The organism is Streptomyces sp. NPDC029169 (genome assembly GCF_055563935.1).
In genome coordinates this window covers 342516-400186 of the sequence record NZ_JBVHXA010000006.1, presented here as the reverse complement: position 1 = coordinate 400186, position 57671 = coordinate 342516, and the positions used below count along the sequence as shown (strand labels likewise).

43 protein-coding genes, 5 pseudogenes and 1 riboswitch (2 of these 49 cut by a window edge) are annotated in these 57671 nt (G+C 70.3%); of the genes and pseudogenes, 33 read left to right on the top strand and 15 right to left on the bottom strand.

All coding sequences use genetic code 11. The annotated features are described in order from the left end of the window. Positions 1-716, bottom strand: the 5' portion of a protein-coding gene (locus ACZ4VI_RS14985; RefSeq protein WP_467999627.1) for an ABC transporter permease. 340 nt of this gene lie to the left of the window's left edge; only the first 716 of its 1056 coding nucleotides appear in the window; it begins with the start codon at positions 714-716; its stop codon lies off the left edge, out of view. Beyond that, positions 713-2242: a sugar ABC transporter ATP-binding protein gene (locus ACZ4VI_RS14980; RefSeq protein WP_467999626.1), complete on the bottom strand. Its 1530-nt coding sequence runs from the start codon at positions 2240-2242 to the stop codon at positions 713-715. The genes ACZ4VI_RS14985 and ACZ4VI_RS14980 overlap by 4 nt, the downstream gene beginning before the upstream one ends. Before the next feature lie 418 nt (positions 2243-2660). Between ACZ4VI_RS14980 and rhaI the strand changes: the two genes are divergently transcribed. The 6 genes from rhaI to ACZ4VI_RS14950 all read left to right on the top strand — a co-directional run bounded on the left by rhaI (position 2661) and on the right by ACZ4VI_RS14950 (position 10376). Further along, positions 2661-3827, top strand: a complete 1167-nt coding sequence (gene rhaI, locus ACZ4VI_RS14975; RefSeq protein WP_467999625.1) for an L-rhamnose isomerase — start codon at positions 2661-2663, stop codon at positions 3825-3827. Positions 3828-3886: 59 nt separating this feature from the next. Next, positions 3887-5932 carry a bifunctional aldolase/short-chain dehydrogenase gene (locus ACZ4VI_RS14970; RefSeq protein ID WP_467999624.1) on the top strand — a complete coding sequence of 682 codons (2046 nt, stop codon included), beginning with the start codon at positions 3887-3889 and terminating at the stop codon, positions 5930-5932. Between the two features lie 106 nt (positions 5933-6038). Beyond that, entirely contained in the window at positions 6039-7538 is a 1500-nt protein-coding gene (locus ACZ4VI_RS14965; protein ID WP_467999623.1) for a rhamnulokinase, read from the top strand. Continuing rightward, complete coding sequence (locus ACZ4VI_RS14960) at positions 7538-8293, top strand: (Fe-S)-binding protein (RefSeq protein WP_467999622.1); 756 nt, start codon at positions 7538-7540, stop codon at positions 8291-8293. The genes ACZ4VI_RS14965 and ACZ4VI_RS14960 overlap by 1 nt, the downstream gene beginning before the upstream one ends. After that, positions 8290-9732 (top strand): LutB/LldF family L-lactate oxidation iron-sulfur protein, encoded by a 1443-nt coding sequence (locus ACZ4VI_RS14955; protein WP_467999621.1) that lies wholly within the window; start codon positions 8290-8292, stop codon positions 9730-9732. The genes ACZ4VI_RS14960 and ACZ4VI_RS14955 overlap by 4 nt, the downstream gene beginning before the upstream one ends. After that, entirely contained in the window at positions 9729-10376 is a 648-nt protein-coding gene (locus ACZ4VI_RS14950; protein WP_467999620.1) for a LutC/YkgG family protein, read from the top strand. Before ACZ4VI_RS14955 ends, ACZ4VI_RS14950 begins: the two co-directional genes overlap by 4 nt. 126 nt (positions 10377-10502) lie before the next feature. Here the strand turns inward: ACZ4VI_RS14950 and ACZ4VI_RS14945 are convergent, their stop codons facing one another. Beyond that, positions 10503-15410, bottom strand: coding sequence for an FG-GAP-like repeat-containing protein (locus tag ACZ4VI_RS14945; protein ID WP_467999619.1), 4908 nt, complete (start codon positions 15408-15410; stop codon positions 10503-10505). Between the two features lie 489 nt (positions 15411-15899). On the opposite strand from ACZ4VI_RS14945, the gene ACZ4VI_RS14940 reads away from it, so the two are divergent. The 4 genes from ACZ4VI_RS14940 (at position 15900) to ACZ4VI_RS14925 (ending at position 27032) form a co-directional block, all read left to right on the top strand. Then, the gene (locus tag ACZ4VI_RS14940) at positions 15900-23015 is read left to right on the top strand and encodes an RHS repeat-associated core domain-containing protein (protein WP_467999618.1); all 7116 of its coding nucleotides are present in this window, start codon (positions 15900-15902) and stop codon (positions 23013-23015) included. Between the two features lie 11 nt (positions 23016-23026). After that, the gene (locus tag ACZ4VI_RS14935; protein ID WP_467999617.1) at positions 23027-23323 is read left to right on the top strand and encodes a hypothetical protein; all 297 of its coding nucleotides are present in this window, start codon (positions 23027-23029) and stop codon (positions 23321-23323) included. 654 nt (positions 23324-23977) lie between these two features. Continuing rightward, entirely contained in the window at positions 23978-25990 is a 2013-nt protein-coding gene (locus ACZ4VI_RS14930; RefSeq protein ID WP_467999616.1) for an ATP-binding cassette domain-containing protein, read from the top strand. Positions 25991-26132: 142 nt separating this feature from the next. Then, on the top strand, positions 26133-27032 hold the full coding sequence (locus ACZ4VI_RS14925) for a phosphotransferase (RefSeq protein ID WP_467999648.1): 900 nt from the start codon (positions 26133-26135) through the stop codon (positions 27030-27032). Positions 27033-27313: 281 nt separating this feature from the next. On the opposite strand, the gene ACZ4VI_RS14920 is transcribed toward ACZ4VI_RS14925, so the two are convergent. The 3 genes and pseudogenes from ACZ4VI_RS14920 to ACZ4VI_RS14910 form a co-directional block, all read right to left on the bottom strand. Beyond that, positions 27314-27547 (bottom strand): hypothetical protein, encoded by a 234-nt coding sequence (locus ACZ4VI_RS14920; RefSeq protein ID WP_467999615.1) that lies wholly within the window; start codon positions 27545-27547, stop codon positions 27314-27316. Further along, positions 27544-27831, bottom strand: a complete 288-nt coding sequence (locus ACZ4VI_RS14915; RefSeq protein WP_467999614.1) for a hypothetical protein — start codon at positions 27829-27831, stop codon at positions 27544-27546. Before ACZ4VI_RS14915 ends, ACZ4VI_RS14920 begins: the two co-directional genes overlap by 4 nt. Further along, a pseudogene (locus ACZ4VI_RS14910) lies at positions 27828-28298 on the bottom strand (EAL domain-containing protein); the annotation flags it as partial. The gene ACZ4VI_RS14915 and the pseudogene ACZ4VI_RS14910, both read right to left, overlap by 4 nt. A gap of 309 nt (positions 28299-28607) precedes the next feature. Between ACZ4VI_RS14910 and ACZ4VI_RS14905 the strand changes: the two are divergent. Together ACZ4VI_RS14905 and ACZ4VI_RS14900 are read left to right on the top strand one after the other, a co-directional pair. Further along, positions 28608-29195 carry a YceI family protein gene (locus ACZ4VI_RS14905; RefSeq protein ID WP_467999613.1) on the top strand — a complete coding sequence of 196 codons (588 nt, stop codon included), beginning with the start codon at positions 28608-28610 and terminating at the stop codon, positions 29193-29195. A 78-nt stretch (positions 29196-29273) separates the two neighbouring features. Further along, entirely contained in the window at positions 29274-29552 is a 279-nt protein-coding gene (locus tag ACZ4VI_RS14900; protein ID WP_467999612.1) for a hypothetical protein, read from the top strand. A gap of 105 nt (positions 29553-29657) precedes the next feature. On the opposite strand, the gene ACZ4VI_RS14895 is transcribed toward ACZ4VI_RS14900, so the two are convergent. Continuing rightward, positions 29658-30254: a TetR/AcrR family transcriptional regulator gene (locus tag ACZ4VI_RS14895; protein WP_467999611.1), complete on the bottom strand. Its 597-nt coding sequence runs from the start codon at positions 30252-30254 to the stop codon at positions 29658-29660. A 161-nt stretch (positions 30255-30415) separates the two neighbouring features. On the opposite strand from ACZ4VI_RS14895, the gene ACZ4VI_RS14890 reads away from it, so the two are divergent. The 4 genes and pseudogenes from ACZ4VI_RS14890 (at position 30416) to ACZ4VI_RS14875 (ending at position 33435) form a co-directional block, all read left to right on the top strand. Beyond that, positions 30416-31342 carry an NmrA/HSCARG family protein gene (locus ACZ4VI_RS14890; RefSeq protein ID WP_467999610.1) on the top strand — a complete coding sequence of 309 codons (927 nt, stop codon included), beginning with the start codon at positions 30416-30418 and terminating at the stop codon, positions 31340-31342. 8 nt (positions 31343-31350) lie between these two features. Next, positions 31351-32067: pseudogene (locus tag ACZ4VI_RS14885) on the top strand (LLM class flavin-dependent oxidoreductase); the annotation flags it as partial. Between the two features lie 152 nt (positions 32068-32219). Then, positions 32220-32921, top strand: a pseudogene (locus ACZ4VI_RS14880) (transposase family protein); the annotation flags it as partial. A gap of 19 nt (positions 32922-32940) precedes the next feature. Beyond that, positions 32941-33435: pseudogene (locus tag ACZ4VI_RS14875) on the top strand (LysR family transcriptional regulator). On the opposite strand, the gene ftsH reads toward ACZ4VI_RS14875, so the two are convergent. The 4 genes from ftsH to ACZ4VI_RS14855 all read right to left on the bottom strand — a co-directional run bounded on the left by ftsH (position 33357) and on the right by ACZ4VI_RS14855 (position 39044). Next, complete coding sequence (gene ftsH, locus ACZ4VI_RS14870; protein ID WP_467999609.1) at positions 33357-35321, bottom strand: ATP-dependent zinc metalloprotease FtsH; 1965 nt, start codon at positions 35319-35321, stop codon at positions 33357-33359. The pseudogene ACZ4VI_RS14875 and the gene ftsH overlap by 79 nt on opposite strands. Before the next feature lie 418 nt (positions 35322-35739). Next, a complete protein-coding gene (locus tag ACZ4VI_RS14865; RefSeq protein ID WP_467999608.1) occupies positions 35740-36021 on the bottom strand; it encodes a DUF1876 domain-containing protein in 282 nt (93 codons plus the stop codon). Positions 36022-36246: 225 nt separating this feature from the next. Further along, complete coding sequence (locus ACZ4VI_RS14860; protein ID WP_467999607.1) at positions 36247-38301, bottom strand: aconitate hydratase; 2055 nt, start codon at positions 38299-38301, stop codon at positions 36247-36249. Between the two features lie 194 nt (positions 38302-38495). Further along, on the bottom strand, positions 38496-39044 hold the full coding sequence (locus tag ACZ4VI_RS14855; protein ID WP_467999606.1) for a TIGR03086 family metal-binding protein: 549 nt from the start codon (positions 39042-39044) through the stop codon (positions 38496-38498). Between the two features lie 113 nt (positions 39045-39157). On the opposite strand from ACZ4VI_RS14855, the gene ACZ4VI_RS14850 reads away from it, so the two are divergent. The 4 genes from ACZ4VI_RS14850 to sigJ all read left to right on the top strand — a co-directional run bounded on the left by ACZ4VI_RS14850 (position 39158) and on the right by sigJ (position 41466). After that, the gene (locus ACZ4VI_RS14850; protein WP_467999605.1) at positions 39158-39499 is read left to right on the top strand and encodes an ArsR/SmtB family transcription factor; all 342 of its coding nucleotides are present in this window, start codon (positions 39158-39160) and stop codon (positions 39497-39499) included. Next, complete coding sequence (locus ACZ4VI_RS14845) at positions 39496-39957, top strand: SRPBCC family protein (RefSeq protein WP_467999604.1); 462 nt, start codon at positions 39496-39498, stop codon at positions 39955-39957. Before ACZ4VI_RS14850 ends, ACZ4VI_RS14845 begins: the two co-directional genes overlap by 4 nt. A 91-nt stretch (positions 39958-40048) precedes the next feature. Beyond that, the gene (locus ACZ4VI_RS14840; protein ID WP_467999603.1) at positions 40049-40249 is read left to right on the top strand and encodes an Hsp20/alpha crystallin family protein; all 201 of its coding nucleotides are present in this window, start codon (positions 40049-40051) and stop codon (positions 40247-40249) included. A 242-nt stretch (positions 40250-40491) separates the two neighbouring features. After that, positions 40492-41466 (top strand): RNA polymerase sigma factor SigJ, encoded by a 975-nt coding sequence (gene sigJ, locus ACZ4VI_RS14835; RefSeq protein ID WP_467999602.1) that lies wholly within the window; start codon positions 40492-40494, stop codon positions 41464-41466. Positions 41467-42123: 657 nt separating this feature from the next. Here the strand turns inward: sigJ and ACZ4VI_RS14830 are convergent. After that, on the bottom strand, positions 42124-42576 hold the full coding sequence (locus ACZ4VI_RS14830) for a DUF5959 family protein (RefSeq protein ID WP_467999601.1): 453 nt from the start codon (positions 42574-42576) through the stop codon (positions 42124-42126). Between the two features lie 477 nt (positions 42577-43053). Here ACZ4VI_RS14830 and dhaK point away from each other — a divergent pair, with 477 nt between their 5' ends. From dhaK to ACZ4VI_RS14785, 9 genes are all read left to right on the top strand, one after another. Beyond that, positions 43054-44046, top strand: a complete 993-nt coding sequence (gene dhaK / locus ACZ4VI_RS14825) for a dihydroxyacetone kinase subunit DhaK (RefSeq protein WP_467999600.1) — start codon at positions 43054-43056, stop codon at positions 44044-44046. A gap of 7 nt (positions 44047-44053) precedes the next feature. Beyond that, positions 44054-44668, top strand: coding sequence for a dihydroxyacetone kinase subunit DhaL (gene dhaL, locus ACZ4VI_RS14820; RefSeq protein ID WP_467999599.1), 615 nt, complete (start codon positions 44054-44056; stop codon positions 44666-44668). Then, entirely contained in the window at positions 44665-45069 is a 405-nt protein-coding gene (locus tag ACZ4VI_RS14815; RefSeq protein WP_467999598.1) for a PTS-dependent dihydroxyacetone kinase phosphotransferase subunit DhaM, read from the top strand. Before dhaL ends, ACZ4VI_RS14815 begins: the two co-directional genes overlap by 4 nt. A 252-nt stretch (positions 45070-45321) precedes the next feature. Continuing rightward, positions 45322-45517: riboswitch (cobalamin riboswitch) on the top strand. 29 nt (positions 45518-45546) lie between these two features. Continuing rightward, the gene (locus ACZ4VI_RS14810) at positions 45547-46260 is read left to right on the top strand and encodes an energy-coupling factor ABC transporter permease (protein ID WP_467999597.1); all 714 of its coding nucleotides are present in this window, start codon (positions 45547-45549) and stop codon (positions 46258-46260) included. After that, the gene (locus tag ACZ4VI_RS14805; RefSeq protein WP_467999596.1) at positions 46257-46598 is read left to right on the top strand and encodes an energy-coupling factor ABC transporter substrate-binding protein; all 342 of its coding nucleotides are present in this window, start codon (positions 46257-46259) and stop codon (positions 46596-46598) included. The genes ACZ4VI_RS14810 and ACZ4VI_RS14805 overlap by 4 nt, the downstream gene beginning before the upstream one ends. 6 nt (positions 46599-46604) lie before the next feature. Continuing rightward, entirely contained in the window at positions 46605-47354 is a 750-nt protein-coding gene (cbiQ, locus tag ACZ4VI_RS14800) for a cobalt ECF transporter T component CbiQ (RefSeq protein WP_467999595.1), read from the top strand. After that, a complete protein-coding gene (locus ACZ4VI_RS14795) occupies positions 47351-48199 on the top strand; it encodes an ATP-binding cassette domain-containing protein (protein WP_467999594.1) in 849 nt (282 codons plus the stop codon). Before cbiQ ends, ACZ4VI_RS14795 begins: the two co-directional genes overlap by 4 nt. Before the next feature lie 167 nt (positions 48200-48366). Then, positions 48367-50382 carry an oxidoreductase gene (locus tag ACZ4VI_RS14790; RefSeq protein ID WP_467999593.1) on the top strand — a complete coding sequence of 672 codons (2016 nt, stop codon included), beginning with the start codon at positions 48367-48369 and terminating at the stop codon, positions 50380-50382. Between the two features lie 29 nt (positions 50383-50411). Continuing rightward, positions 50412-50945 (top strand): PadR family transcriptional regulator, encoded by a 534-nt coding sequence (locus ACZ4VI_RS14785; RefSeq protein ID WP_467999592.1) that lies wholly within the window; start codon positions 50412-50414, stop codon positions 50943-50945. A 481-nt stretch (positions 50946-51426) separates the two neighbouring features. Here ACZ4VI_RS14785 and ACZ4VI_RS14780 read toward each other — a convergent pair whose 3' ends face one another. Further along, positions 51427-51939: a toxin-antitoxin system, toxin component gene (locus ACZ4VI_RS14780; RefSeq protein ID WP_467999591.1), complete on the bottom strand. Its 513-nt coding sequence runs from the start codon at positions 51937-51939 to the stop codon at positions 51427-51429. Between the two features lie 113 nt (positions 51940-52052). Further along, positions 52053-52790: a hypothetical protein gene (locus ACZ4VI_RS14775; protein WP_467999590.1), complete on the bottom strand. Its 738-nt coding sequence runs from the start codon at positions 52788-52790 to the stop codon at positions 52053-52055. A gap of 164 nt (positions 52791-52954) precedes the next feature. Here ACZ4VI_RS14775 and rpmF point away from each other — a divergent pair, with 164 nt between their 5' ends. Beyond that, positions 52955-53125: a 50S ribosomal protein L32 gene (gene rpmF, locus ACZ4VI_RS14770; protein ID WP_137991083.1), complete on the top strand. Its 171-nt coding sequence runs from the start codon at positions 52955-52957 to the stop codon at positions 53123-53125. Between the two features lie 5 nt (positions 53126-53130). After that, positions 53131-54369, top strand: a pseudogene (locus ACZ4VI_RS14765) (GTP-binding protein). A gap of 1 nt (position 54370) precedes the next feature. Here the strand turns inward: ACZ4VI_RS14765 and ACZ4VI_RS14760 are convergent. Next, positions 54371-56266: a heavy metal translocating P-type ATPase gene (locus ACZ4VI_RS14760; RefSeq protein ID WP_467999589.1), complete on the bottom strand. Its 1896-nt coding sequence runs from the start codon at positions 56264-56266 to the stop codon at positions 54371-54373. A gap of 109 nt (positions 56267-56375) precedes the next feature. On the opposite strand from ACZ4VI_RS14760, the gene ACZ4VI_RS14755 reads away from it, so the two are divergent. Next, entirely contained in the window at positions 56376-56753 is a 378-nt protein-coding gene (locus tag ACZ4VI_RS14755; protein WP_467999588.1) for an ArsR/SmtB family transcription factor, read from the top strand. 24 nt (positions 56754-56777) lie between these two features. Beyond that, on the top strand, positions 56778-57671 hold the 5' portion of the coding sequence (locus ACZ4VI_RS14750) for an FAD-dependent oxidoreductase (RefSeq protein WP_467999587.1). It continues 495 nt past the right edge of the window; 894 of the gene's 1389 nt are visible here — the first part of the coding sequence; it begins with the start codon at positions 56778-56780; its stop codon lies off the right edge, out of view.

Sequence of the window (57671 nt, the reverse complement as noted above, 5' to 3'; positions counted from 1 at the left end):
GCGCCGCAGAGCACGTACGCGGTCATGATCCGCGCCCGGACCGGGACGCCCGCCAGGCGTGCCGCCTCGGGGCTGGAGCCGAGCGCGTACAGGTCGCGGCCGCTGTGGTAGCTGCGCAGGTAGGAGGCGACGGCGGCCAGGACGACTACGGCCAGCAGGGCGAGGTAGGGCACGACCCAGATTCCGTCGTGGCCGAAGTCGACGAAGCTCTGTGGGAGCGCGTCGGCGGTGATCTGCCGGGAGCCGACCCAGATCGAATCGATGCCGCGGACGATGTACAGAGTGCCCAGGGTCACGACGAGGGCGGGCACCTTGCCGAGGCTGACGAGCGCTCCGTTGAGGACTCCGAAGACGGCGCCGAGCGCGGTGGCGAGCAGGACGGCGACGAGCGGGTTGCCGCCGTCCTGAAGGTAGATGCCCGCGGCGAAGGCCGAGATGCCGAGCACGGAGCCGACCGACAGGTCGACGTTCCGGGTGATGACCACGACGGCCTGGCCGACGGCGACCAGGACCAGGATGGTCGCGTTGAGCATCAGGTCCTTGATGCCCTGCTCGGACAGGAACTCGGCGTTGGACACCTGAGTCGCGCCGAGCATGAGGACGAGGACGGCGGCCACGGCCAGTTCGCGGGCCTTGAACACCTTGTCGACGAGTCGCCGCGAGGCGGCGGGCGCGGGTGCGGTCTGGTGCCGCACGGGGCCGGCGGTCATCGTCATGCCGCTTCCCTTCCTCGGTCGGCACGGCCGGTCGCCGCCGCCATCACGGTCTCCTCGGTCGCCTCGGACCGCGGTATCTCGGCGGCCAGCCGTCCCTCGTGCATGACCAGGACCCGGTCGGCCATGCCGAGGATCTCCGGCAGGTCGGAGGAGATCATCAGCACCGCCACGCCTTCGGCGGCGAGCGAGGACAGCAGGCGGTGCACCTCGGCCTTGGTGCCGACGTCGATACCCCGGGTCGGTTCGTCCACGATCAGTACCTGCGGGGCGGTGGCCAGCCATTTGGCGAGCACGACCTTCTGCTGGTTGCCGCCGGAGAGCGTGCCGACGACGTCGGCCAGGCGGGCGTACTTGACCTGGAGCTTCACCGCCCAGTCCACGGCCCGGTCGCGTTCGGCCCGGCGGTTCATCAGCCCGGCGCGCGTGGTGTCGGCGAAGCCGGTCAGGCCGATGTTCCGCTCGATGGACATGTCCATCACCAGGCCCTGGGCGCGCCGGTCCTCGGGGACGAGGGCGAGTCCGGCCGCCATGGCCAGGCTCGGCGCGCCCGCTTTGAGCCGCGTGCCGAGCACCTCGACCTCGCCGCCGTCGAAGCGGTCCACACCGAACACGGCTCGGGCCACCTCGCTGCGGCCCGCGCCGACCAGACCGGCGAGTCCGACGATCTCGCCACGTCGGACCTCGAAGGAGACGTCGGTGAAGACGCCTTCCCTGGTGAGCCGGCGCAGGCTCAGGGCCACCTCGCCGATCTCGGTCTGCTGCTTGGGGTACAGCTCGTCCAGGTCGCGGCCCACCATGCGGCGCACGAGGTCGTCCTCCCCGAGGCCGTCGAGGGGCTCGCTCGCGATCCAGGTGCCGTCGCGCAGGGTGGTGACGCGCTGGCAGAGCTCGAAGATCTCCTCCAGGCGGTGCGAGATGAACAGCACCGCCGCTCCCTGCTCCCGCAGCGTCTTGACGACTTTGAACAGGCGGGCGACCTCGCTGCCGGTGAGCGCCGCCGTCGGCTCGTCCATGATCAGGACACGGGCGTCGAACGACAGAGCCTTGGCGATCTCGACCAGCTGCTGGTCGGCTATGGACAGGCCGCGGGCGGGCTGGTCGGGGTCGAGGTCGACACCGAGACGCGTGAAGAGCTCGGCAGCGGCGCGGCGGACCGCGCGATGGTCCACCCGGCCGAGCGAGCGGCGCGGCTGCCGTCCCACGAAGATGTTCTCCGCCACCGACAGGTCGGGGAAGAGGGTCGGCTCCTGGTAGATCACGGCGACGCCCGCATCACGGGAGTCGGCCGGGCTGTGGAAGTCGACCGGCTCGCCGTCCAGCAGGACGGTGCCCGTGTCGGGGCGGTGCACGCCGGCGAGCGTCTTGATCAGGGTCGACTTTCCCGCGCCGTTCTCACCCGCGAGGGCGTGGGCCTCGCCGGCGTACAGCCGCAGCGAGACGCCGCGCAGGGCCCGGACGGCGCCGAAGGACTTGCTCACCCCCTCCAGCGCGAGCACCGGAGTGGTCTCCGGTTCAGAGTGCGTCATATGCGTGTCTCCATGGGTGTGCCAGGGGTCTGCCGGTGTGGTGTCTCGGCGGGGCGCGGCAGGCGGTGCCGCGGGAATCATCGAATGTGAAATGTTTCATTCGGGTTGCCCGGAAGTTAGCCCGGCCCGACCCGCCGGTCAAGAGGTCTCTTTCGCGACACCGCCGCGCCCCGCGGCCGGCGTGCCCCACTCATCCCCTGCGAGCTGCGGGAGGAACGACTCATCCGGGATCCCGGACCACGCGAACGACACGATTCGGCAACGCGGCCGGAGCACCCCCCTGGATCAGCCCAGCACCTTGACGGCCACCACGTCGCGGGTTAGCTTCCCTCACGAAATGAATCGATTCACTCATCGGCTCGACACTCGTTGGCCCCACTTCGAGGGCTCCCGTTCTTCCAGTCATCCAGAGGTGACCATGCCTGACATCGCCGCCGTGAAGGCCGCACTCGCCGCCCAGCGGATCGAGACGCCGTCCTGGGGGTACGGAAACTCCGGGACCCGGTTCAAGGTGTTCGCGCAGGACGGTGTGCCACGGACGCCGTACGAGAAGCTGGACGACGCGGCCCAGGTGCATGCGTTCAGCGGCGTCGCCCCCAAGGTGTCGCTGCACATCCCGTGGGACCGGGTCGAGGACTACGCGGCGCTTGCGGCGTACGCCGAGGAGCGCGGCCTGGAGCTGGGCGCGATCAACTCCAACACCTTCCAGGACGACGAGTACAGGCTGGGCAGTGTCTGTCACCCGGACGCCAAGGTCCGCCGCAAGGCCGTGGACCATCTGCTGGAGTGCGTCGACATCATGGACACGACCGGCTCCTCGGACCTCAAGCTGTGGTTCGCGGACGGCACGAACTACCCCGGGCAGGACGACATCGTCGCCCGCCAGGACCGGCTGGCCGAGGCACTGGCCGAGGTGTATGAGCGACTCGGAGACGACCAGCGCCTGCTCCTCGAGTACAAGTTCTTCGAGCCGGCCTTCTACACGACGGATGTGCCGGACTGGGGTACCTCCTACGCGCACTGCCTCAAACTGGGCCCGAAGGCCCAGGTCGTCGTGGACACCGGCCACCACGCGCCGGGCACCAACATCGAGTTCATCGTCGCGTTCCTCCTGCGGGAGGGAAAGCTGGGCGGCTTCGACTTCAACTCGCGCTTCTACGCGGACGACGACCTGATGGTCGGCTCCGCGGACCCGTTCCAGCTGTTCCGGATCATGCACGAGGTCGCCAAGAACGGCGGCCTGCGTACCGAGACGAACGTCGCCTTCATGCTCGACCAGTGCCACAACATCGAGGCGAAGATCCCGGCGGTGATCCGCTCGGTGATGAACGTCCAGGAGGCCACTGCCAAGGCCCTCCTCGTCGACCTCGACGCGCTGCGCGACGCCCAGCGGGCCGGTGACGTCCTGGCCGCGAACGCGGTGCTGATGGACGCCTACAACACCGACGTACGTCCCCTGCTGCGCGAACTCCGCGAGGAACAGGGACTCCACCCCGACCCGGTCGCCGCCTACCGCGCCTCCGGCCGGCAGGAGCGGATCGTCGCCGAGCGCGTCGGCGGCGAGCAGGCCGGCTGGGGCGCGTAAGCCCCGCTCTCGTAGCTCCCGAACCCCCGCACGCCACCTCGTTCCGAAGGAAGAAGCTCATGGCCTCCGCCAACCATCCCGAAGTCGCCGCTCTCCTCGAGCGCGCGCACCGACTGGGCTCCGACCCCCGCAACACCAACTACGCCGGCGGCAACGCCTCGGCCAAGGGCTCCGTCACCGACCCGGTGACCGGTGGCGACGTCGAACTGATGTGGGTCAAGGGTTCCGGCGGCGACCTCGGCACTCTGACCGAGGACGGTCTCGCGGTGCTGCGCCTGGACCGGCTGCGGGCGCTCACGGACGTCTACCCGGGGGTGGAGCGCGAGGACGAGATGGCCGCCGCGTTCGACTACTGCCTGCACGGCAAGGGCGGCGCCACGCCCTCCATCGACACCGCCATGCACGGCCTGGTGGACGCCGCACACGTCGACCACCTGCACCCCGACTCCGGTATCGCCCTGGCCTGCGCGGCGGACGGCGAGGCCCTGACCAAGGAGTGCTACGGCGGGAAGGTGGCATGGGTTCCCTGGCGCCGCCCCGGCTTCCAGCTCGGCCTGGACATCGCGGCGATCAAGGAGGCCAACCCGCAGGCGGTCGGCGTCGTCCTCGGCGGCCACGGCATCACCGCCTGGGGTGCCACGGCCGAGGAGTGCGAGAGGAACGCCCTGTGGATGATCCGTACGGCAGAGGAGTTCCTCGTCGTACGGGGCAGGAAGCAGCCGTTCGGCGCGCCGCTGGAGGGGTACGAAGCCCTGGACGAGGAGCAGCGTCGTGCGAGGGCGGCCGCCCTGGCGCCCGTGATCCGCTCGCTGGCCTCGCAGGACCGGCCGCAGGTGGGCCACTTCACGGACTCCGACGTAGTGCTCGACTTCCTCGCCCACGATCAGCACCCGCGCCTGGCGGCCCTCGGCACCTCCTGCCCGGATCACTTCCTGCGCACGAAGGTCCGTCCGCTGGTCCTCGATCTGCCCGGGTCCGCGCCCCTGGACGAGGCGGCTTCCCGGCTGAAGGAGCTGCATGCCGAGTACCGCGAGGAGTACGCCTCGTACTACGCGCGGCACGCCACCGCCGACTCGCCCGCGATGCGCGGCGCCGACCCGGCGATCGTTCTCGTCCCCGGCGTCGGCATGTTCTCCTTCGGCAAGGACAAGCAGACCGCACGCGTGGCGGGCGAGTTCTACGTCAACGCGATCAACGTGATGCACGGGGCCGAGGCGGTCTCCACGTACTCCCCCATCGAGGAGTCGGAGAAGTTCCGCATCGAGTACTGGGAACTGGAGGAGGCCAAGCTGCGGCGGATGCCGAAGCCGAAGCCGCTCGCCACCCGGGTCGCCCTGGTGACGGGTGCCGGCAGCGGCATCGGCAGGGCCATCGCGCACCGGCTCGTCGCCGAGGGTGCCTGTGTGGTGGTCGCCGACCTCAACGGCGAGAACGCGGCAGCGGTGGCCGAGGAGCTGGGCGGCCCCGACAAGGCGGTGGCGGTCACCGTGGACGTGACGTCGGAGGCGCAGATCGTCGCGGCCTTCCGGAAGGCCGTGCTCGCCTTCGGTGGCGTGGACCTGATCGTGAACAACGCGGGTATCTCGGTCTCCAAGCCACTCCTGGAGACCACGGCACGCGACTGGGACCTCCAGCACGACATCATGGCCCGCGGTTCCTTCCTGGTATCCCGCGAGGCTGCCCGGATCATGACCGATCAAGGCCTCGGCGGCGACATCGTCTACATCGTGTCCAAGAACGCCGTCTTCGCCGGTCCGAACAACATCGCCTACTCCGCGACCAAGGCCGACCAGGCCCACCAGGTCCGCCTCCTCGCCGCCGAACTGGGCGAGCACGGCATCCGCGTCAACGGCGTCAATCCCGACGGGGTGGTCCGCGGCTCCGGCATCTTCGCCGCGGGCTGGGGCGCCCAGCGGGCGGCGACCTACGGCATCGAGGAGGAGAAGCTCGGCGAGTTCTACGCCCAGCGGACCCTGCTCAAGCGGGAGGTCCTTCCCGAGCACGTGGCGAACGCGGTCTTCGCCCTCACCGGAGGCGACCTCACCCACACCACCGGCCTGCACATCCCCGTCGACGCCGGTGTCGCGGCGGCGTTCCTCCGCTGACGGGCCCCGATCGCCCTGGGGCCGGTGAACTGACGCGCCGGCCCCAGATGGACCCTCCTCCGACTCTCCTCCCCGCCCAGCCGCACGCACCGCAGAGGTATCTCACGTGACGACCACCCCACCGTCCTCCGCCTTTCCGTCCGCGTTCGCCGCGGTGGATCTCGGCGCAACCAGCGGACGCGTGATCCTCGGCCGGGTCGGCCCGGACAACCTCGACCTCACCGAGGTCCACCGGTTCCCCAACACGCCCGTACGTCTGCCCGACGGGCTGCGCTGGGACGTCCTCGCCCTCTTCCAGGGCGTCCTCGCCGGGCTTCGCGAGGCCGCCCGAACGGGCGGTGTCACCTCGATCGGCGTGGACACCTGGGCGGTGGACTACGGGCTCCTCGACGCGGACGGCGCCCTGCTCGGCCACCCGTACCACTACCGCGACAGCCGCACCGAGGGGGCCGCCGACCGCGTGTGGGCCGATGTGGGCCGCAAGGAGCTGTACCGGATCACAGGACTGCAGCACCTGCCGTTCAACACGGTCTTTCAGCTTGCCTCAGCGGCGGGAAGCGTCCAGCTGGGCGCCGCCCGCACCCTGCTCCTCATCCCGGACCTGCTGATCCACTGGCTGACCGGATCCATCGGCGCCGAGGAGACCAACGCCTCCACCACCGGTCTGTTCGACGCCCGCACCGGCACGTGGTCCAGGGAGGTCCTCAGCCGGCTCTCCCTGGACCCCGGGCTGTTCCCGCCGCTGCGCGCCCCGGGAGACCCGGCGGGCACGCTGCTCCCCCATGTCGCCGCGTACACCGGGCTCGACGCCCGGACACCGGTGACCACGGTCGCCTCGCACGACACCGCTTCCGCGGTGGTCGCCGTGCCGGCGACGGAGCCGAACTTCGCGTACATCTCGTCCGGTACGTGGTCGCTGGCCGGCCTGGAGCTGGACTCCCCGGTCCTGAGCGAGGAGTCCCGAGCCGCCAACTTCACCAATGAGCGCGGTGTCGACGGCACGATCCGCTTCCTGCGCAACATCATGGGCATGTGGCTGCTCGAGGAATGCCGCCGTACCTGGGACAAGGAGGGCCTGCCCACGCACATCCCGGCCCTCCTCGCCGACGCCGCCCGGGCCGAGCCCTTCGCCTCGATCGTCGACCCGGACGCCCCGGAGTTCCTGGCCCCCGGCGACATGCCCGCCCGCATCCGGGACTTCTGTGCCCGCACCGGCCGGCGCGTTCCCGGCAGCCAGGGCGCTGTGGTCCGCTGCATCCTGGAAAGCCTGGCCCTCGCCCACCGCCGCGCCTTGCGCCAGGCCGCCGAGCTCGCCGGCCGTGACATCACCCACGTCCACCTCGTCGGCGGCGGCTCGCGGAACGATCTCCTGTGCCAACTCACGGCCGACGCCACGGGACTTCCCGTCATCGCCGGCCCTACCGAAGCCACCGCACTCGGTAACATCCTCGTCCAGGCCCGAGCCGCCGGCCTCGTCGGCGACCTGCCCGCCATGCGCTCCCTCGTCGCCTCCACCCAGCACCTGCGGCACTACACCCCACGGGGTGACACCGCCGCCTGGGACGCAGCCGCCGCCCGACTCGACCCCGCCCCGAGGACCTCCTGATGCGCGTCGCCCTCTTCGCCACCTGCGTCAACGACGCGGTCTACCCCTCCACCGCCATCGCCACCGTCAAGGTTCTGAGGCGCCTCGGCGTGGAGGTCGACTTCCCCGCCGCACAGACCTGCTGCGGACAGCCCCAGTTCAACACCGGCTACCGCAGGGAGACCGAACCTCTGGTACGCCGCATGGCCCGCGCCTTCGAGGGCTACGAGTACGTGGTCACCCCGTCCGGGTCCTGTGTGGCTATGGTGCGCGACAACTACCCCCGGATCGGAGCGAAGGCGCGCGCCGAGGGCCGCGGCAGCACGCTGGCGGACGCGTCCTCGTCGCTCGTCCCGAGGACGTACGAGCTGACGGAGTTCCTGGTCGACGTGCTGGGCGTGACGGATGTGGGTGCCTTCTTCCCTCACAAGGTCACCTACCACCCCTCCTGCCACGGCCTGCGGATGCTCGGCCTGGGCGAGCGGCCCCGCAAGCTCCTGGAGGCGGTGAAGGGCCTGGAGCTTGTGGAGCTGCCGGGGGCCGAGGAGTGCTGCGGCTTCGGTGGCACGTTCGCGGTGAAGAACGCCGACGTGTCGGCCGCCATGGGCCTTGACAAGGTCCGCAACGCCCTGTCCACCGGCGCGGATGTGCTGTGCGGCGCCGACAACTCCTGCCTGATGCACCTCGGCGGCATGCTGCGCCGCCAGGACGCCCCGCAGCGCGCGCTGCACATCGCCGAGATTCTCGCGAGCACGGAAGAGGAGCCCCTGGCATGAGCGGCACGTATCTCGGCATGCCGGCCTTCCCCAAGGCCGCGCACGAGGCCGTACAGAACACGACCCTGCGGGCCAACCTGCGCCACGCCACCCACACCATCCGCGACAAGCGGGCGGTGGCGGTGGCGGAGCTGGAGGACTGGGCGGAGCTGCGCGAGGCGGGAAAGCAGATCAAGGATGAGACGCTCCGTCATCTGGACAGATATCTGGTCCAGTTGGAGGAGTCGGTGGTACGGGCCGGTGGCACCGTGCACTGGGCGGCGGACGCGGCCGAGGCCAACCGGATCGTCACCGGCCTCGTGCGCGCCACCGGCGAGACCGAGGTCGTCAAGGTCAAGTCGATGGCCACGCAGGAGATCGGCCTCAACGAGGCGCTGGAGGCGGAGGGCATCGCCGCCTACGAGACGGATCTGGCGGAGCTGATCGTGCAGTTGGCCGAGGACCGGCCGTCCCACATCCTCGTGCCGGCCATCCACCGCAACCGCGGCGAGATCCGGGACATCTTCCGCTCCGAGATGGCTCGTTGGGGCCGCCCCGCGCCCGAGGGGCTCACCGACAGCCCCGCCGAGCTGGCCGAGGCGGCGCGCCTGCATCTGCGGGAGAAGTTCCTGCGGGCGAAGGTCGGGATCTCCGGGGCGAACTTCATGGTGGCCGAGACCGGCACCCTCGTCGTGGTCGAGTCCGAGGGCAACGGCCGGATGTGCCTGACCCTCCCCGAGACCTTGATCTCGGTGGTCGGCATCGAGAAGATCGTCCCCACCTGGCAGGACCTGGAGGTCTTCCTCCAGACCCTCCCCCGCTCCTCGACCGCCGAGCGCATGAACCCGTACACCTCCATGTGGACGGGCACGACGGACGGCGACGGACCGAAGAACTTCCACCTCGTCCTGCTCGACAACGGCCGCACCGACACCCTCGCCGACGAGGTCGGCCGGCAGGCCCTGCGTTGCATCCGCTGCTCCGCCTGCCTCAACGTCTGCCCGGTCTACGAGCGGGCCGGCGGCCACGCCTACGGCTCCGTCTACCCCGGCCCCATCGGCGCCATCCTCAGCCCCCAACTCCGCGGCACGGCAAGCGAGATCGACGCCTCACTCCCGTACGCCTCTTCCCTCTGCGGCGCGTGCTACGACGTCTGCCCCGTCGCCATCGACATCCCCGAAGTCCTCGTCCATCTACGGGAGAAGGTCGCCGACCAGGGTGGCAAGGGCCACCGTCTGGAGAAGGCCGCCATCAAGGCGGCAGGGTGGATCTTCGATCATCCCTCCGCTCTGGAGGCGGGCGAATGGCTCGCGTCCAAGACGCGCACGCTGCATCCCAAACGTCTCCCCGGCCCGGGGGCCGGTCAGTGGACCGACAGCCGCGACCTGCCCGAGTTCCCCGCGGAGCCGTTCCGTACCTGGTGGAAGCGGAACCACGAGCGCAAGGAGGACTCCCAGTGAGCAGCAGAAACCTCATCCTGGGTCGGATCCGCCAGGCCCTGGCCGACGTACCTCCGGCTGACACCCCGTATGAGCAGGCCGTATCCCGCGCCTACGTGCGGGAGCACGGCCGGCGGGACGCCGAACAGACTGTCGACCTCCTTGCGGAGAACCTGGCGGACTACCGGGCCGTCGTGCACCGCTGCCACCCGGACGGGCTCCCGGACCTGATCGCCCGTCTGCTGACGCAGCGGGGCGCGAGCGCCGTCCTCGTGCCGAAGGGCCTGCCGCGGCACCTGCTGAACGGGACTGACGCCGACGTCGTGCGCGAGCGGGCCGGCCACTCCCCGGACGACCTCGATCGTCTCGACAGCGTGGTGACCGGCTGCGCGGTGGCCATCGCGGAGACCGGCACGCTCGTCCTCGACGCCGGCCCGGACCAGGGCAGCCGTCGCATCACCCTCGTCCCCGACCACCACATCTGCCTCGTCCGCGTGCCCGACCAGGTCGTCGGCTCCGTCCCCCAGGCCCTCGAACGCCTCGACCCGACCCGCCCCCTGACCTGGATCTCGGGCCCTTCCGCCACCAGCGACATCGAACTCGACCGCGTCGAGGGCGTCCACGGCCCTCGTCGCCTCGACGTCGTCCTCGTCAGCCATGCCTGAAGGACGGGGACTCCCTCCCCGGGGTGTCGGGCACGGAGCTGCGGGACGCACAGCGCCCCCGAGACCTCTCGGGTCTCGGGGGCGCTGTCGGTTCACGTCGGAACGTGGGGATCTCTCAGGCCGGGGTCACCAGGTGCCCGGCGATGCGTGCCAGCTCTTCAGAGCGCTGTCGAAGCCGCCGTCGGTGCGCGCCTTGAAGGTCATCGCCGCGCTCGCGCCGGTGCCGTCGTTGTACATGACCGCGATGTCCTCGCGGCCGTCGTGGTCGGTGTCGCCGGAGACCGGGAGACCGGCCTCCTGCACGTGCCACGTCCCCTCCGGGGCCTGCCAGCTGCGGAAGTCGTCGTTGATTCCGCCGTCCGGCCGGCTGGTCATGGTGAACAGGGAGGCGTTGCCGTACCCGTAGTCGTACAGGACCGCCAGGTCGGCGCGGCCGTCGCCGTTGTAGTCGCCCGCGGTGACCTTGCTGCGCCACCACTCCCACTGGCCGGGCGTCTTGTACCACGAGGGGTTCGTGACGTCGAAGCCGCCGTCGGACCTGGCCGGCAGGGTGAACGCCCTGACCGCGCCGTCGCCGTAGCCGTACAGGGCGACGATGTCGTCCCGGCCGTCGCCGTTGAAGTCACCGCCCACGTACTTGGCGCTTCCCCAGCTCCAGTTGCCCGCGCCGGAGCGCCAGCTCGGGAAGGAAAGGTTGAACGTGCCGTCGGCCTTGGACAGGAAGGTGTGGGCGCCGGTGTCGTCGCTGCCGTGGTCGTAGAGCATGACCACGTCGTCCCGGCCGTCGCCGTTGTAGTCGCCGGCCAGGAGCTTGCCCCGCTTCGCGTCCCAGTTGCCCGCGGGCGTGTAGGCGCTGCGCGGCAGCGACGTGAAGGTTCCGTCGGCCTTGCCCAGGAAGGTGAACATGCCGTTGGAGCCGTCGTCGTAGCCGTACAGGGCGGCCAGGTCGTCGCGGCCGTCGCCGTTGAAGTCACCGGCGACCCACTGGGAGTGGGCGTACGAGAAGTTCCACGCGCCGCTGTTGTAGGCGAGCACGGGGGCGGCGAAGCCGCCGTCCGCCTTGGCCGCGTGCGTGTAGAGCGCCGTCGCGTGGCTTCCGTAGTCGTAGACGGTGGCCATGTCGGCTCGGCCGTCGCCGTTGAAGTCGCCCGCCAGCTCCTTGCGCAGGTGGTCGGTGCGGTCGGCCGGGCGGTGCTCCTCCGTGGTGCCGGTGGTGCGGTTGTGACGGATGTAGGTGCCGTTCTGGAAGTCGGTCCGCGGACCGCCCGCCACGTCGTACTCCTCCGACTGCGGGTAGCCGAGGAAGCTCTTCTCGGCGCCCAGCGCGATCCACTTGTTGCGGATGCTGCCCCACACGCCCCAGGCCTTGCCCGTGGTGGTGGTCCAGTAGATGGAGCGGGAGTCGGAGGTTTCGCCGCGGCGCCGGAAGTGGTTGTAGCGCCCGATGCCGTCGGCGTTGTTGGTCTCGTCGGTGGTCGGATAGCCGAAGCCGGACGGGCCGCCGAGCGCCAGGTATTTCCGGTAGATGGTGCCGTGGATGGAGCGGCCGCCGAAGTCGTACGTCCAGTAGATGGCGCCGTTGCCGCCGGACCCGGTGAAGGTGGTGACCCAGGCGTCGCTCTCGAAGGTGGTCGCCTCGTCGGAGGTCGGGTAGCCGAGGAAGCTCTTCTCGGCCCCCAGCGAGAACCAGTAGCCGCGGATGCCGTTCTGGACCATCCAGGCGCCGGTGTTCGGGTGCCAGTAGACCGAGGCGTTCTCCGAGCCGGCGCCGTTCTGGCGGAAGTGCGCGTACCGGCCCGTGGCGTCGTCGGGCGTCATGACGTCCGTGGTCGGGTAGCCGAAGCCGGACGGGCCGCCCTTCGCCAGGTACTTGGCGAGGATCGGGCCGCACAGGGTGTGCGTGCCGGTGTCGGCCGAGGTGAAGCTCTGGCACTCCGACCAGGGGGTGCCGCCCAGCACGAGACGGCGGCCTGCGCCGAAGGCCGAGCCGGTGCTCAGGGCCTGGCCCGGGAACTCGGTGATCTCACCGCCGGCGTCGCGCGACCACAGGTCGGGGAAGCCATTGTTCTCGAAGTCGCCGTTGCTCGCCAGGTGCTGCTGGGCGGTGCCGGTGAAGCCGGTGGCGATGGACGTGGCGCGGACCGTCGTGTCGCCGTACACCGTGAGGTCGGCGACGGTGGTCGAGGACGGGTCGGTGGTCGCGCGGCTGTTGTACTGGTGGATCTTGCCGCTCGTCTTGTCCCTGGCCCAGATCTCGGGCAGCTTGTCGCCGTTGAGGTCACCAGGGGCGATCAGGGTCATGTTCTGCCAGTCGGCGTTGCCGAGCAGGATCGGCGGGCGGAAACCCGTCTCGGTGACGTCGAGGTAGGTACCGGTGTTGCCGAAGTAGAGGTACAGCTCGGCGCCGGCCTTCACCAGCAGGTCGGGCTGGTCGTTGCCGTCGACCAGGCCGTCCTTGGTGTCGTCGTCGACACTGCCGATGACGAGGGCCTGCTCCGCCTGTGCCCAGTGGTCGTTCTCCTCCAACGCGGCGGACAGCGGGAACCTGTTGGCGTCGACGGGCATCAGATCGCCGTCGCCCTTGCCCGGGTAGACGTACAGCTCCTTCCGGCTGCCGTCGGCGGCGGGCCGCAGGGCGACGAGGTCCTCGTAGTAGTCCGTGTTCCAGCTGCCGCGGTGGGACAGCGACACGGCGTCGGCGAAGGAGCCCCGGTCGAGCTTCTTGGACAGGCCGAAGGTGCCGTCGCCCTTGCCGGGGTGCATCCACAGCTGGCCGGAACCCGGGTCGACGCTCCAGATGTCGACGGTGTCGTCGCCGTTGAGGTCGCCGGGCTTGTCGCGGGTCGGCTTGCGCTTGGCGTAGAAGAGGTACGCCTTCAGGTCGGAGCGGTTGTTCGCCGCGTCGAGGCTGCGGACGAACAGGCTCTGCGGGCCGGTCGTGGTCGGGGTGTACTCCACCGACGCCTCGCCGCCGGCCGAGGCCGCGGCGACCTCACGCACCTTCGGGTCGGACTCCGTCCACCACTGATACTTCACGACATCGGACTCGCCGTTGGCGTTGAAGGTGAAGATGCCCTTGGTACGGGCCTCGGAGGTGGTGTCCGGCTGGTTCTCGGGGAACTGTACCGAGGTCACCTTGGGCGGGCGACCGGGCCGGGTCGCGTCGATGCTGAACACGCACTGGCCCGCCCAGGGGCCGGCCGCGTGGTCGTCGAGCCCTCGGACGTCCCACCGGTAGGTGCCGGTGGGGAGTTCGGAGGCGGGGATGCGCCACTGGGCGACGTTGCCGTTCGCGACCCAGACCTGAGGCCTCTTGATGGTGCCCCAGTAGTCGTTGTCGTTCCAGTAGTTGAACTCGGCCCGGAGCGCGCCGTCCTCTGAGTCCGAGATACGGGCGCGGAGCACCACCTCGTCGGTCGTGCCGATCATGCCGCCGCCGCAGGACACCGAGGGGTCGGTGCCGCGCTCGCCGGGCGCGTTCGGCACGGTGTTGTACTGGGTGGATATGCGGGCGCTGTCGGGGTTCATCTTGCGCCACGACACGTCGACGGTGTCGGTGGCCGACTTCAGGCCCATGGTCCAGGCGGGCCAGTGCCAGCGGGCGGCGTCGGCGACCGCGGAGGTCACGTTGAGCTCGACGAGGTTGCCGTCGCCGGGGCAGTTGATTCCGCCGTACGACTGGCCGGAGGAGTCGACGAGCCGCTTCCAGGCGGGCTGGTTGTTCCAGGTGGTCCAGGTGCCGATGCCGTCGGTGTCCCAGATCTGGATGTCACCGGACTTACAGCTCCAGGAGCCCGCGTAGGTCTGCTGGATGCGGAAGGTGGACGACAGGATCTGCTTGTCCCAGAGGCTGCCCATGCCGACCTGGAAGAAGGTCTTCGCGCAGACGACCGCGTAGCCGTTCTGGGCGTCCTTGGCGCAGCCGACGCGGGCTTCCTTGCTCTGGTTGCCGCCGTTCCAGTAGTTGGTGTTCGCCGAGTTCGGGAACGCGTTGTGCTTGTAGGCGAGCGCCCACACCGACTTCCAGTCGTCGCGCCACACCGGGTCGATGACGACGGGGTACGTCGTCCCGGGCGCGGTCAGCAGCTTCCGGTCGGGGGTGAGGGTGAGGGTGGTGCCCTTCAGGGCGACACCGAGGTCGGCCTGGCGGGTGCCGAGGGAGATGCCGTCGACGGCGTCCACGGGGTCGGCCTGCGGGGCGGCCTTCGCCGCGGGCGCGGCCTTCGCGACAGGGACGGCCTTCGTGGCTCCGGAGTCCCACATCTGCGGCTTGGCCGAACTGAACAGGGCCTTGCCGGCGGGGTCGAGCGCCCGCAGCTCGCCGTTGGCCTCCTTGCGGAGGGTCAGTCCCTTGCCCTTCAGGCCGAAGGTGACCTCGGCGAGGGCCGGGTCGTCGGCGGCCTGGCGGTTCTTGACGATCAGCTGGTGCGAGAAGCCGCTGACATCGGCGGTGACCCGTAGGTCGACGCCGTGCAGCACCTCGGGGTACGTGGCGCTGTCGCCCTCAATCCGCGGCGCGGGCAGCGGCTTCGGCCAGGTGAGACTGATGTCCCGGCCGTCCTTGCGCATGGTGACGAGCGAGTCCTTGCCGCCGCCGGAGAAGGTGAGTCCGACGCGGGTGGCGCGGGGGGTGATCCGGCCGTCGCTCCGCTTGCTCAGTCCGGTGTCCACCGGTACGAGCTTGCCGCCGCGCAGGACGCGGATCGGGGTCAGCGCGTGGTTCTGGGTGAACGTGCCGTCCGGGTTGGCCCAGACGTCGTCGGTCTCGGTGCGCTTGGAGGCGATCTCGACCGGCTTGCCGGTGCGCTTCGCCTCGGCCTTCGCCTTGGCGTGCGCGTTCTTGTCGGCGGTGTCGGTCGCAGACGCCTTGGCCGACGCCTTGTCGGCGGCGGAGGCCTGGGACGCGGTACCGGCCACGGCCGTGACCGGCACCGTGCCGAGCAGCACGGCGGCCAGCGCGGTGGCCGTGGTGAGGGCCGGCGTTCTGCGGCGCGGTGGATCGTCGACGCGCGCACGCGTCGGATTGGGTCTCACTGAATGAGTCCTCGGGGTCGGGTCGGCAACCGCACCAGGGCGGGTGTCCGAGATCGAGTGATCCGACCGCTCGCCGAAGGCCGCTTGCGGCGACCCCGACGGTCGGCCGTTGGCGTTCGATTAGTTGTAGCAGTGGCGAGGGTTCTCGCGCGCCGAGATCATACACATGCACCCGAGGGATCGAGGCGTCGTTGAAGGGAGATTGACGGAAGCACAAATTCCGTACTGCTGCGCCGGTTTGACCGCCACGACCATTACCTTTACATCTGACTCCCACTCAACTGGCCTATGGTGCGCCGTCTCGACGCCCGGGTGTTCCACTGTTAGGTTCTGCGCCGTCATTCAAAGCGTGATCATGACATGCTTCACGCTTCTCTCATCCTTCTCTCATGGAGTGTTCGAATCTTGATAAGATCCAAGGCGCGCGCCCTGCGTGCGCCTCTGAGGCGTGTCCGGCGGTGGCCGATACCGCTGCTGGCACTCAGCCTGTTGACGTCCGGCCTCACCGCCGTCGACGCGGCGGCCGCGGGGTCCGACCTCGATCTGCCCGGCCTGCAGCGACTGACCAAGGTCGGCGGCGCCCCCGTCATCGGCAAGGCTGCGCCCGGCCCGGCCGAGTCCCAGAAGAAGAAGTGGAAGAACCCGCCGGCGATCGCCTGGCCCAAGGCCGGTACCGCCGAAATCACCCTCCCCGAGCCGACGCTCAGCCCCACCGCCCGACTGAACGCGGACACGGGCGACTCGCTCGACGCCCGGTCGGCGAAGCGGGCCGGTGCGGCGGTCCGGGCCGGGGCCCTTCCCGTGAAGGTCGCCGCGCTCGCCCCGCGCAGCAAGGCGGGCCCGCTCTCCAAGTCGTCCGCTGCCGCGCCCTCCGCCGCGTCCACCGGGCCGGTCAAGGTCAAGGTCGGCCTGCTCGACCGGGCCGCGGGCCGCCGGGCCGGACTGGCGAACAGCCTGCTGCTGTCGGTCCAGCGCACCGACGGGGGCACATCCTCGGCGCCGGTCTCGGTCGAGCTCGACTACACCGCCTTCAAGAACGCCTACGGCGGCGGCTGGGGCTCTCGACTGCGCTTCACTGCCATCCCGTCCTGCGCCCTGACCACGCCGAAGAAGCCGGCCTGCCAGGGCGGCACCCCGGTCACCACCACCAACGACCCGACGACCGGCAAGCTCGTCGCCACCTTCGACGCCCCCGCGTCCGCGACGGCCACGAGCAGCGGCGGCCTGAGCACGATGTCCGGCACCGCCACCGCGGGCGCGGACACGGTGACGCTGGCCGCCACCGCGGGTGCCGACGGTGCCAACGGCACGTACAAGGCCACCTCGCTGAGCCCCTCGGGCTCCTGGCAGGCCGGCGGTTCGGCGGGCGACTTCTCCTGGTCGTACCCGCTGGACATCCCCGCCTCCCTCGGCGGCCCCAGCCCCTCGCTGACCCTCGGCTACTCGACGTCGACCATCGACGGCCGGACCTCGGCCTCCACCCAGCAGACCTCGTGGGTCGGCGACGGCTGGGACCTGGCGTCGAACTACATCGAGCGGTCCTACGTCCCGTGCAGCCAGGACAAGCGGGCGAACTCCGGGTACAACAACCCGAAGGACGACACCGGCGACCTCTGCCACGGCGCCCCGATGGTCACCCTGTCGCTCAACGGCGGCTCCACCCAGCTCGTCCTCGACGACACCACGAAGAAGTGGCGTCCCGCCAAGGACGACGGCTCCCGGGTCGAGCTGCTCCAGGGCGCGCAGAACGGGGACAAGGAGGGCGACCACTGGCGGTTCACCAACGCCCAGGGCATCCAGTTCTACTTCGGCGTGAACCGGGTCCCCGGCTGGACGACCGGCAAGCCCGTCACCAACTCCGCCTGGACGGTGCCGGTCTACGGCAACCACCCCGGTGAGCCCTGCTACACCACGACCTTCGCCGACTCGGCGTGCGACCAGGCGTACCGCTGGAACCTCGACTACGTCGTGGACCCGCGCGGCAACGCGATGACGTACTGGTACGAGAAGGAGGTCAACCACTACGGCTCGAACTACCAGATAGCCGGCGGCTCGACCGCCCGGGCGTACGCCCGTTCCGGCTGGCTGGACCACATCTCGTACGGTCTGCGCAGCGACAACCTGTTCGCCGAGGCCCCGTCCCAGGTGAAGTTCACCGTCGCCGAACGCTGCCTGGTCTCCGCCACGTTCGACTGCGACCCGGCCAAGCTGAAGTGGGACTCCGACTGGAACACCGCCAAGCAGTGGCCGGACACCCCCGGCGACCAGCTGTGCGCGGCGGGCGAGGAGTGCAAGGGCCGGTTCACGCCGACCTTCTTCACCCGCAAGCGGCTGACCGAGGTCTCCACCTCGGTCTGGAACGGCACCGAGCGCAAGCCGGTCGACACCTGGAAGCTCACCCAGGACTTCCCGATGACCGGTGACGGCACGGACTACCCGCTGTGGCTGTCCGAGATCCGGCACACCGGCCAGAACGGCGGCTCGATCGAACTGCCGCCGGTGAAGTTCCGCGGCAAGCAGCTCCCCAACCGCGTGGACGGCGCCCAGGACGGCAAGCCGCCGTACCTGCGGTACCGCATCGAGGCGATCGACACCGAGACCGGCTCGACGATCCTCGCGCACTACAAGGACACCCAGTGCTCCTCCGTCGCGCTGCCCGCGTCGCCGGAGACGAACACGATGCGGTGCTTCCCGGTGGTCTCGGAGATCCCGGACCCGAACGACCCGACGCACGAGCGCAAGCTGTACGTCACCGACTGGTTCCACAAGCACATCGTGGACTGGGTCCAGGAGGAGGACCGCAACGGCAACTCGCCGACGCGGCGCACCGAGTACGAGTTCCTCGGCTCTCCGGCATGGGCGTTCGACGACGAGACCGAGATGATGCGGCCCAAGACCCGCACCTGGTCCCAGTGGCGCGGCTACGAGCGGGTCCGCACCTACATCGGCATGGCGCCGGACCGGCGTTCGATGACGGAGACGCTCTTCTTCCGCGGCCTCGACGGTGATCGCGCGACGCCCTCCGGCGGCACGCGTTCGGTCAAGGTCAGGGACTCCGAGGGCAACGAGATCCCGGACCACCGGCTCTTCGCGGGCCAGACCCGCGAGGTCCTCGCGTACAACGGCGAGGGCGGGCAGCTGGAGGCGGCGACCACGTACACCCCGTGGCTGCACGGGCCCACCGCTACACGGCTGCGCAAGGGTGCGGTGCCGGAGGAGGACATCGAGCCGCAGCAGTCGTACGTCCAGCAGACCTCGGACGTGGCCTCCCGGATCCTGCTGTCCGAGGGGCGCGGCTGGCGCCGTACCGCGATGCACACCACGTACGACGACCGCGGCTTCGCGCAGTCGGTGTCGAACCGCGGTGACATCGCCGACCCGTCGGACGACAGCTGCACCCGCTACGAGTACGACTCGGACGAGACCCGCTGGATCATCGCCCGCCAGAAGCGGGTGGAGTCGGTCGCCAAGGCCTGTGACGCCACCGATGTCGCGCGCCCCGAGGACGTGACCTCGGACGTGCGGATGCACTACGACGCGGCCGGCAACGTGCAGTCCACCGAGTCGCTCTCGGGCTACTCGGCCGGCAGCCCCGTCTACGTCACGGACGGCAGCGCCGTGTACGACGCGTACGGGCGGCCCACGGCCACGACGGACGTGTTCGGCAAGGTCACCAGGACCGACTACACGCCGGCCTCCGGCCAGATCGTCGCCAAGGTGGTCACCACCAATTCGCTGGGCCACACCCAGACGACGGAGACCGACCAGGGCCGCGGCTCGGTCCTGGTCCAGACGGACGCCAACGGCCGTCGCCAGGTCATGCGGTACGACGCGCTCGGCCGCCTGACCAAGGTCTGGTCCCCGGACCGCGATCCGCTGAGCAAGTCGCCGGACGGCGAGTTCTCGTACGACGTCCGCACGGACGGTCCGGTCGTCATCACCAACAAGGCGCTGCTGGACGACGGCACCTACCGCACCAGCTACGACATCTACGACAGCAGCCTGCGCATCCGCCAGACCCAGATGGAGGCGCTCGGCGGCGGCCGGGTGATCAGCGACACCTTCTACAACAGCCTCGGCCAGGTCTGGAAGAGCAACGGCGCCTACTACGCGGACGGCGCGCCGTCGGGCGTCCAGTGGGGCCCGCTCGACAACCAGGTCCCGTCCTCCACGGTGACCCAGTACGACGGTTCCGGCCGTGCGACGGCCCAGATCTCCCGCAAGTTCGGCGTGGAGACCTCCCGGACCACGACCAGCTACGGCGGCGACAACATCACCGTCGACCCGCCGAAGGGCGAGACCCCGACCCGGGCGTTCCTGGACGGCCTGGGCCGCAAGACGGAGCTGCGCTTCTTCCACGCGGACTCGCCGACGGGCGCGTACGACAAGACGCTCTACTCCTACAACCGCCGCGGCAAGCTGGAGTCGGTCGTCAGCCAGGCCGGTGATCGGTGGGCCTTCGAGTACGACATCCGCGGTCGCCAGACCAAGCAGACGGACCCCGACAAGGGCACGTCGACGATGACGTACGGCCAGGGCGACCGGATCGCGACGGTCACGGACGCCCGCGGCAAGACTGTCGCGCCCGAGTACGACGTGCTCGGCCGGGTCGTCGCCACGCACGAGGGCTCGGTGACGGGTCCGACGCTGACGTCGACCACGTACGACACCCTGCCCGGGGCTATCGGCCTGCCCGTCTCCTCGACGCGGTACGTGGGCGGCAACGCCTACAAGCAGGAGGTCACCGGCTACGACACCGAGTACCGCCCGACCGGGTCGAAGATCACCATCCCGGCCTCGGAGGGCGCGCTCGGCGGCACGTACAGCTTCTCCACCGGCTACCGCGCGAACACCGGTCTGACGGCGTGGACGATGCAGCCGGCGGCGGGCGGTCTGCCCAGCGAGATCAGCACGATGACGTACAACCACTTCGAGCTGCCCACCATCATGGGCGTCGGAGGGAAGGCGTTCGTCGGCAAGGTCGACTACTCGCCCATGGGCGACGTGCTGCGCACGGAGGCGGGGCCGGCCGGCTCCCAGGTCTACTCGACGAACTACTACGACGAGCAGACCCGCGACCTGTTGCGGACCGTGAACGACCGCGAGGTGTCGCCGAGTCGGATCAACGACACGACGTTCGAGCGTGACGACGTCGGCAACATCCTGAAGATCACGGACAAGGAGGGCCCGGAGGGCACCGCCGACGTCCAGTGTTTCGCGTACGACTACCTGCGCCGGATGAACGAGGCGTGGACCGCCACGGACGACTGCGCCGCCAAGCCCGGCTCGGCGGGCCCGGGTTCGACCCCGTCGGTGGGCGGCCCGAACCCGTACTGGTCCTCGTACAGCTTCGACGCGGCGGGCAACCGCACCAAGGAGGTCCAGCACTCCCCCACCGGCGTCCTCGCGAATGACGTCACCCGCACCTACGTGTACGGCACGGCCGGCCAGGCCCGCGCCAACCAGCTGCAGAAGGTCGACACGACGGGGCCGGGCGGTTCACGCACCGAGTCGTACACGTACGACGAGGCGGGGAACACCCGCACCCGGACCATCCAGGGCGACACCCAGACCCTGGACTGGGACATCGCGGGGCAGCTCGCGAAGGTCACCAAGGGCACCGAGTCGACGGAGTTCGTCTACGACGCCGGCGGTAACCGCCTGATCAAGCGCGACCCGACCGGCACCACGCTGTACCTGCCGGGCACCGAGGTCAAGCTGACGGCGGCGGGCAAGCTGGAGGGCACGCGGTACCACGCCCACCCGGCCGGTCCGACGATGGTCAAGACGGCCAAGGACGGCGTGATCACCACGTCGTACCTGATGGGCGACCAGAACGGCACGGCCACCACGGCCGTGGACGCGACGACCTCGGCCATCACGCGCCGCAAGTTCACCCCGTTCGGCGAGGTGCGCGGAACGCCCCCGTCGGTGTGGCCGGGCAAGAAGGGCTTCGTCGGCGGCGACGTCGACGAGTCCACCGGCCTGGTCCACCTGGGCGCGCGCGAGTACGACCCGGCGACGGGCCGGTTCCTGTCGGTCGACCCGATCGTCGACTACAACGAGCCCAAACAGATGAACCCGTACGCCTACGCGAACAACTCGCCGGTGACGTACAGCGACCCGAGCGGTCTGTCGATCGCACCGCCCATGATGCCCGTCAAGGACTTCACGGACGCGGAGGCCGCCTGGGCCAACATGATCCAGGGCAAGAGCGCGCTTGACGTCGCTCTCGAGATCGCCCTGGGCATCCTGAAGGACGCCTCCGGCTACAACGACATCAAGGCCTGCCTCAGCGGCGACATGTGGGCCTGCGGCAGCCTCGCCCTCGACGCGGCCCTCCCCTTCGCGGGCCGCGCCAAGCGCATCATCAAGGCCCTCGACCGGGCCTGGGAGGCCTTCAACAGCTGGTCCCAAAAGCTGGCTCTGGCCCGCGACATCCTGCGCCGGGTCGAGCGCTACCAGCAGGCGATGGCCAAGTACGCCGAGGACCTGGCCGAATGGAAGCGCCAGGTCGAGGAAGCCGCCGAACGCGCGAGAAAGCTGGAGGAGGAAGCCGCAGCAGCCCGCAGAGCCGCCCAGGAGGCCGCAGCCGCGGCCGCCAAGAAGGCGGACGAGGCGAAGGCGACGGCGGCGAAGCAGGGCAAGTCGTCGGCGGAGAAGTCGAAGAAGTCGGACGGGGACGGGAAGGCGTCGAAGTCCTCGGAGGCGAAGAAGGGGGACGAGCCGAAGAAGTCGGGCGGCAAGGACAACGACAGCGGAGGATCCGGCAGCAACGGCGGTTCGCAGAGGAGCGGTACATCCCAGAGTGGGGGCACCGGACCGGGTTGTAAGATCGGCAACAGCTTCGTCCCGGGCACGAAGGTCCTCATGGCCGACGGCACCGCGAAGCCCATCGAGAACGTGAAGCCTGGCGATGAGGTCGTCGCGTCGGACACCCGGTCCGGTGCCACCGAAGCCCAGCCGGTCGCCGCGCGCATCGTCGGCGAAGGGTACAAGGACCTCGTTGAGGTCACGATCGACGCGGACGCTTCTAAGGGCGACGCGACGGAAAGCATCACAGCTACTGACGGGCACCCGTTCTGGGTTCCGACGCTGGGCGAGTGGCTCAAGGCCACGGACCTCACGGCCGGCCAGTGGCTCCAGACCTCGGAGGGTACCTGGGTTCAGATCACCGAGGTCAAGCGCTTGTCCCGGACCGTGCGGGTGCACAACCTCACCGTCGCCACCATGCACACGTACTACGTGCTCATGGGCGCTGCGCCTGTCCTCGTTCACAACTGTGGGAAGGGCACCATCAGCCAGCAGGTGATGGACGACCACATCGTCGCCGAGCACTTCGAGCTTGCCCCGCAGGCGTGGACTAAGTGGGCGGACAAGTCCAAGTTCGACAGCTGGGTCACGGAGGCCCACGTCCGTAACTGGGCCAAGCTGGCGATGAGGAAGCCGATGGAGCGCATGAACGTGGGGACCGGCAAGAAACACCGTCACGTCCTTGAGATCAACAGCATGCACCCGGTCGGATTCGACAAGGACAACAACCCGCTGCACAAGATCGCCGTATGGGTGGAGAACGGCGAAGTCTCCAGCGTTTATCCATTCTGACGAGGTGATGAATGATCAACACACAGGTATGCACGGAACGCGGAGGGATCGTCTCGCGCGGATCGCATGGGCTGGATTGGATGACAACCCTCCAGCACATCGACCCGGAGACGTTCCCCTGTCTGGGCAGCCTGCTGCCTGATGGGCACGCCATGTTCAACTCCCGTCAGACGAGGAGGCTTCGACGCGAAATCTCCGATCCGTCGGTGCGTGAGCTCCTCGGGGGTGAAGTGGTGGAGGAGATCGACGCACTCTGCCTTCAGGTGGAGAACGGTCTACATCTCTATCTCTGGTTTCTGGGCGACTAGGAACTGAGTGCCGCACCGCGTGACGGCAATGGAGGCGAAGCCCCGCCAGGCATCCTGGCGGGGCTTCTGCGTGAGGTGACGACAGTGGCTGATGACACCGACGGCGGATGGGGGATGGTGGCGGCTCGTCGTCAGGCCCTTCAGTGACTGTCGGACCGTCGAGAGCGGCACTGAGTGCGTCGATGGCGTCTCACTGAAGGCGGATTCGTACACGGTCTCAACATGCACCTCGACGCGGCCGTCAACGGGTTGACGCTTCCCTCCAGGATCACCACGACGGCGAGCTCACTTCCGGCCCAGGCCAGAGCCGCGGTCAACCTCGGTCAGGCACTCGAGTGAAGAGACCCCAGCGGCCTGCCACACTTCGTAAGGTTCGGCCCAGTGTGTGGGGGACGTCGGCGTTTCGGCCAGGCTCGCGCCAGGCTGCCGCCCTCGGCAGGCAAGGGTCCGTGTACCCGGCACGCTCGCGATTTCGCTCTGTCATGCGGTTCACGCCACGTCCGAAACACGTGTGTTCGAACAGCCGGGCCACGTCGTTGAGCCCGGTGACATCCCGGAACACTCTCCATCGGAGGACGCCGTGCACCCCTCCCCCACCCGCCCCACCACCCCCCTCGCGCGCCCCTCCGCAAGGCCGGACACGAGGTGGGCGGCATGAGCGAGCACGTCGATGCCGAAGCCACCAAGCGCCCAGTTCCGGCGCCGCGGACCGCCCCACCCGCTCTCCCCCTCCCGCCCCGCGCCATGCCCGCCGGTCCCCAGGACGGGGACATGGCCGAGGAGATGGAGGAGGCGTACTGGTCGGTCCATGACGGCGCCGCCGCCCGCGCGACCGTCCGGCAGGTTCTTGTCCGGCTGCCACGGATCACCCGGCAGATCGGGCAGCTCGCCTGGCGCGCCGACCCGCGCGCAACCACCGCGGTCGTCGCGTGCCAGCTGGGCTCGTCGGCCATGTCCGCCTTCGGCCTGATCGCATCCGTCGCCGTGCTGCAGGAGCTGTTCGCCCAAGGGCCTACCCCCGACCGCGTACGCGCCGCCGTCCCGCAGATCCTCCTCGTCGTCGGGTTCCTCGCCATGCGCGCCTTGTCGGAGGCGGCGGTCGCGGTGGCACAGGCCCGCGTGACGCCCAAGATCCGCACCGCCCTGGAGAGTGACTTCTTCCATCTGACCGCGCACGTGCGGCTGGAGGCGGTGGAGGACGCCGACTGGCACGACGAGGTCTACCGCGCCAACGACCGGGGCCTGTTCTACGCCCGGCAGATCGTCGGCCAGGTCGTCTCCCTCGCCTCCGCCGTCCTCAGCCTCGCCGGCACCATCGGCGTTCTCGGCATCCTTCACCCCCTCTTGCTGCCGCTGCTCCTGTTGTCGGTCCTGCCGGTCGGGGCGGCGGCCGTACGCAGCGCCCGGGCCCGGTTCCACTCCTTCAAGCGGTGGAACGCCCTCCAACGCCGCGTCCGGGTCTTCTCCTGGCTGCTCCTCGACCAGGACGCCGCCGCCGAACTCCGCTCCGACACCGCGCAAGGCGCGCTCCTGGACGAGCACCGCCGCCTGATCACCCGCATCGCCGAGGAGGACACACGCCTGGGTGTGCAGGCGGCCCTCCTGAATCTGGCCGGCCGAGGGGTCGGCGGCCTCGGCACCGGGATCACGTACGTCGCGCTCGGCGCCATGCTGATCGCCGGCTGGCTCCCGCTGGCCGCCGGCGCCGGGGCGGTGCTCGCCATCCAGGCCGGACAGAACTCGCTGACCCGGCTCGTCGAAGTCAGCCACCTGGTCTACGAGCACGCGATGTGGGTCGACGACCTCCTCGCCGTACAGGAACGATGCCGGGGCCTCCAGCTCAGGACGGGCGAGGTCCACGCCCCGGACCGGGTGAAGACCATCACCCTGGAGGACGTGTTCTTCGCCTACGCGGGGAAGGACACCCCCGCGCTGAACGGGGTGTCCATGACTCTGACCGCGGGCGAAAGGGTCGCGTTCGTCGGTCTCAACGGTTCGGGCAAGAGCACCTGCGCGAAGATCCTGGCCGGTCTGCACGACGTGCAGAGGGGACGGATGTGCTGGGACGGCGTGGACGTCCGGACCATGGACGCGCAGTCCCTGCATCGGCAGGTCGCCTGTGTGCTCCAGGACCCCGTCCACTTCCCCTTCAGCGCCCTGTCCAACGTGACGGTGTCCACCGGCAGCCTCACCGAGGCCGACCCCGAGCGTGCCGTGGCCGCCGCCCGGGCCGCCGGCGCCGACCAGGTCATCGCGGACCTGCCCGGGCAGTGGGAGGCTCTGCTCTCGAAGCGGTTCCGCGGAGGCCAGGAACTGTCCGGCGGGCAGTGGGCCAAGATGGCCGTCGCCCGCGGCCTGTACAAAAACGCCTCACTGCTCCTGCTCGACGAGCCGACCGCGAGCATGGACCCGCCGTCCGAACACGCCGTCTACGAGGCGGTGCTGCGCGGGCGGCTGCGTGAGGACCAGATCACCGTCCTCATCTCGCACCGGCTCGCCAGCGTCGTCGACTGCGACCGCATCTACGTCTTCGACTCCGGCCGCATCGTCGAGTCGGGCTCGCACGACGAACTCATGGCGCTCGATGGCGACTACGCCGGCATGTTCACGCTGCAGGCCGACGGCTACCAGACCCACGGCGCCGCCCCGGAAGGGGCGGCGCCGTGACGGCCGGCACTCCCCCGACCCGGCTGACCGGGGTGAAGCTCCTGCTCGCCTCCGAGTTCGCCATCGTCCCCGTCTCGCTCTCCGACGGACCGGCGGGCACCGCGACCCGTAACCACATCGCGACCACGGCCGACGGCGACACCTGGTTCGTGAAGACCTACCCGTCGGCGCGGATCTGTCGAGGCTTGAAAGCGCCGCCCGGCTCAGCGAGTACGCGTACCTCTGCGGGGTGCCGGTGGCTCGCGCCCGCTCCGCGGTCGACGAGGAGCGGCTGGTCGCTTCCGCCAACGGGGTGACCTTGTCTGTGACCTCGTACATTCCCGGGGCGGTCACGGCGGAGGGCGAACTCACCGGAAGACGGTGGGAGGCCGTCGGCGAGGCGGTCGGACGGCTGCACCGGGGCCTGGCCCTCCACCCTCTCGGCCCTCCCCGGCTCGGCGCTCGGGACAAGGCCATCGACCCCGCGCGCTGCCGGGCGCGACTCGAAGAGCTCGTGTGCCACTACGAGGCGGCCTCGCCTCTCACCCGGTTCGAACAGTGGGCGCTGCGGACGGCGCGCGAGCGGCTGACCGGGATGCCGGAGGTGGAGCGCCTGCTGGAGCAGGTGCCGCGAGTGATGCTCTCGCAGGTGGTCCACGGGGACCTGTCAGGTCCGAATGTGCTCCTGCGCGGTCAACGGATGGCCGCCCTGATCGACTTCATGCCCCCGGGCCGCCGGGGTCCGGTGTGGGAACTGGGCCGTCTCGCGCTCGACCCCCGTACCGTGCTCTCCCGGCCGGACTGGCCGGACGGGCTGGGCCGTCTCGCCGCCGTCTACCACGACCTGCACCCGCGGGTGTCGGTGAATGAGCTGGTGAGCGTGGTCAGGGTGACCGCTGCGGCGCTCGCCATGTCGGTGTATCCGCTGAACACGCTCGCGGACCGGCTCGGTCCCGTCACCCCCTCGTTGGAGGCATACGCCCGGGCCCGCCTCCAGGCCGCCGTCGAGCTGCGCGAGCGCCTCGACGAGGCCGAGGAGGTGCTCCGGGCCCACCTTCGCTGACCGGCGCCCACCGGCTCACCCCGGCCTGGGGCCACCCTCGCGGTCACCCGCCCCGGCCCGCCTGCCGCGCCGACCGCCGACCCCAAACCGCCCGCCCCTGAACACGATGAGGTCCTGACCTGCCTCCCTCCCGCTCTCACATCAGTCACCTGACCAACGCCTACCTCGAACGGCACCCTGCCGAATGAGGCAACTCGGCCGGAGCGATCGAGTTCGCCACCCGGCACGGCGCCGAGGGCGCGTCGGTCTCGCTGATGCCGGACACCACTCCCCTGGTCCTGTCATGGGATGGGCGGAGGCTGCGCCTGGCCGGCGGCGTTCGTGGCGCCTCGGGCGCCCTGGGACAGCGCCTGCATATCTGCGGCATCACTGCGGCGCAGCACGTACAGCTTGCCCATGGCCACCAAGCTGGGGCCGCACAGCATGATCGCAAGCCACCACACGTCCTTGGCCACGTAGATTCCAGCACCGAGCATGGCGACGCTGATCACGGGGCCCACGTACACGCCGGTCATCCAGAGCGCGTGCTGACGCTTCTCTCGCGCAGTTGTACCTCGCGTTCCGCGGCTGCGTCAGCTTTCTCGTCCGCGCGTGCAGCCGCCTCCCGCTGCATGTCCAGCTGCCTGAGCCGGATTTGGTGTTCCCGCTTCAGCTGGGGTTCCAGGGCTTCGAAGGCAACCTTCAGTTGCTCCGGTCCGCCGAGGGCGGCACCCCACTTCATGGCGATCTCCAGCCCCGCCGAGACGACAGGGTCTTCTGACGGAAGGGGCAGAGCGCTGCTGCTTTCTTCCACACTCAAGGCCGGGCGCCTCCATCGCCGCTTCCTGCTGGGGTGTACTCGAGTTCTGTCGGTTCGGGAGGCGGTCCGAGACGTACGAAGAGGCGGGCGAGGGTGTGCTCGATCTCACCGGCCGCTCTGACTGCCGCGGTGGCCTCGTCCTGATGATGTGGCGCGTAGTCGCGCAGCAACTCGCCCGCGACGGCCCCCTGTTCAGCGAACGCGCGTCGCCTGGACGCGGCGCCTCGGACGTTGCCGCCCGCGAAGGCCGCTTCGGGCGGTACGGGCGGTACCGGCAGGTGGCCACCGTTGAGCGCCCGGCGCAGCCGGTACTCGTCCAGCGGCCCGGAGAAGGCCATCCCCTGCCCGTGCGTACAGCCCATCGCGCGCAGCGCGACGACCTGTTCCGGCAGGTCCACGCCGTCGGCCACGGACTGCAGCCCGAGGTCGGTTGCGAGCCGCAGCAGTCCGAAGGTGATCTTGTGCAGCGCGCGTCGGCCAGGCGCTCGGCAGCCGCTCCGGCTCCGCTGTGCTCCACAGCACGACCTCCCCGCAGCGCGCCGCACCTGAGAACGCGGCCAGACTCGGCGGCGGTCGGCGGCGGTTGAGATTGGGCGGACACCGAGAGCAGGCGGGAAGACATCACCCCGGTCCTGTAGCCGGCAGGCTGACCGCACACCGGTCATGCGTACTGGCGCAACCCAGTAATTCGCATCGCTGCGAACATCATCTTCGCCAGACACGCCGAGCGGACCGCATCGGCTCATCCTGCCGGATCCGCCCGTACCCTCGGCGCTGTGACGCTGACAGACGGAACGTACCGACTCGGGCCGTCGACCGGCCGCCTCTTGATCAAGACCGGCCGAACGGGACTGGGACGCCGGGCGGGGCACGACCTCACCATCGAAGCCACGCGATGGACCGGGGAGGCGGTGGTGGCTGTCGAGGACCCCGACAGGTCTTCGGTGAGCGTGACGGTCGAGACGGGCTCGCTGGAGGTCCGGGAAGGAAGCGGCGGGCTGAAGGCACTCACCGACGCCGACCGGGCCGAGATCAAACGGACGCTGGCGGGCAAGGCGCTGCTGGACTCCGCGGAGCACCCCACGATCGCCTTCCGTTCCACCCGTATCACGGGAACCCCGCAGTCCTTCGAGATCACCGGGGAACTCACCATCAGGGGACACACCCATCCCGTGACAGTGCACGGCAGGCGAAACGACGCCGGGGCGTTGCGCGGCTGGGCGACCGTCACGCAGTCCACCTGGGGAATCAAGCCTTACACCGCGTTCCTGGGCGCGCTGCGGCTGGCCGACGACGTCCGGGTGGAGTTCGAGATGGCCATGCTCGAACCGGCGGACGTGCCGCCGCGCACAGGCCAGGCGTGAGAGCGGCGTCGGCCGAATGCAATCACTCGTCCGCAGGCTTGCAGGCGGATCAGCCCTTCGGCTTCCTACGGTGGGGGCATGAGCAACATCGTCGTCGTGTACGAACTCGACAAGCCGATGGCCACACGCCCCTCCCCGAGGGCAGAGGGTGGCGAGGAACGGCACGTCCGCAAGGTGCACGCGGCGCCCACCGCCCCGGGGGAGCCCGCCGCCACAGGGCCGCGGACTCTGTGCGGAAAGGACACCTTCGCCATGGAAACGGGCCCCGGGATCACCGAGCACCCTGGGGCGCCCTGGTGCCCCACGCAGTACGCATCCGTGGTCTGCTCCGACTGCGATGCCGTGATCGAGACCTGATCGACACGCCGGCTGCCGCTATCGAAGGCCACAGGACTCTTAGAGCGACCGACGATAGGCCCGAGGGTTGCGGAAGCCCAAGGATCTCATGGCGATGGAAATGATCTACTGGTCCTCGCCTGTCATGTCGGAGGATCCGCTCGGCACCATCCCGCGCTGGCGCACCCCGTCGATCACGAGTGTCAGCAAGCGGTCGGTTTCGGCTGCGCCGTCACTGTCCCGCTCGGTGGCCAGTGCGATGGCCCCGACGAGTTTGAGCAGCTGGGTGATGGTGACCTCGGGGCGTACGGCATGCGCGTGGTGTGCGCGCGCGAGTAGTTCGCTGCCGGCGTTCATGATGAGCGTGTGGCAGGTGTCTCCCAGCGTCGGATCGCCGTCTCCGGCACCAGGCATCAGAGCTGCCCCCAGGCCCTTGTTGGCTACGGCGTGTGCCCCGACGGCGTGAAGCCAGGTGACGAGCGCGGCTTCCGGGTCGGGCTCGGCCGCGAGGTCGCGTGCCTTGGCACAGAGAGTCTCCACCCGATCTTTGAAGACGGCCTCCAATAGCGCCTGCCGGGATGGGAAGTGCCGGTGCAGTGTGGCTGAGCCGACCCCGGCATGCCGCGCGATCTCCTCCAAGGAGGCTTCTACGCCACGTTGAGCGATGGCGGCTCCGGCGGCGGCCAGGATCCGTTCGTAGTTGCGCCGCGCGTCGGCACGCATGGGACGCCTGGGCGAGGACGGCACGGTGGCGTCTTGAGACACGGGAACTCCTGACGGCTTGCTAACCGGGGTGGTCCTCCATATTGTATCGAGCGCCAACCGGAGGGCCACCCCACTTACGGATTCGTCCTCCCCAGTGCTTGCGTGATCCAGGAGAGACAGTGGAGCCGACGGACAAGACCATCGTGGTGACAGGCGCGACCGGCCTGCAGGGCCGGGCAGTGACCAGGCATCTGCTCGACGGTGGCTGGCATGTGCGCGCCCTCACGCGCGATCCGGACGGGGCGCCGGCCGAGGCCCTGGCGAGCGCCGGCGCGAGGATCGTGCGCGCGGAGATGGGGGACGTCGACTCCCTCATCGAGGCTGCCGAAGGCGCCTACGGCCTGTTCAGCGTCCAGCCCACGGTGGGCTCCCCTGGCACGGCGCCCGACTTCTCTGCCGAGGACGAGGTCCGCTGGGGAATGAACATCGCCGAGGCCGCCCAGACCGCCGGGATCAAGCACCTCGTCTTCAGCTCGGTGGCCGGCGCGGACCGCCACGGCAGTGAGGCGTTGCCGCAGAACCTGATCAGCAAGTGGCGGATTGAGCAGCATCTCGCGAAGCTCGGCCTGCGCGCCACGATTCTGCGGCCGGTCTCCTTCATGGAGAACTACACCGGTGAGTACGCCCTGCAAGGCGGCAACCTGGTCTCAGGTATCGCCCCCGACGTTCCGCTACATATCATGGCTGTTGACGATGTCGGCTTCGTCACCGCCCTGGCCTTCTCCCGGCCCCAGGAGTGGATCGGGCGATCGACGAGCCTGGCCGGCGACGAACTGACCCCGGTCCAGATTGCCGCACACATCGCGACGGCAATCGGGCGCCCGCTTCCGTACGCCAGGATCCCGATAGAAACGATCCGCGCCGTCAACGAGCAGTTCGCGTTCGCCCACGAGTGGCTCAACGAACGCGGCTACCGCGCGGACATCCCCGCCACGCGGCGGATCCACCCTGCCGCGATGGACTTCGGCACCTGGCTGGAGCGAACCGGTGCAACACAGATCACGGCATTCCTGGACGCCCAGGATGTACAGGGACAGGACACGTGAGCGGCCAGATGCCCCACCTCGGTCGCATCGGCATCTGGGCAGGCGAACTCGACAGCTGCTCGGCGTCCGGTGTCCGCGAGGCCGTGGCCACGATCGAGGACCTCGGCTTCGGCACCTTGTGGTTCCCCGAGACAGCGGGGCGGGAAGCGATGGCACAGGCCGGGATCCTGCTGTCACAGACCCGAAGCATCGTGGTGGCAGCCGGCAGCACGGACATCTACGCGCGCGACCCGGTCACGACCGCCGCCGCACAGCGCACTCTTGAAGAGGCATTCCCGGGACGCTTCCTACTCGGCCTGTGGGACAGCCACCCCAGCCTCGCGGAAGATGTCCGCGGCCACCGCTTCGGCCCCCCACTGCCCACCATGCGCGCCTACCTCGACGCGATGGACACCGCCCCGTTCGGGCCGCCGGCCACGGGAGTCTCACCACACCGTGTGCTCATGGCCCTGGACCCCGGAATGCTCGCACTCGCCGCCGAACGGGCCTGGGGCGCCAACCCGTTGGGCATGCCGGTCGAACACACCCGCAACTCCAGAGCAGCGCTCGGACCCACCGGGCTGCTGGCCGTCACCCAGCTGTGCGTGCTGGGCCCGGACCGCTCACACACCGCCGCGCCGGCTCGCGCCACGGCAGCAGCTGCCCTGCCCAACCGCCGCACCCTGCTCCCAGACCTGGGGTATGAGGGCGTGGACTCGCTCGACGACCGACTCGTCGACGCGCTCGTGGCCCACGGCACCGCCGAGGACATCGCCCGCCGTGTCCATGAGCACCTTGACGCCGGGGGCCGACCACGTCAGCCTTCACCTCCTCACCACCACACCCGACACCCCGCCCACACAGCAGTGGAAGCAACTCGCAGCACACTTGCTCCCCTGACCCGGCCCGGGAACATGGCGAACAGGCGCGGCTCTGCCACCGTCGACGCGTTCCAGACAGGATGGTGTTCGGCCTGGTTGTCGAAGCCCTGGTACACGGCTCCGGATACGAACGAGTGGCCACCGCCGACTGCTCGGACTGGACCATCCGCAACAGGCTCAGACAACGGAGCACCTGGGACTGGCGCCCGAACTGCACCGCATCGCGCTGACCGCGTACGACAGGATGATCGGCCTGGAGCTGTCCGAGCTGTCGGTCGACGCCTGTCACATCAAGGCCCCATGCAAGGGAGACAAGGCAGGGCCGTCGCCAGTCGACCGGGCCAAGCAGGGGGCTCAAGCGTTCCACCATGGTCGACGGCGACGGGATACCGCTCGGTCTGGCCTCAGCCGGGGCCAATCAGCACGACTCGGTCCTGCTCGAACCGACCATCAACGCGGCCAAGCACCAGGTCGGAAACCTGCCCACCAAGCCACCGTGCATCTCGATTCCGCCTACGACGGCGAGCCCAGCCGCCGGATCCTCAACGACCACGACCTCGTCGGCGAGATCGCCCGCAAGGGCGTGCCTGCTGGGATCCAAGTCGGCATGCGCTGGATGGTTGAGCGCACACAATCCTGGATTCATCACTGTGCGCGCCTTAATCCGACGTGCCAGAAAGCTCCATCGGTGGCCCAGTCGCCCAACTGCACGTCGCCTGAGACGCCGCCTACCCTCGGCTGCTCTTAAACCGCTCGCGATTCCTAGGGGAACTCCACTTCGGCCTGGGCCGCCGCTCGACTGCACATGAGTCAGCCGCCGTTGAGCCGAGCGATCAAGCAGCTGGAGACCGAGGTCGGTGACCTGTTGTTCGCCCGCTCGCCTGCCGGCGTCACGCTCACCCCGGTGGGCGCGGTACTGCTCGATGAGGCGTCGGCCCTGCTCGACCAGGCCCGACCGCGTCCGCGCGACCGCGGCGGCAGTCGTACTGGAACGGTGGCGAGCCGCGCGAGGGCCCAGTGGTGCGCGTCGTCGAGGAATGCCTGCAGGCCGTGCTGTGGAATGGCACCGTCGGCCTGGCCCCGCTCGAACACAACCTGCCCGCAGAGCTGGTCGCGGTGCCGCTGATCGTGGCGCCTGGGGCGTCGCGGCGGCGTCACGGGGAGGGCGTCGGTTTCCCTGCCGCGGCAGGGCGGTGGCCGTCCCGGCGCTGTTGCTGTTGCTCGTGCTGTTGAAGTACGTCGAGGACCACCGATCCGTCGACGGTCTCGCGGCTGGTGAGTAGTTCGGCCAGGGTCTCCAGAGCCTTGCGGTGGTCGCGCAGCAGGGCTACGGCGCGTTCCTCGGCGTGCCGCACCAGGCGGGCTGTCTCCTTGTCGACGATCCGCTGGGTCTGCTCGGAGTAGGGCCGGTGCAGCGTGTCCTCGGTGCTCTCGCCGCCGAGGTAGTGGGGGGCGCCGGAGCCGTATCCGACGGGGCCGAGCGCCGGGGACAGGCCGAACTCGCGGACCATGCGGGCTGCGATCTGTGTGGCGCCGGCCAGGTCGTCGGCGGCACCGGTCGAGCCCTCGCCGAAGACGACCAGTTCGGCGGCCCGGCCGCCGAGCCGTACGGTGAGCAGGTCGGTCAGATAGCTCTCGCTGTACAAGTGCCGTTCGGCTTCGGGGAGTTGTTCGGTGGCGCCCAGTGCGGGCCCGGAGGGCAGGATGGTGACCTTGGCGACCGGGTCGGCATGCTCGCACAGGGCCGCCATGAGCGCGTGTCCGGATTCGTGCACGGCGACGGCGTGCCGTTCCTCGGGGAGCAGGGCGTTGGTGGACTCCCGCCGCCCGAGCAGGAGCCGGTCGCGGGCGTCGTCGAGGTCCTTGGCGCCGATGACGGCACGGTCGGCCCGGACGGCGTTGATGGCGGCCTCGTTGACCAGGTTGGCCAGGTCCGCGCCGGAGAAGCCCGGTGTGGCCCGGGCGACGGCGTCCCAGTCGACGTCCGGTGCCAGGGTCTTGCCGCGGGCGTGGACGGCCAGGATCGCCGCCCGCTCGGCCTGGTTGGGCAGCGGCACCGTCACGTGCCGGTCGAAGCGGCCCGGGCGCAGGAGCGCGGGGTCGAGGGCCTCGGGCCGGTTGGTGGCGGCGAGCACCACGATGCCGCTGGACTGGTCGAAGCCGTCCATCTCGGCGAGGAGCTGGTTGAGGGTCTGCTCGCGCTCCTCGTTGCCGCCCAGCCGGGTGGCCCCGCCGCGACGGCTGCCGACGGCGTCGATCTCATCGATGAAGATGATCGAGGGGGCGCGTTTGCGGGCCTCGGCGAACAGATCGCGCACCCGTGAGGCGCCGACGCCGACGAACATCTCCACGAACGCCGAGCCGGTCACCGACAGGAACGGGACCTCCGCCTCGCCGGCCACCGCGCGGGCGATGAGGGTCTTGCCGGTGCCCGGCGGCCCCACCATGATCACGCCACGGGGCCCTTTGGCTCCCGCGACCGCATAGCGTTCGGGGCTGCGCAGGAAGTCGACGATCTCGCTGACCTCCTGCTTGACCCCCTCGTAGCCGGCCACGTCCTCGAAGCGGGTGGTCGGCCGCTCGGTCTCGATGATCTTGGCGCGGGCACGCCCGATGGCGCTGAGTCCTCCGCCCAGTGCCTGGGCGGCCCGGCGGGTGCTCCACAGGAACAGGGCGATGATGAGCAGCAGCGGGAGGAACACCACCAGCAGCGTCCCCCAGAGGCCGTCGCCGCTGCTCCGGGACGCGGTGATCTCCACGTCCTTGGACTCCAGCTGCTGCTCCAGGCGGCTGTTGTCCAGGGCGGTCGGTATCCGCGTGGTGAACTTCTTGCCGTCCTTCAGGGTGCCCTCGATGGCGCCCGTGTCGTTGATGTCGACCGCCTTGACCTGACCGCCGCTCACCTTGCCGACGAAGTCGCTGTACGACAGCGATGTGCCCTCCTGGGGCGAGGGGACTCGCATCAGGACCACGAGCAGCAGGACCAGCATGGCGGGCAGCAGCCAGCGCCACCAGGAAGGTGACGACGAAGGTGCCGGGGGCTTGGGCGGCTCACGGGGAGGCCCCGGTTTGGCCGACCGTGACAGATGCCGGCCTGGCAGACAGACTGATGTGATCACCGGACGGCTCCTTGGCGAAGGACGAACCTCGGGCGAGGCCGTTCCCGGAATGCGAAGACGTGTGGATCGCAGGTGGGCGTCCACTTCCAGGATCAGCGCCTTTCCCACCAATCGGGAAGATCGACCGCACCGAATCGCGGCCATTCCCGCCTCGGGCCACTTCTGCCGTCTTCAGGGCCGGTATGGAGATCCCGGTAGCCCGTGTCCGGCGCCTTGCGAGCCGCGTTGCCCGAACAGACGACCCTCGGCAGCGCGGAGAGTGGCTCGACCGCCTCGCCGCCGACACTTGAGGCATCCGCGGCAACGCGGTCGGCTCACAAGGGCTCAAACGGCTACCTCGCGGCGGGCCGATGGCCGTCGCGACTGCGGCCTGCGCATGGGCATCCCGCCTCATCCAGGTCGCACTCGCCGCCGACGATCACAGGACCCATCCGGGGGCCTGGCGGGTGGTGGCCGCCGCGCCCATGCGCTCGATTTCGTGCTCGGCGGTGTCCAACAGCTGCTGGGCGAGGTCACGCATGGCACGGCCCGCAGCCAGTTCGTCGCCGATCTCCGGCACATTCGTGTCCGTCGGATGGCAGTGCGCGACGCCGTGGCCGGTGAGCGCGGTGTCCCCGGCGTCCAGCACCGCGTTCGCCGTCGTCGTTCCCTCGTCCTCGACGAGGCGGAGACGGACCTTCCATTCCGTCGTGTGCGACATCACCGACTCCTCACTTCGGTACGGTCCGACGCGATACGGATACGGTCTGCTCTGGGCCCGAGGGCGGCGCAGTGGGGCCCGAAGTCTCCTCCATGATGCGGCGCCGGACCTGGGCGGCGAGTGCGCTCAGCCTCCCACTGCCGCTGTGGTGCCACGTGGACCAGGAACTACCTGGTGGACGAAGGAGCCCCCGAGGAGTGAGCACAGGCACGGGCGGCGGCCGGGTCAGTCGCCGTCGTGCGTGAGGTCGCTCGGGGCTGTCGGTGTGGCCAGGATGTCGGGACCCGTGCCTCCCGGGTGCCGTGCCTCGCGGGCGAGGGCCGCGATGGTGCCTCCGGCGAGGACGGTACGACGGCGGGTGTCGGGGAGCCGGTGGCGGACCTGGTAGGTCTCGTTCTTGGTGGTGTTGTGCAGGGGCAGGCCGGGGCCGGCTCCGGGGGCCAGTGCGTCGTGCAGGTTCTCCAGTCGTAGCCGGTCGCCGGGGTCGATGCGGTCGTAGTCGGCCGGGTCGGCGAATTCCAGGGGCAGAACGCCGAAGTTGCTCAGGTTCTGCCAGTGGATACGGGCGTAGGACTTGGCAATGACGGCGCGCAGCCCAAGATGGCGTGGCGTGATGGCGGCGTGCTCGCGGGAGGAACCCTGGCCGTAGTTCTCCCCACCGACGACGAAGTGGCGACCGGGCCTGCCGTCGGTGGCCAGTTCGGCGGCGTGCCGGGGGTAGTCCGGGTCGATCCGGGTGAAGGTGAACTCGGCGAGCTTGGGGATGTTGGAGCGGTACGGCAGTGCTTTCGCGCCGGCCGGGGAGATCTCGTCGGTGGAGACGTTGTCTGCGCACTTGAGCAGGACCGGTCCGTCCAGCAGGTCGGGCAGTGGGTCGAAGTCGGGCAGGCCGGAGATGTTGGGGCCGCGCTCCAGTTCGATGAGGGCGGCCTCCTCGGGCGGCAGCGGCGCCTCGAACATGGCGCGATTGACCGACGCGCGCTCAGGAAGGAGCAGCTGCGGGTAGGGCACGCCCTGCTTGGCCGCCCACTCCCGGGGGTCCGTGATCTCGCCCGTGAGGGCGGAGACGGCGGCCGTCTCCGGGGAGCAGAGCCATACCGCGTCCTGTTCGGTGCCGGAGCGGCCGGGAAAATTGCGTGGGAAGGTGCGCAGGCTGTTACGGCCGACGGCCGGGGCCTGGCCCATCCCGATGCAGCCGAGGCAGCCGGCCTGGTGGATACGGGCCCCGGCGGCGATCAGCTCGAAGGTGGCGCCCGTCTTGGTGAGGTCGGCAAGGATCTCGCGGGAGGTCGGGTTGACGTCGAAGCTGACGGCGGGGTCGGTCTGGCGACCGGCGACAATCGCGGCGGCGATGGCGAAGTCACGCAGCCCCGGGTTGGCGGAGGAGCCGATGACGGCCTGCCCGATCGGTTCGCCCGCGACCTCGCGCACTGGGACGACGTTGCCGGGCGAGGTGGGGCGGGCGATGAGCGGTTCGAGCGTGGCGAGGTCGATCTCGTCGGTGAGGTCGTAGACGGCGTCCGGCTCGGCGGCCAACTCACGGAAGTCGGCCTCGCGGTCCTCGGCGCGCAGGAAGGCGCGCACCGCCGCGTCGGAGGGGAAGACGGAGGTGGTGGCGCCCAGCTCGGCACCCATGTTGGCGATGACATGCCGGTCCATCGCGGTCAGACCCGCCAGGCCCGGGCCGTGGTACTCCAGGATCCGGTTGACCGCTCCCTTGACGCCGTGGCGCCGCAGCAGCTCCAATACCACGTCCTTGGCGCTCACCCACTCCGGCAGGCGGCCGGTCAGGCGGATGCCCCAGATCTCCGGCATGGTCACATGCAGTGGCCGTCCGGCCATGGCGAGCGCAACCTCCAGGCCGCCGGTGCCCACAGCGAGCATGCCGAGCGACCCGGCGGCGCAGGTGTGCGAGTCGGACCCGGCGAGCGTCTTGCCGGGGATGCCGAAGCGTTGCATGTGGGTGGGGTGGGAGACGCCGTTGCCGGGCTTGGAGTACCAGATGCCGAAGCGGCGGGAGGCGGAGCGCAGGAAGGCGTGGTCCTCGGCGTTGCGCTCGTCCGCCTGGAGCAGGTTGTGGTCGACGTACTGGACGCTGACCTCGGTACGGACCCGCTCCAGCCCGAGCGCCTCCAGCTCCTGCATCACCAGCGTGCCCGTCGCGTCCTGCGTGAGCGTCTGATCGATCCGCAACCCGATCTCACGACCCGGCTCCATCCGCCCGTCGAGGAGATGGTCGGCGATCAGCCGGTGCGCCAGCGTGCCATGGGAACGCGTCACACCACCCAGGCTGCGCGCCCCACCCAGGAAGCGGCAAGCCGACGCACGACGCCTTGGCCTCCCGAACAGCGTGAGCAGCACCCGAGCGGTTACCTGACTTCGGCGTTTCAAGGTGATGGCGGTGGGAGATCGAGGGAGAGCAGAGGTCGGTGGGCAGCCCCGGGTGGCCTGCCCACCGACCTTCTGTTGGTGAGTCAGCCGATCCAGCCCGGGTTGCGGCCGCTGAGGGCGAGCGCGCGGTCGAAGGCGGAGGCGTCGGCCGGTGCGGTGACGGCCTGGCCGTATCCGCCCTTGGCGCGGGCCTGCTCGGCGATCTGCTCGACCACGCCGAGCAGTACGGTGCCCGCTTCCTCGCCGACCACGAAGGGCTGGCCGGTGGCGCGGGCCAGGTCCCAGCCGTGCAGGGCGAGCTCCTGCAGGGTGATGCCGGCGGCGAGGCTCGCGGGGTAAGTGCCGGGGCCGAACTGGGTCTCGCCGGTCATCGCCTCCGGCTTCAGCCAGGCCGCGACCGCGCGCTCGGCGCTGGCCGCCACCGCGGCGGGCTCGGTGAGGGGGGTGGGCTCGCCGGCGCGGGGGAGCTTGGCGGCCGCAAGCTCGGAGTCGGGGAGCACGCCGCCGAGGTGGGCGAACAGGTCGGCGACGGTGTACTGCGCGCACGGGGTGGCGGCGCTGAGGCGGTCGGCCGGGATGGCCTCGGCGGTGCGGGCGAACAGGGTGGCGAACTCGGTCAGTGCGGTCTGCATGGAAGGGGCCTCTGGTTTCTCGGACTCGTTGGTTCTCGTGGGAGTTACTTAAGTCGACACTAAAATGAGGACCGAGCAGAGCGCAAGCTGAAGCCTCGACTAAAATGACGGGCATGGAAGCGGTCCAAGCGATAGCCGAACCCCGCCGACGCGAGATCCTGCGGCTGGTCTGGGACGACGAGCTGTGCGCGGGCGACATCGCCGAGCGGTTCGAGGTGACCTTCGGTGCGGTCTCCCAGCATCTGAAGGTGCTGCGCGACGCGGGCCTGGTCACGTTGCGCCAGGAGGGCCGCAAGCGGTACTACCGGGCCGACCGGGAGACGATGGGACCGCTGGCGGCCTACCTGCAGTCGATGTGGGCCGACAAGCTGGACGTGCTCGCCGAACTGGCGGAAGCGGCAGAGGCAACGGAGGCGGCCGAACGGGCCGAGAAGTCGGAGGGGAGCGGCGCATGACGACGACCGACCAGGTGGTGCTGGAGCGGCGGATCGCCGCCCGCCCGGAGACGGTGTTCTCATTCTTCACCGACCGGGAGAAGTGGCTCTCCTGGATGGGCCGGGACGGCGAGTTCTCCTTCACCCCGGGCGGGGCGTACCGGACCGGCGTCAACCGCCACTGCGACGCCGTCGGGCAGTTCCTGGCCGTGGACCCGTACCACCGGGTGGTCTTCACCTGGGGCTACGAGGACGGGGCCAAGTCGGTGCCGCCCGGCGCCAGCACGGTCGAGGTGACCCTGGCCCCCGACGGCGAGGGCACCCTGCTCACCCTGGTCCACCGCGACCTGCCCACCGAGGCCTGCGCCCCGCACTTCGAGGGCTGGACCCACTACCTGGACCGCCTGGTCGAGCGCGCCGAGGGCGGAGACCCGGGGCCGGACAAGTGGCTGGAGCCGCATACCTCTGTTCCGCACTGAGGGCGCGACGATACTGGCCGGATGGGGTTCCTTATCTGCCTCACGCTGCCCGGACTGGTGCTGCCGCTACCGACTTCGGCGCTTCAAGGGGATGGCGGAGGGAGATCGAGGGAGAGCCCGGTTCCGGCGAGGAAGCCATCGAGGACGTCGCTTCGAGTACCGAACGCTGCTGCCCGGCGAAATCATCACCGAAGACATCGATGCCACGCTCCGTGACGGAGTGCTGACTATCAAAGTTCCGAAAGCGGAGATGGCCAAGCCCCGCAACATCGAGATCACGGCCGGAGACTGAAGCCGTGCGCGGTCAGTGCGGCGGCTGCCCGCTCCAGACGCTGCGCGGGCGCCGGGCCGGCGAACAGCGTCGCCGACATTGAGGTCGTCATCATGAGCTCCCTGATCGTTGGGTGATGTGTTCGTCTCAGCAGCTCGACAACACAGCCCCGCGGAATGTGAGGCCGGTGCGCCGCCTCACATTCCGGGGGCCTGCGTTGTCGAACCGGTAAGGGCAGATACGACGAAGGGACCGTCGGCACCATGAGCATCCGATCCGAGCCAGGACACGGCAGGCCCGATCCGGGACTGGACGCGATCATGAGCGAGCGGCGCCAACTGATCAATCTCGCCTACCGGCTCCTGGGTTCCCTGGCCGAGGCCGAGGACGCCGTCCAGGAGACCTACGCCCGCTGGTACGCCATGTCCCCGCAGCAGCAGGACGCCATCGAGAAACCCGGCGCCTGGCTGACGACGGTCGCCGGCCGCATCTGCCTCAACCTGCTCGGCTCGGCACGGGCCCGGCGAGAGACCTACGTGGGCGAATGGATCCCCGAGCCGCTGCCCGAGCATTCGGAGTGGAGCGGTGGGCGGGCGGACGGTGCGACGGTCGATCCGGCCGACCGGGTCACCCTGGACGAGTCGGTCAACTTGGCCTTCCTGGTCGTGCTTGAAGCGATGACCCCGGCCGAACGCGTCGCGTTCATCCTGCACGACGTCTTCTGCCACTCCTTCGCCGAAGTGGCCGAGATCGTCGGCCGTACCCCGGCGGCATGCCGCCGGCTGGCCTCCTCGGCCCGCCGCCGTATCCGGGCCGCTCAGCCTTCCATGACTCCGGCAGCCCAACGCAGGACCGTCGTCAGGGACTTCAAGCAAGCCTGGGAGGCCAAGGACATCGACGCCCTCATCGGCCTGCTCGACCCCGACGCCACGGCGATCGCCGACGGCGGCGGCCTGGCCACCACCTTCCCGCGCCCCATCGAAGGCGGTGAGCAGATCGCGCGCGCCTGGGTGGAGATCGCCCGTCGCAGGCCCGAGGCGATGACGTTCCTGGAGCGTACGGTCAACGGTCAGCCCGGCCTGGTCGCCCAGCAGGACGGCGTCATCGTGACCGTGTACGCCTTCGACATCGCAGGCGACCGGATCACGCACATCTGGGCCGTACGCAACCCCGAGAAGCTCCGGCCGTGGACGGTGGGCCACAGCGTTGGGACCAAATCCGCTCGACCGCACCCTTAGGAACTGTCCGGCCGGTCACGGCAAAGCGGCTGGAGCGGGAACCGAACTGATCCTTCCTTGGTCAGTGTGAGTGAAGTACCTCGGTCGTTGCGGGGGATGTAGGCGGGTCCGCTTGCTCGTTCACTCTGCGGCGCGGTGTTCAGGGGAGGCGCGGGGATGGCTCGCACCGCTCGCGGCCGTCATCGCACTGACGTTGCTGTACCGGTTCGGGATGGATTGGCCGTACCACCCACCCGGAGGCCAGTGCACGGAGGCTATCCGCTCTTCCCGTTCACAGGCAAGACGGCCCGCACTCCGCCGAGTAGCCGCTGCCGGGTCGATCATGTGCGGAGCCGATCGCGACGGACGCCGCGGTGGCGGCGGAACCGCGTGCCTACCCCAACCCGTGTGCCTGCTCCGCTCATGTTGGCCTGCTCAACGTATGGGTAGGGCTAACTGATCATTTGCCGCCCGTGCGGGGCGAATGGGGCCGACCCAGGGCGGGCGCCCAGACACTGTGCTCGGCAACCGCCGCTACGGCCACGACAAGTACCGGCGCCTTGCCTGGGCACTTGACGTGAAGCCGATGATCGGCCGCAGGGGCACCGAGCACGGCTCCGGCCTAGCCGTCCTCACCTCCGGTTGCGCCACCACCTGCTGGCGCCGCCTCGTAGCAGCTCAGCGCCGCCACTCGTAGACGCCTGGCGAGGACTCCAGGACCTCGCTCGGCCACTCCTTGCGCACCAATCCAAGAAGACTCCGCTGTTCGTCGATCCATCCATCCTCAAGACCCATGGGAAGGAAAACCGAGACGCACGAAATGCCCAGATCCTCCACACGGACAGCGACAGACCCATGCTCTTCGTTGTGCGGCTGGATTCTGATCTCGGGACTGTGGTCGTCGTCCCTCCAGCAGATGTCCTGACCGGCAGCGAGCTCGTCCAGCGCCCGCGACCAGTCGTCCAGGTCGGAAGGGATCAGGGACATTGCCAATCGGCCGGTGACGAAGCTGCTCGTGACGAGGACCTCTGCGTCGAGCCGGTCGTGAAGATGTAGCAGGCGCGGTGAGTGACGCCCCAGCACACGCACCCGGAAGCTGTTGTCGCCATCCGACAGCCTGATCAAATCCACTGTTCACCCTCTGCTGCGCCGCCCACATCCGTCAGGGCTCATGGTGGTGAACCGGATCTTCGGGCACAACCAGGTTGCCCCCAGCCTCATTCTGCGAGGAGTTCTCAGGGGTGACGTGAGGAAGGTCGTACTGAGCCACTGTCAGGAGTGCACCACACACCGGATCGGACCCACTCCCGCGAGTCCCTACTCCGCACGCGTCCTGGAATCGGAATCGCCCGAATCCGACCCATGACGCGCCGGTGCGCACACGCGACCTCGCGTCGATAATTGCGCCATGATGCGCATTCGCAAAGCTCGTTCACACGACCCGAACCTGATGCGCCATCAGGAAAGTCAGCATTCACTCAGCATCAGTACCGCGCAGAACCGCCGTTCGCCGACATGAACCGCCAAGATCAACAATTCGCCTCACCTGCTCTGACCTGCAAAAACCCTGCTCATTGGCTCGCCTGCTCATCTCATCTGGAGGTACACATGAGGATGCTGATCAACGTTCCGGAGACCGTGGTCGCCGACGCGCTGCGGGGCATGGCCGCCGCGCATCCCGAGCTCACCGTCGATGTCGAGAACCGTGTCGTGCTGCGGCGGGACGCGCCCGTCGCCGGGAAGGTGGGTCTTGTGTCCGGGGGCGGGTCCGGGCACGAGCCGCTGCACGGGGGGTTCGTGGGGCCCGGGATGCTGTCGGCCGCGTGCCCCGGGGAGGTGTTCACGTCGCCCGTGCCCGATCAGATGGTGCGGGCCGCCGCCGCGGTCGACAGTGGGGCCGGGGTGCTGTTCGTCGTCAAGAACTACACCGGTGACGTGCTCAACTTCGAGATGGCCGCCGAACTCGCCGAGGACGAGGGCATCCAGATCGCCAAGGTGCTCGTCGACGACGACGTGGCGGTGACGGACAGTCTGTACACGGCCGGGCGGCGCGGAACCGGGGCGACGCTCTTCGTGGAGAAGATCGCCGGGGCCGCGGCCGAGGAGGGCGCGCCGCTGGAGCGGGTGGAGTCGGTCGCGCGGCGGGTGAACGAGCGGTCGCGGAGTTTCGGTGTGGCGCTGAGCGCCTGCACCACGCCCGCGAAGGGCAGCCCTACCTTCGAACTTCCCGAGGGTGAGTTGGAGTTGGGGATCGGCATCCACGGGGAGCCGGGGCGTGAGCGGCGGCCGATGATGACCTCGGGCGAGATCGCGGACGTCGCCGTCGATGCCGTACTGGAGGATCTGCGGCCGACCGGTCCGGTCCTGGTCCTGGTGAACGGGATGGGCGGCACGCCGCTGCTCGAACTGTACGGGTTCAACGCCGAGGTACAGCGGGTCCTGGCCGAGCGCGGGGTCCCGGTCGCCCGCACACTGGTGGGCAACTACGTGACCTCGCTGGACATGGCCGGCTGCTCGGTGACGGTCTGCGAGGCCGACGAGGAGTTGTTGCGGCTGTGGGACGCGCCCGTGCAGACGCCCGCTCTGCGCTGGGGCCGGTGAGCGGGGGATGCCCGAAGTGAACGAGTTCGACGCCGCGTTCTTCCGTCGCTGGCTGACCACGGCCGCGGCCGCCGTCGACCGGGAGGCCGGGCACCTGACCGAGCTCGACTCGGCGATCGGCGACGCGGACCACGGCACCAACCTGAAGCGGGGGTTCGCCGCCGTGACGGACCTCCTGGACAAGGAGCCGACCGAGACACCGGGGGCCGTACTCGTCGCCGCTGGGCGGCAGTTGATCTCCACCGTCGGAGGCGCCTCCGGACCGCTGTACGGGACGCTGCTGCGCCGCACCGGCAAGGCGCTCGGGGACGGCACCTCGGTGACGCGGCAGGACCTGGCGGCGGCGCTGGCCGCCGGGGTCGCCGCCGTCGGCCAGCTCGGCGGGGCCCAGGTCGGGGACAAGACGATGCTGGACGCGCTCGTTCCGGCGGCCGAGGCGCTCGGCGACTCCTTCGCCGCCGCCCGGGACGCGGCCGAGGCCGGCGCCCTCGCGACCGTACCGCTCCAGGCGCGCAAGGGCCGGGCGAGCTATCTGGGCGAGCGTTCCATCGGCCACCAGGACCCCGGAGCCACCTCGTCGGCGCTGCTCGTCGCCGCCCTGGCGGAGGTGGCCGCCGCGTGACCGGTCCGGTGGGCATCGTGCTTGTCTCGCACAGCGCGGGCGTGGCCGACGCCGTCGCCGCCTTGGCCCAGGGGCTCGCGGGCGGCGGCCCGACCGCGCCGGTCGCCGCCGCCGGCGGCACCCCCGACGGAGGCCTCGGCACCAGCTCCGAGCGGATCGTCGAGGCGGCGAAGGCGGTCGACCGGGGCGCCGGGGTGGCCCTCCTCGTCGACCTCGGCAGCGCCGTCCTGACCGTCAAGGCGCTTCTCGCCGAGGGGGACGAACTGCCCGTGGGATCACGGCTCGTGGATGCCCCGTTCGTCGAGGGCGCCGTCGCCGCCCTCGTCACCGCGAGCGCGGGCGGGGACCTGGACGCGGTGGTGGCCGCGGCCTCGGAGGCGTACACGTACCGGAAGGAGTGACCGGGGGACGGAAGGCGTGAGCCGGGGACGGAAGGAGTGAACAGAGACGGACGGGGGTGAGCCGGGGACGGAAGGAGTGAACAGAGACGGACGGGGGTGAGCCGGGGGCCGGCAGGGGGGAGCCGGGGACGGAAGGAGTGAGCCGGGGACGCAAGGGGTGAGGCGAGGCGGAAGGGGTGTGCCGGGGGCCCGGGAGGCTCGTCACACACCGTCCCGGGGAGGCGCCGTGTTGTGATGTAGCTGGTCAACCCACTAATGTCACAGCGCCTTGGTGTACGGGAAACCGGTGCGGTACCGGTGCGGCCCTCGCCACTGTGATCGGGAAGTCCGGCTCCATCCCTCCGGGGAAGCCACTGGACCGCCGCGGGAGACCGCGGCGGTGTGGGAAGGCGGAGCCGCGGCGGCATGACCCGTCAGCCAGGAGACCGGCCAAGGTGCGTTGTCCATCCACGAGGTGCTGGAGAGGGTCTCCCAACCATGCATATAGCCGAGGGGTATCTGCCCCCTGTGCACGCGGCCGCCTGGGGCGTCGCGTCCGCTCCCTTCGTCGTCCACGGCGTCCGCGCGCTGACCCGTGAGGTCAAGGCCAACCCCGAGTCCACCCTGCTGCTCGGTGCGTCCGGTGCGTTCACCTTCGTCCTCTCCGCCCTCAAGCTCCCGTCGGTGACGGGCAGTTGCTCGCACCCGACCGGTACGGGCCTGGGCGCCATCCTGTTCCGTCCGCCGGTGATGGCGGTCCTGGGCACGATCACGCTGCTCTTCCAGGCGCTGCTGCTCGCCCACGGCGGGCTCACCACGCTCGGCGCCAACGTGTTCTCGATGGCGATCGTGGGGCCGTGGGCCGGTTTCGGTACGTACTGGCTGCTGCGCCGCTTCGAAGTGCCGCTCATGGTGAGCGTGTTCTTCGGCGCGTTCGTCGCCGACCTGTCGACGTACTGCGTGACCAGCGTCCAGCTCGCGCTGGCCTTCCCCGACCCGGGCAGCGGTGTGCTCGGCGCGCTGGCCAAGTTCGGCGGCATCTTCGCGGTCACGCAGCTGCCGCTCGCCGTCAGCGAGGGGCTGCTCACGGTGCTCGTGATGCGGCTGCTCACGCAGTCCAGCAAGAGCGACCTGACCCGGCTCGGTGTCCTGCTGCCGTCCCGTAAGAAGTCCGATGAGAAGACCGACGCGGCGGAGGCGAGCGCCCGATGAGCCGTAACGCGAAGATCAACACCCTGCTGCTGCTCGTCGTCGCGGCGCTGGCGGTGCTCCCGCTCGCGCTGGGTCTCGGCGACGGCAAGGAGGAGCCGTTCACGGGCGCGGACGGGCAGGCGGAGGCGGCGATCACCGAGATCGACCCGGACTACGAGCCGTGGTTCAGCCCGCTGTACGAGCCGCCGTCCGCCGAGATCGAGTCGGGGCTGTTCTCCCTGCAGGCGGCACTCGGCGCCGGAGTGCTCGCGTACTACTTCGGGCTGCGGCGCGGGCGCAGGCAGGGTGAGGCGCGCGCGGCGGCGAAGCTGTCGCGAGCGGCCACGGGCGACGAGTAGCCGCCGGTGCTGCCGATCGACGCCGCGGCGCACAGCAGTCGCTGGCGCCGCCGACACCCTGCCGAGAAGGCCGTGCTCGGATTCGGTCTGACGCTGTGCGCGGTCTGTCTGCCGCCGTGGCCCGGTGCCGTCCTGGTCGCGGCGGCCACCCTGGGCGTCCTCCTCGGTCCGGCCGGGGTGCCGGGGCGTCAGCTGTGGCGCGCGTTCCGCATCCCGCTGGGCTTCTGTGTGACGGGTGCGGTCCCGCTCCTCTTCGAGGTGGGCGGGGCCCGGGGCCTCGTCGCGCTCGCGGAGAACGGTCCGGTCCACGCGGGTGAGCTGTTGCTGCGGACGTCGTCCGCGTCCTTGGGCGTGCTGCTGTTCGCCTTCACCACACCCGTCTCGGACGTGCTGCCGCGACTGGTGCGGGCCGGGGTGCCGGCGCCGGTGGTGGACGTGGCGCTGGTGATGTACCGGATCAGCTTTCTTCTTTTGGATTCAATATCCAAAATCCGGCAGGCGCAGGCGGCCCGGCTGGGGCTGACCACGCGGGCGGCGGCCTGGCGTTCCCTCGCCGGCCTCGGCGCGACGGCGTTCGTGCGCGCCTTCGACCGGGCGCAGCGCCTGCAGTCGGGCCTCGCCGGGCGGGGTTACGACGGGACGCTGCGGGTCCTTGTGCCGGAGGCCGCGGTCTCGGGCCGCTTCCTCGCCTCGACGGCCGGCCTGCTGGGCGGGCTCGTTGCCCTCACTCTCGTACTGGAAAGGTCCCTGCCGTGAGTCCTGCGCCACCTGTCGTGGAACTGGTGAAGGCCACGTTCGCCTACGAGGACGGGCCGGTCGTCCTCGACGGCATCGACTTCGCCGTGCCGGAGGGCCGGGCGATGGCACTCCTCGGCCGTAACGGCGGCGGCAAGACGACGATGCTGCGGCTGCTGAGCGGGGGCCTGCGCTGCGGGAGCGGCGCGCTCCGGCTGGACGGCGAGGAGGTGTCGTACGACAGGAAGGGACTGACGCTCCTGCGGACGACCGTGCAGCTGGTCGTCCAGGACCCGGACGACCAGCTCTTCGCGGCCTCGGTCGGTCAGGACGTGTCGTTCGGGCCGATGAACCTGGGACTGCCGGAGGAGGAGGTACGGCTCCGGGTGCGCGAGGCGCTGGAGGCGCTGGACATCGTCGCGCTGGAGGACCGGCCGACGCATCTGCTCTCGTACGGGCAGCGGAAGCGGGCTGCGATCGCCGGCGCCGTCGCGATGCGCCCCCGGGTTCTCATCATGGACGAGCCGACGGCCGGTCTCGATCCGCACGGGCAGGAACGGCTCCTTGAGGTCCTTGGCCGGCTGCGGGAGTCGGGTACCACGGTGGTGATGGCCACCCATGACGTCGACCTGGCGCTGCGCTGGGCGGACGAGGCCGCGGTCCTCTCGCCGGAGGGCCTCCGAACGGGCCCGGTCGAGGAGCTGCTCGCCGACGACGCGCTGCTCGACGCGGCCCGGCTTCGCCGCCCGTGGGGCATGGCGGTGACGCGCCTGCTGCGCGCGCACGGGCTGCTCGCCGCGGACAGGGAGGGCCCGCGCACGGCGGAGGACCTGGACGGCTGGGTCACAGCGACCCGAGAGGCTTGACCACCTCACTGGTCACATCGCGGCCCCCGGCGGATCCCAGCCGGGGGCCGTGGTGCGTCATGGCAACGTCGCGCAGATCACCCTCCCACTGTTATGCAACTAGTTGCACAAGCGCCCTCGCCTCGTCTACAACAGTCCTGACGACCCCTGCGCGAGGAGGCGCCCCCATGACCCCGTACCCGCACCTGCTGAGCCCGCTCGACCTCGGGTTCACCACCCTGCCCAACCGGGTGCTCATGGGTTCCATGCACGTGGGCCTGGAGGAGACCGAGAACGGTTTCGCGCGCATGGCCGCCTTCTATGCCGAGCGGGCCCGCGGCGGGGTCGGGCTCATCGTGACCGGCGGCATCGCCCCCAACGAGGCAGGCCGGCCCTGGGACGGCGGCGCCAAGCTGACCACCGACGAGGAGGTGGCCGAGCACCGGCTCATCACCGACGCCGTGCACGGCGAGGGCGGGCGGATCGCGATGCAGATCCTGCACTTCGGCCGGTACGCCTACCACCCCGCGCTCGTCGCCCCGAGCGCCATCCAGGCGCCGATCAGCCCCTTCGTACCCAACGAGCTGACCGACGCCGAGGTCGAGCAGACCGTCGAGGACTACGCCCGCTGCGCCGAGCTCGCCAAGGCCGCCGGGTACGACGGCGTCGAGGTCATGGGCTCCGAGGGCTACCTGATCAACGAGTTCATCGCGGCCGCCACCAACCACCGCACCGACCGCTGGGGCGGCAGCTACGAGAACCGGGTCCGCTTCCCGCTGGAGATCGTCCGCCGGATCCGCGAGCGGGTCGGCGAGGACTTCATCGTCATCTACCGCCTCTCGATGCTGGACCTGGTCCCGGGCGGTTCGACGCTGGAAGAGGTCGTCGCCCTCGCCAAGGAGATCGAGGCCGCCGGCGCGACCATCATCAACACCGGCATCGGCTGGCACGAGGCGCGCATCCCCACGATCGCGACGTCCGTCCCGCGCGGCGCCTACACCTGGGTCACCAAGAAGCTGATGGGCGCGGTGGGCATCCCCCTTGTCACCAGCAACCGCATCAACACCCCCGAGGTCGCCGAGCAGATCCTCGCCGAGGGCCGCGCGGACATCGTGTCCATGGCCCGCCCCTTCCTGGCCGACCCCGACTTCGTGGCCAAGGCCGCCGCGGACCGCGCCGAGACGATCAACACCTGCATCGGCTGCAACCAGGCCTGCCTGGACCACACCTTCAGCCTGAAGATCACCTCCTGCCTGGTGAACCCGCGCGCCTGCCACGAGACCGAACTGGTCCTCTCCCCCACCCGGCTCGTCAAGCGCGTCGCCGTCGTCGGCGCGGGCCCGGCCGGTCTCGCGTTCTCCGTCTCCGCCGCCGAACGCGGCCACTCCGTCACCCTGTTCGACGCGGCGGGCGAGATCGGCGGCCAGCTGAACATCGCCAAGCGCGTGCCGGGCAAGGAGGAGTTCGACGAGACGCTGCGCTACTTCCGCGTCCAGCTCGACGAGCGCGGGGTCGAGGTCCGGCTGAACACCCCGGTCACGGCCGCGGACCTGGACGGCTACGACGAGGTCGTCGTCGCCACCGGAGTCAGCCCGCGCACCCCGGAGATCGAGGGCGTCGACCACCCGAGCGTCGTCAGCTACCTGGACGTCCTGCGCGACGGCGCGCCGGTGGGCGAGCGGGTCGCGATCGTCGGCGCGGGCGGCATCGGCTTCGACGTGGCCGAGTTCCTGACCGACGGCGGCGAGGGCGCGAGCCAGGACCCCAAGACGTACTTCAAGCAGTGGGGTGTCGACACCTCGTACGAGACCCGCGGCGGACTGCGCGCCCCCGAGCGGCCCCGTCCCCCGCGCCAGGTACACCTGCTCCAGCGCAAGACCACCAAGGTCGGCGCGGGCCTCGGCAAGACCACCGGCTGGATCCACCGCGCCGAGATGAAGCACCGCGGCGTCACGATGGTCGCGGGCGCCACGTACGAGCGGATCGACGACGAGGGCCTGCACATCACCATCGACGGCGAGCCGCAGACGGTCCCCGTCGACACGATCGTGCTGTGCACCGGCCAGGAGCCGCGCCGCGGCCTGTACGAGGAGCTGATCGCGGCGGGCCGCACGGCGCACCTCATCGGCGGCGCGGACGTGGCCGCGGAACTGGACGCCAAGCGCGCGATCGACCAGGGCACACGGCTCGCGGCCGCCCTGTGATCGTTCCGTCCCGAATCTAGGATGCGTGCATGTCCCTCCCGCACGCGATCCTCACGGCGCTGCTCGAGAAGCCGTCCTCCGGTCTTGAGCTGACGCGTCGCTTCGACCGGTCGATCGGCTACTTCTGGTCGGCCACGCACCAGCAGATCTATCGCGAGCTGGGCAAGCTGGAGCAGGCGGGGCACATCCGCGCCCTGCCCGCTCCGGTGCCGGCGCGTGGGCAGAAGAAGGAGTACGAGGTGTTGCCGGCGGGCCGCACCGAGCTGGCCGAGTGGGTCGCCCGCAGCGAGGACCCCAAGCCGCTGCGGGCCGCGCTGCTGCTGCGCATGCGGGCGGCGGCGGTCGTCGGGGCGCCGGGCATGCGGGACGAGCTGCGTCGCCATCTGGACCTGCACCAGCGACAGTTGGACGAGTACCTCGCGATCGAGGTACGCGACTTCCCACCCGCGCGCCGCGAGACCGAACCGGACCGACTGCGCCATCTCGTCCTGCGGGGCGGAATCGACCTGGAGCGCTTCTGGGTGGAGTGGCTGACGCACGCGCTGGCCGAGCTGGAGCGCTGAGCGCCTCGCGGTCGTCCGGCTGAGCCCATGAGAAGGCGCCTGACAGGCTCTGCGCGTCGGGCGCCTTCCGTTCGGTCCGCTACCGCGTCAGTGCTTCTTCCGCTTCGCCTGGTCGGCCTTCCTCGTGAGGGGGCGGCCCGGCAATGGGCCGCCCCCGACCCGTTGCCGGGCCGCCCCGCCGTCGGCCGGGGCACCGGATCGTGTCAGCCGGTCACGCCCGCCCCGGCCGGTTCCGGGGGCGGCGTGACGGGCACGGCGGGGAGCGCCCGGGAGACGGCGACCACGCGACGGCCGCCGCGGACCCGGCGGTGTCTGCAGGGCTGGGACCTCGTGTCCTCCCGCAAGTTCTCCACGAGCACCAGGCAGGCAAACGGCATCCCCTACGGTGACGGCCGCCAGTGCCTCACCAGGGGGAAGTTTGACGACCAGGACGAGGCCGAGCGCGGCGGCGGAATGTAGAGGTTCACGGTCTCTCGCCCCATCAGCCTTTGAACGACGCCCAGATGCGGCCGGCCGCTCCGGCGGAGGGTGTCGTGCCGCGGCCGCCCTCCAGGTAGGGCCTCACCTTGTCGGCGAGCATCCGGCCGAACGTCTCGGCGCGCCACTCCTCCGCGAGGTCCGGTTCCGTACGGGCGGCGACGTGGGCGACCGCGTCGCTCGGGCTCCACCGGTCCCCCAGCGTGCGTGCCGCGGCCTTCGCACCGGCCGTGGCGCCGTGACCGGAGTGCCCCTCCTTGAGGTGCCACATCTCGTGCCCGAGGATCACGACCTGGTGCAGCGGCGAGGTGTTCGCCTCCACGGCGATCAGGTGGTGGTCACCCATGTCCAGCCACAGGCCCGTCACGGTGTCCGGCGGGAACTCCTCGAGCATCAGGCGCACTTCACGCCCGCCGCTCTTCGCCGCACTCGCGCAGATCGCCTTCAGCAGCTCCACCGGTTGCTGCGGAAGCGGCTTCCCCAGGCCCGCGAACAGCTCGTCGCGATGCCGCTTCATCCCACGCGAAACCAGCACCTGGTGACCCCCGTTGTTCGTTCCCGACGCACAGCCCCCCGTGCGTCGTTGTTGCGCGTTACCGCTGGTGAGCCGCGTTTTTCAGGTCGCCGCGGTCAGCCGACGCCATGGTGCCCCGCTCCCGGGTCGAGGGCCGCCCGGGCCTCCCTGGCGCGTTCTTCGCGGGAGCGCCGCGCGACGGACTCGATCAGGGCGATCAGGGGTTGGGCGGTGTCGTCCGGTACGTCGACCAGCGCCCGGGCGGCGTAGGCGACGACGCCGAGTTCAGGGTCCACCTCGCTCGCGGGGACCCCGTTCCGCAGACGCTGGAGGTCCTGGTCCTGGCGTTCCACCGTCTGCTCCAGCAGATCCTTGTGGATCTGCTGGAGGACCCGGTCCAGCGCCTCGGCGGGCTCGGCTACCAGGAACTCGATCTTCTCCCCGAAGAACGCGGCGATTCCCGCGGCGTGGTCGAGGTTGGGCGCCCGGCCCGTCTTGATCATCTTGTCGAGCCACTGCGCGCTGGTCCCCACCCCGGCGGCGATCTCCGCGAGCGAGTAGGGCCGCCTGCCGCCGTTCGCGGCCGCCCGCAGCCGGGTCGCGCGCAGGAACACGATCCGTTCGACGACGCGCCGGTGGCGTGCCTCGATCGCGTCCCCACCGGGTCCGGGCCCGTCGAGCGGCTCGCCGCGCAGCAGTGCCTGGACCTCGTCCACCGGCACACCGGAGGCGTACGAGAGCCCGCCCTCGCCCTCCACGCGCAGGACATCGCCGCGGTTCAGCCCCATGCGGTCCAGCAGCGAGTCGATCCGACGCACCGTGCCCACCAGGTCCCGAGCAGGTCCCTCAGTCACACGCACTCCCGGGGTTGTCGAACGAGGCCGCACAAGGCTAGCAATCACCGCTGATCGGCCTCGCGACAGGTCGAGGACGGATCTTTTGTTAATGAGAACCATTTCCATGTAGCGTGCTCGGGAAGCGTGCCCACCGCACGCCCCGACGATGGAGGTCCGTTCCCATGGCCGTACCCAAGCGGAAGATGTCCCGCTCCAACACCCGCCACCGCCGCGCCCAGTGGAAGGCGACCACGCCCCAGCTGGTCCCGATCACGGTCGACGGCGTCGTCTACCGCGTGCCGCAGCGCCTGGCCAAGGCGTACGAGCGCGGCCTGCTGCGCCCGGAGGGCTGAGCGCGATGACGGACACGGCGACGCCCGCCGAGGCCGGCGACTCCCGCCTCCCGGTCACCGTCCTCTCCGGCTTCCTCGGGGCGGGCAAGACGACCCTGCTCAACCATGTCCTGGCCAACCGGGACGGTCTGCGCGTCGCTGTGATCGTCAACGACATGAGCGAGATCAACATCGACGCCGCGCTGGTACGGGGCGGGGACGCCGCGCTCTCCCGGACCGAGGAGCGGCTCGTCGAGATGACCAACGGGTGCATCTGCTGCACCCTGCGCGACGACCTCCTCGAAGAGGTCGACCGGCTGGCCCGCGAGGGCCGATTCGACCATCTCCTGATCGAATCCAGCGGCATCTCGGAGCCGATGCCGGTCGCCGCCACCTTCGCTTTCCCGCGCGACGACGGCGCCACGCTCGGCGATCTCGCCCGGCTCGACACCATGGTCACTGTCGTCGACGCCGCCAACTTCCTGCCGTAGCTCCAGGGCGGCGACGGTCTCGCCGAGCGCGGCCTCGATCAGTACGAGGACGACGAGCGGACCGTCAGCGATCTCCTCATGGACCAGATCGAGTTCGCCGACGTGATCGTCGTCAACAAGCTCGACCTGGTCGACGCCTCGGACGCCGACCGGCTGCGGGCGGCACTGACCCGGCTCAACCCGGCCGCCCGGATCGTCTCGGCCACCCACGGGCGGCTGCGTCCCGCCGAGATCCTCGGCACCGGCCTGTTCGACCTGGAGCGCGCCCAGCAGGCGCCCGGCTGGGTCATGGAGCTCAACGGCGACCACATCCCGGAGACCGAGGAGTACGGCATCTCCTCGACGGTCTTCCGCGCCGAACGCGCCTTCCACCCCGGGCGGTTGTGGCGGTTCCTGACAGACGACGCCGAGGGCATGGACAGCGGGGCGTACGGCCGGGTGCTGCGCTCCAAGGGCTTCTTCCGGCTCGCGGGCCGCGAGCCGGTGACCGGCCTGTGGTCCCAGGCGGGGGCGGTGGCCCGGTTCGAACCCTCGGGTGTCCGTGACGACGAGGCCCAGGGATCGGGCCACGCCCAGGAGTTGGTGTTCATCGGTACTGAGCTGAACGTGGCGGCCCTCCACGCGGCGCTCGACCGTTGCCTGGTCGCCGACGGGGAGACGGGCCCCTGGGAGGACCCGTTCCCCGAATGGGCCGTGCACGGCCTGGAGGACGTGTGCGAGCACGAGAACGAGCACGAGCACGAGCACGCGGCGGCCCAGGCCGTCATCGCCTGACTCACACCCCGGCCGCCGCCTTCCTCCAGGCTGCGTCGCGCAGGAGGCGCAGGCCGTTGAGGCCTACCAGGACCGTGGAGCCCTCGTGGCCGGCCACGCCAAGGGGGAGGGGGAGGTGGGCTGCCAGGTCCCAGATGACGAGGGCTCCGATGCAGGTGCCCGCGATCGCCAGGTTCTGGATCACGAGGCGGCGGGCGCGGCGGGAGAGGGCCACGACCGCGGGGACCGTGGCCAGTTCGTCGTGTACGACGACGGCGTCGGCGGTCTCCAGGGCCAGGTCGGAGCCGGCCCGGCCCATCGCGATGCCGCTGTGGGCGGCGGCCAGGGCGGGGGCGTCGTTGACGCCGTCGCCCACGACCAGGACCCGGGCGCCGGCCCGCTCCCACTCCCGTACGGCGGCGACCTTGTCCTGGGGCAGCAGTCCGGCCCGTACGTCCGTGATGCCGGTCTGCTTGGCGATCCGGCCGGCCGCGCCCGCGTTGTCGCCGGTCAGCAGGGTGGGCGTGGTGCCGGTGAGGCGGGTGAGGGCGGCGACGGCCTCGGGCGCGCCGTCGCGGAGCCGGTCGGCGAGGGTGAGGACGGCGGCGCGGGTGCCGTCGACGAGGACCTCGACGGCGGTGTCGGTGTGCTCACCCCCGGCCCGGCGCACCCGCACCTCCCGGCCCTCGACCACCGCGCGTACCCCGTCGCCCGGCACGGAGGTGAAGTCGCTCGCCTCGGGGATGCGCAGTCCACGCGCGCGTGCCGCGGCCACCACGGCGCGGGCCAGGGGGTGTTCGCTGGGCAGTTCGGCCGCGGCGGCGAGGGCGAGCGCCTCCGGGTCGCCCTCGATGCCGGTGACGCGGGGCGAACCCTCGGTCAGGGTGCCGGTCTTGTCGAGCGCGACCCGGTCGACCGCGCCCAGCCGCTCCATGACCACGGCGGACTTGACGAGCACGCCGTGGCGGCCGGCGGTGGCGATCGCGGAGAGCAGCGGCGGCATGGTGGCGAGGACGACCGCGCAGGGCGAGGCCACGATCATGAAGGTCATGGCGCGCAGCAGCGTGGACGTGAAGTCGGCGCCGAGCGCGAGGGGGATCGCGAAGAGGGCGAGAGTGGCGACGACGACGCCGACGGAGTAGCGCTGTTCGATCTTCTCGATGAAGAGCTGCGTGGGCGCCTTGGTGGCGCCCGCCTCCTCGACGAGGGCGACGATCCGGGCGATGACCGAGTCGGCCGCGTCCTTGTCCACACGTACGCGCAGGGCGCCCGTTCCGTTGAGGGTGCCGGCGAAGACCTCGTCGCCGGGCGTCTTGGGGGCGGGCAGCGACTCCCCGGTGATGCCGGCCTGGTCGACGTCGCTCGCTCCGTCGAGGACGGTTCCGTCGGCGGGCAGCCGCTCCCCCGGCCGTACGAGAACGGTGTCGCCGATCCGCAGGCCGGCGACGTCCACCAGCTCCTCGGAGCCGTCACCCGCGAGCCGTACCGCCTTCGCGGGCGCGAGGTCGAGCAGTCCGCGTACGGAGTCGGCGGTGCGCCGGGTCGCGAGCGCCTCCAGGGCGCCCGAGACGGCGAAGATGACGATCAGCAGGCCACCGTCGAGGTACTGGCCGATCGCCGCGGCGCCGACGGCAGCGACCACCATGAGGAGGTCGACGTCGAGGGACTTCTCCCGCAGCGCCTTGAGGCCCTCCAGGCCGGGCTCCCAGCCGCCGGCGGCGTAGCAGACCGCGTAGAGCGGACCCCAGGCCCAGGCGGGGGCACCGGCCAGGTCGAGCGGCAGGGCGAGGAGGAAGGCGACGGCGGACAGAGCCGCCCAGCGGACCTCGGGCACGTCGGCCAGGCGGGTGCGGCGGGAGGAGGGCGGGGCCGTGTCCGCGGGGGCCGCGGTCCGGGCGTCGAGCACCGGGGAAGCCATGGGGGGACACCTCTTCTGTCGGGGCGTGCGGGGCGGAGGCCCTCCACCATAGCGGAACACATGAAGAGGTCTTCATTCATGAGTTTATCGCCGCCGCTACGATGAGCGCATGGGACACGGAGCGAACGGCGGTACGACCCCGGCAACGCACCTGGACGCGGAGTCCGCGGCCACGATCGCCGCCACGCTCCAGGCCCTCGCGACACCCTCGCGGCTGATGATTCTCACCAAGCTGCGCCAGGGACCCTGCGGAGTGACCGAACTGGCCTCCGCCGTCGAGATGGAGCAGTCCGCCGTCTCCCATCAGCTGCGCCTGCTGCGCGCGCTGGGCCTGGTGACCGGGGTGCGGCAGGGCCGCCGGATCGAGTACAGCCTCTACGACAACCACGTCGCCCAACTCCTCGACGAGGCCGTGTACCACATCGAGCACCTGCGCCTCGGCGCGCGCGATGTGCCCCGCGAGACGGTGGATACTGGTCAGTCGTAGTCCGACTTCGGGGAAAGGGCGGGGATGACCGACGAGTTGGGGCGCCGCGGGACACGTCACGCGGTGGTCATCGGGGGAAGTCTCGCGGGCCTGCTGGCGGCGCGAGTGCTCAGCGAACACGCGGAGAGGGTCACGGTCGTCGAGCGCGACCGCTACCCGGAGGGACCGGACGCCCGACCAGGCGTCCCGCAGTCCCGGCACGTCCATGTGCTGCTCGACGCCGGACAGCAGGCGCTCGACGAACTGCTCCCCGGCTTCACGGGTGAGCTGCGCGAACTCGGCGCCCCCCGGGTGGGGATGCCCGAGGACATGGTCCAGTGGCAGAACGGGCTCTGGTTCAGCCGCCTTCCGGCCACCACGTACATCTACACGGGACCGCGGCCCCAGTTGGAGTGGCTGGTGCGCCGCCGGGTCCTCGCCGACCCCCGTATCGAGATCCTGCAGGGCACCGAGACGGTCGGCCTGGTCGGTGACGCGTCCCGCGTGCGGGGCGTCCTGGTGCGTGAGCGCGGCGCGGGGAACGAGAAGGAAGGCCGCTCCCTGGAAGCCGATCTGGTAGTCGACGCCTCGGGACGTGGCTCGCGCGCACCGGACTGGCTCGCCGCGATCGGGGCGGAGGCCCCGCATGAGGAGACGATCGACACCGGACTGGCCTACGCGACCCGGATGTACCGCGCCGACGGGGACCCGGACGTGGATGCGCTGGGCTTCAATGTCGTCCCCAATCCCGAGCAGGTGTACGGCGGCGTGGTGGTGCCCATCGGCGACGGGCGCCATCTGGTCACGCTGTCCGGACTCCGAGGCGACGAACCCCCCACCGACGAGGAGGGGTTCGAGGCGTTCGCCGCGAAGCTCCCGCACTCCATCATCAGCGACTGGATCGCGAAGGCCACCCCGGAGTCCCCGGTCCACGGCTTC

Excerpts from the sequence above, each read along its gene's own strand:
- ACZ4VI_RS14980 (WP_467999626.1), bottom strand. The coding sequence starts at position 2,242 with ATGACGCACTCTGAACCGGAGACCACTCCGGTGCTCGCGCTGGAGGGG.
- rhaI (WP_467999625.1), top strand. The coding sequence starts at position 2,661 with ATGCCTGACATCGCCGCCGTGAAGGCCGCACTCGCCGCCCAGCGGATC.
- ACZ4VI_RS14970 (WP_467999624.1), top strand. The coding sequence starts at position 3,887 with ATGGCCTCCGCCAACCATCCCGAAGTCGCCGCTCTCCTCGAGCGCGCG.
- ACZ4VI_RS14960 (WP_467999622.1), top strand. The coding sequence starts at position 7,538 with ATGCGCGTCGCCCTCTTCGCCACCTGCGTCAACGACGCGGTCTACCCC.
- ACZ4VI_RS14955 (WP_467999621.1), top strand. The coding sequence starts at position 8,290 with ATGAGCGGCACGTATCTCGGCATGCCGGCCTTCCCCAAGGCCGCGCAC.
- ACZ4VI_RS14935 (WP_467999617.1), top strand. The coding sequence starts at position 23,027 with ATGATCAACACACAGGTATGCACGGAACGCGGAGGGATCGTCTCGCGC.
- ACZ4VI_RS14930 (WP_467999616.1), top strand. The coding sequence starts at position 23,978 with ATGAGCGAGCACGTCGATGCCGAAGCCACCAAGCGCCCAGTTCCGGCG.
- ACZ4VI_RS14920 (WP_467999615.1), bottom strand. The coding sequence starts at position 27,547 with ATGACCGGCGTGTACGTGGGCCCCGTGATCAGCGTCGCCATGCTCGGT.
- ACZ4VI_RS14900 (WP_467999612.1), top strand. The coding sequence starts at position 29,274 with ATGAGCAACATCGTCGTCGTGTACGAACTCGACAAGCCGATGGCCACA.
- ACZ4VI_RS14895 (WP_467999611.1), bottom strand. The coding sequence starts at position 30,254 with ATGCGTGCCGACGCGCGGCGCAACTACGAACGGATCCTGGCCGCCGCC.
- ACZ4VI_RS14865 (WP_467999608.1), bottom strand. The coding sequence starts at position 36,021 with ATGTCGCACACGACGGAATGGAAGGTCCGTCTCCGCCTCGTCGAGGAC.
- ACZ4VI_RS14855 (WP_467999606.1), bottom strand. The coding sequence starts at position 39,044 with ATGCAGACCGCACTGACCGAGTTCGCCACCCTGTTCGCCCGCACCGCC.
- ACZ4VI_RS14850 (WP_467999605.1), top strand. The coding sequence starts at position 39,158 with ATGGAAGCGGTCCAAGCGATAGCCGAACCCCGCCGACGCGAGATCCTG.
- ACZ4VI_RS14845 (WP_467999604.1), top strand. The coding sequence starts at position 39,496 with ATGACGACGACCGACCAGGTGGTGCTGGAGCGGCGGATCGCCGCCCGC.
- ACZ4VI_RS14840 (WP_467999603.1), top strand. The coding sequence starts at position 40,049 with ATGGCGGAGGGAGATCGAGGGAGAGCCCGGTTCCGGCGAGGAAGCCAT.
- sigJ (WP_467999602.1), top strand. The coding sequence starts at position 40,492 with ATGAGCATCCGATCCGAGCCAGGACACGGCAGGCCCGATCCGGGACTG.
- dhaK (WP_467999600.1), top strand. The coding sequence starts at position 43,054 with ATGAGGATGCTGATCAACGTTCCGGAGACCGTGGTCGCCGACGCGCTG.
- dhaL (WP_467999599.1), top strand. The coding sequence starts at position 44,054 with ATGCCCGAAGTGAACGAGTTCGACGCCGCGTTCTTCCGTCGCTGGCTG.
- ACZ4VI_RS14810 (WP_467999597.1), top strand. The coding sequence starts at position 45,547 with ATGCATATAGCCGAGGGGTATCTGCCCCCTGTGCACGCGGCCGCCTGG.
- ACZ4VI_RS14805 (WP_467999596.1), top strand. The coding sequence starts at position 46,257 with ATGAGCCGTAACGCGAAGATCAACACCCTGCTGCTGCTCGTCGTCGCG.
- ACZ4VI_RS14790 (WP_467999593.1), top strand. The coding sequence starts at position 48,367 with ATGACCCCGTACCCGCACCTGCTGAGCCCGCTCGACCTCGGGTTCACC.
- ACZ4VI_RS14785 (WP_467999592.1), top strand. The coding sequence starts at position 50,412 with ATGTCCCTCCCGCACGCGATCCTCACGGCGCTGCTCGAGAAGCCGTCC.
- ACZ4VI_RS14780 (WP_467999591.1), bottom strand. The coding sequence starts at position 51,939 with ATGAAGCGGCATCGCGACGAGCTGTTCGCGGGCCTGGGGAAGCCGCTT.
- rpmF (WP_137991083.1), top strand. The coding sequence starts at position 52,955 with ATGGCCGTACCCAAGCGGAAGATGTCCCGCTCCAACACCCGCCACCGC.
- ACZ4VI_RS14760 (WP_467999589.1), bottom strand. The coding sequence starts at position 56,266 with ATGGCTTCCCCGGTGCTCGACGCCCGGACCGCGGCCCCCGCGGACACG.
- ACZ4VI_RS14755 (WP_467999588.1), top strand. The coding sequence starts at position 56,376 with ATGGGACACGGAGCGAACGGCGGTACGACCCCGGCAACGCACCTGGAC.